51 protein-coding genes and 2 riboswitches (1 of these 53 cut by a window edge) are annotated in these 56,819 nt (G+C 66.0%); of the genes, 26 read left to right on the top strand and 25 right to left on the bottom strand.

Annotated elements, in window-relative coordinates; all coding sequences use genetic code 11:
- From EIP75_RS15280 to EIP75_RS15220, 13 genes are all read left to right on the top strand, one after another.
- Positions 1-655 carry the 3' portion of a phosphatidate cytidylyltransferase gene (locus EIP75_RS15280; RefSeq protein ID WP_125244127.1) on the top strand. The gene continues 278 nt to the left of window position 1, outside the view, so 655 of the gene's 933 nt are visible here — the last part of the coding sequence; its start codon lies off the left edge, out of view; the stop codon is at positions 653-655.
- A complete protein-coding gene (ispC, locus tag EIP75_RS15275) occupies positions 648-1,913 on the top strand; it encodes a 1-deoxy-D-xylulose-5-phosphate reductoisomerase (protein ID WP_125244126.1) in 1,266 nt (421 codons plus the stop codon). Before EIP75_RS15280 ends, ispC begins: the two co-directional genes overlap by 8 nt.
- Positions 1,914-1,941: 28 nt before the next feature.
- Entirely contained in the window at positions 1,942-3,336 is a 1,395-nt protein-coding gene (gene rseP / locus EIP75_RS15270) for an RIP metalloprotease RseP (RefSeq protein WP_125244125.1), read from the top strand.
- A 6-nt stretch (positions 3,337-3,342) separates the two neighbouring features.
- Positions 3,343-5,649, top strand: coding sequence for an outer membrane protein assembly factor BamA (bamA, locus tag EIP75_RS15265; RefSeq protein WP_125244124.1), 2,307 nt, complete (start codon positions 3,343-3,345; stop codon positions 5,647-5,649).
- 14 nt (positions 5,650-5,663) lie between these two features.
- Positions 5,664-6,194, top strand: a complete 531-nt coding sequence (locus EIP75_RS15260) for an OmpH/Skp family outer membrane protein (protein WP_125244153.1) — start codon at positions 5,664-5,666, stop codon at positions 6,192-6,194.
- Positions 6,191-7,249, top strand: a complete 1,059-nt coding sequence (gene lpxD, locus EIP75_RS15255; RefSeq protein ID WP_420797170.1) for a UDP-3-O-(3-hydroxymyristoyl)glucosamine N-acyltransferase — start codon at positions 6,191-6,193, stop codon at positions 7,247-7,249. The genes EIP75_RS15260 and lpxD overlap by 4 nt, the downstream gene beginning before the upstream one ends.
- Positions 7,246-7,695 (top strand): 3-hydroxyacyl-ACP dehydratase FabZ, encoded by a 450-nt coding sequence (gene fabZ / locus EIP75_RS15250; RefSeq protein WP_125244123.1) that lies wholly within the window; start codon positions 7,246-7,248, stop codon positions 7,693-7,695. Before lpxD ends, fabZ begins: the two co-directional genes overlap by 4 nt.
- 13 nt (positions 7,696-7,708) lie before the next feature.
- Positions 7,709-8,497, top strand: coding sequence for an acyl-ACP--UDP-N-acetylglucosamine O-acyltransferase (lpxA, locus tag EIP75_RS15245; protein ID WP_125244122.1), 789 nt, complete (start codon positions 7,709-7,711; stop codon positions 8,495-8,497).
- 181 nt (positions 8,498-8,678) lie between these two features.
- Positions 8,679-9,800, top strand: a complete 1,122-nt coding sequence (lpxB, locus tag EIP75_RS15240) for a lipid-A-disaccharide synthase (RefSeq protein ID WP_125244151.1) — start codon at positions 8,679-8,681, stop codon at positions 9,798-9,800.
- Positions 9,769-10,425, top strand: a complete 657-nt coding sequence (gene rnhB / locus EIP75_RS15235; protein ID WP_125244121.1) for a ribonuclease HII — start codon at positions 9,769-9,771, stop codon at positions 10,423-10,425. The genes lpxB and rnhB overlap by 32 nt, the downstream gene beginning before the upstream one ends.
- A gap of 30 nt (positions 10,426-10,455) precedes the next feature.
- Positions 10,456-11,280 carry a TrmH family RNA methyltransferase gene (locus tag EIP75_RS15230; RefSeq protein WP_125244120.1) on the top strand — a complete coding sequence of 275 codons (825 nt, stop codon included), beginning with the start codon at positions 10,456-10,458 and terminating at the stop codon, positions 11,278-11,280.
- A 156-nt stretch (positions 11,281-11,436) separates the two neighbouring features.
- Positions 11,437-12,132, top strand: a complete 696-nt coding sequence (locus tag EIP75_RS15225; RefSeq protein WP_125244119.1) for a Bax inhibitor-1/YccA family protein — start codon at positions 11,437-11,439, stop codon at positions 12,130-12,132.
- Positions 12,133-12,252: 120 nt separating this feature from the next.
- Complete coding sequence (locus EIP75_RS15220; RefSeq protein WP_233584892.1) at positions 12,253-14,724, top strand: AsmA family protein; 2,472 nt, start codon at positions 12,253-12,255, stop codon at positions 14,722-14,724.
- A gap of 24 nt (positions 14,725-14,748) precedes the next feature.
- Here EIP75_RS15220 and dnaB read toward each other — a convergent pair whose 3' ends face one another.
- On the bottom strand, positions 14,749-16,176 hold the full coding sequence (gene dnaB, locus EIP75_RS15215; protein ID WP_125244117.1) for a replicative DNA helicase: 1,428 nt from the start codon (positions 16,174-16,176) through the stop codon (positions 14,749-14,751).
- A 211-nt stretch (positions 16,177-16,387) separates the two neighbouring features.
- Here dnaB and EIP75_RS15210 point away from each other — a divergent pair, with 211 nt between their 5' ends.
- Positions 16,388-18,013, top strand: a complete 1,626-nt coding sequence (locus tag EIP75_RS15210) for an HDOD domain-containing protein (protein WP_125244116.1) — start codon at positions 16,388-16,390, stop codon at positions 18,011-18,013.
- A 157-nt stretch (positions 18,014-18,170) separates the two neighbouring features.
- Complete coding sequence (locus tag EIP75_RS15205; protein WP_125244115.1) at positions 18,171-19,844, top strand: ankyrin repeat domain-containing protein; 1,674 nt, start codon at positions 18,171-18,173, stop codon at positions 19,842-19,844.
- A gap of 77 nt (positions 19,845-19,921) precedes the next feature.
- Here EIP75_RS15205 and rplI read toward each other — a convergent pair whose 3' ends face one another.
- The 7 genes from rplI to ppsA form a co-directional block, all read right to left on the bottom strand.
- Positions 19,922-20,374: a 50S ribosomal protein L9 gene (gene rplI / locus EIP75_RS15200; protein WP_125244114.1), complete on the bottom strand. Its 453-nt coding sequence runs from the start codon at positions 20,372-20,374 to the stop codon at positions 19,922-19,924.
- 12 nt (positions 20,375-20,386) lie between these two features.
- Entirely contained in the window at positions 20,387-20,677 is a 291-nt protein-coding gene (gene rpsR, locus EIP75_RS15195) for a 30S ribosomal protein S18 (protein WP_125244113.1), read from the bottom strand.
- Positions 20,678-20,703: 26 nt separating this feature from the next.
- Entirely contained in the window at positions 20,704-21,027 is a 324-nt protein-coding gene (gene priB, locus EIP75_RS15190) for a primosomal replication protein N (protein WP_125244112.1), read from the bottom strand.
- Between the two features lie 37 nt (positions 21,028-21,064).
- Entirely contained in the window at positions 21,065-21,436 is a 372-nt protein-coding gene (gene rpsF, locus EIP75_RS15185) for a 30S ribosomal protein S6 (RefSeq protein ID WP_125244111.1), read from the bottom strand.
- Positions 21,437-21,621: 185 nt separating this feature from the next.
- Positions 21,622-22,779: an HPP family protein gene (locus EIP75_RS15180; RefSeq protein ID WP_125244110.1), complete on the bottom strand. Its 1,158-nt coding sequence runs from the start codon at positions 22,777-22,779 to the stop codon at positions 21,622-21,624.
- A gap of 135 nt (positions 22,780-22,914) precedes the next feature.
- The gene (locus EIP75_RS15175; protein WP_125244109.1) at positions 22,915-24,228 is read right to left on the bottom strand and encodes a lipase family protein; all 1,314 of its coding nucleotides are present in this window, start codon (positions 24,226-24,228) and stop codon (positions 22,915-22,917) included.
- Positions 24,229-24,577: 349 nt separating this feature from the next.
- A complete protein-coding gene (gene ppsA, locus EIP75_RS15170; protein WP_125244108.1) occupies positions 24,578-26,986 on the bottom strand; it encodes a phosphoenolpyruvate synthase in 2,409 nt (802 codons plus the stop codon).
- Positions 26,987-27,142: 156 nt separating this feature from the next.
- Here ppsA and EIP75_RS15165 point away from each other — a divergent pair, with 156 nt between their 5' ends.
- From EIP75_RS15165 to EIP75_RS15150, 4 genes are all read left to right on the top strand, one after another.
- Positions 27,143-27,679: a MarR family winged helix-turn-helix transcriptional regulator gene (locus EIP75_RS15165; RefSeq protein ID WP_125244107.1), complete on the top strand. Its 537-nt coding sequence runs from the start codon at positions 27,143-27,145 to the stop codon at positions 27,677-27,679.
- A gap of 158 nt (positions 27,680-27,837) precedes the next feature.
- Positions 27,838-28,263 carry an organic hydroperoxide resistance protein gene (locus EIP75_RS15160; protein WP_125244106.1) on the top strand — a complete coding sequence of 142 codons (426 nt, stop codon included), beginning with the start codon at positions 27,838-27,840 and terminating at the stop codon, positions 28,261-28,263.
- 75 nt (positions 28,264-28,338) lie between these two features.
- Positions 28,339-29,157, top strand: a complete 819-nt coding sequence (ppsR, locus tag EIP75_RS15155; protein ID WP_125244105.1) for a posphoenolpyruvate synthetase regulatory kinase/phosphorylase PpsR — start codon at positions 28,339-28,341, stop codon at positions 29,155-29,157.
- A 114-nt stretch (positions 29,158-29,271) separates the two neighbouring features.
- Positions 29,272-30,153 carry an alpha/beta hydrolase family protein gene (locus EIP75_RS15150; RefSeq protein WP_125244104.1) on the top strand — a complete coding sequence of 294 codons (882 nt, stop codon included), beginning with the start codon at positions 29,272-29,274 and terminating at the stop codon, positions 30,151-30,153.
- A 3-nt stretch (positions 30,154-30,156) separates the two neighbouring features.
- Here EIP75_RS15150 and EIP75_RS15145 read toward each other — a convergent pair whose 3' ends face one another.
- The 11 genes from EIP75_RS15145 to EIP75_RS15100 all read right to left on the bottom strand — a co-directional run bounded on the left by EIP75_RS15145 (position 30,157) and on the right by EIP75_RS15100 (position 45,634).
- A complete protein-coding gene (locus tag EIP75_RS15145) occupies positions 30,157-30,762 on the bottom strand; it encodes a hypothetical protein (protein WP_125244103.1) in 606 nt (201 codons plus the stop codon).
- Entirely contained in the window at positions 30,759-33,665 is a 2,907-nt protein-coding gene (gcvP, locus tag EIP75_RS15140; protein WP_125244102.1) for an aminomethyl-transferring glycine dehydrogenase, read from the bottom strand. Before gcvP ends, EIP75_RS15145 begins: the two co-directional genes overlap by 4 nt.
- A gap of 31 nt (positions 33,666-33,696) precedes the next feature.
- Positions 33,697-34,071 carry a glycine cleavage system protein GcvH gene (gene gcvH / locus EIP75_RS15135; RefSeq protein ID WP_125244101.1) on the bottom strand — a complete coding sequence of 125 codons (375 nt, stop codon included), beginning with the start codon at positions 34,069-34,071 and terminating at the stop codon, positions 33,697-33,699.
- 156 nt (positions 34,072-34,227) lie between these two features.
- On the bottom strand, positions 34,228-35,343 hold the full coding sequence (gene gcvT / locus EIP75_RS15130) for a glycine cleavage system aminomethyltransferase GcvT (protein ID WP_125244100.1): 1,116 nt from the start codon (positions 35,341-35,343) through the stop codon (positions 34,228-34,230).
- Positions 35,344-35,434: 91 nt separating this feature from the next.
- Positions 35,435-35,580, bottom strand: a riboswitch (glycine riboswitch).
- 10 nt (positions 35,581-35,590) lie between these two features.
- A riboswitch (glycine riboswitch) is annotated at positions 35,591-35,716 on the bottom strand.
- A gap of 66 nt (positions 35,717-35,782) precedes the next feature.
- Complete coding sequence (gene ppc, locus EIP75_RS15125; RefSeq protein ID WP_125244150.1) at positions 35,783-38,650, bottom strand: phosphoenolpyruvate carboxylase; 2,868 nt, start codon at positions 38,648-38,650, stop codon at positions 35,783-35,785.
- A 188-nt stretch (positions 38,651-38,838) separates the two neighbouring features.
- Positions 38,839-39,987 (bottom strand): TonB-dependent siderophore receptor, encoded by a 1,149-nt coding sequence (locus EIP75_RS24600; protein ID WP_233584888.1) that lies wholly within the window; start codon positions 39,985-39,987, stop codon positions 38,839-38,841.
- Between the two features lie 11 nt (positions 39,988-39,998).
- Positions 39,999-40,958, bottom strand: coding sequence for a TonB-dependent siderophore receptor (locus EIP75_RS24595; RefSeq protein WP_233584887.1), 960 nt, complete (start codon positions 40,956-40,958; stop codon positions 39,999-40,001).
- Positions 40,959-41,440: 482 nt separating this feature from the next.
- Positions 41,441-42,946 carry a tripartite tricarboxylate transporter permease gene (locus tag EIP75_RS15115; RefSeq protein WP_125244099.1) on the bottom strand — a complete coding sequence of 502 codons (1,506 nt, stop codon included), beginning with the start codon at positions 42,944-42,946 and terminating at the stop codon, positions 41,441-41,443.
- Between the two features lie 27 nt (positions 42,947-42,973).
- On the bottom strand, positions 42,974-43,447 hold the full coding sequence (locus tag EIP75_RS15110; protein ID WP_158622864.1) for a tripartite tricarboxylate transporter TctB family protein: 474 nt from the start codon (positions 43,445-43,447) through the stop codon (positions 42,974-42,976).
- Positions 43,448-43,544: 97 nt separating this feature from the next.
- Positions 43,545-44,528, bottom strand: a complete 984-nt coding sequence (locus tag EIP75_RS15105) for a tripartite tricarboxylate transporter substrate binding protein BugD (protein ID WP_125244097.1) — start codon at positions 44,526-44,528, stop codon at positions 43,545-43,547.
- Between the two features lie 74 nt (positions 44,529-44,602).
- On the bottom strand, positions 44,603-45,634 hold the full coding sequence (locus tag EIP75_RS15100; protein ID WP_125244096.1) for a TRAP transporter substrate-binding protein: 1,032 nt from the start codon (positions 45,632-45,634) through the stop codon (positions 44,603-44,605).
- Between the two features lie 147 nt (positions 45,635-45,781).
- Between EIP75_RS15100 and EIP75_RS15095 the strand changes: the two genes are divergently transcribed.
- From EIP75_RS15095 to ribA, 3 genes are all read left to right on the top strand, one after another.
- Positions 45,782-47,812 (top strand): sensor histidine kinase, encoded by a 2,031-nt coding sequence (locus EIP75_RS15095; RefSeq protein ID WP_125244095.1) that lies wholly within the window; start codon positions 45,782-45,784, stop codon positions 47,810-47,812.
- On the top strand, positions 47,809-48,441 hold the full coding sequence (locus tag EIP75_RS15090) for a response regulator transcription factor (protein WP_125244094.1): 633 nt from the start codon (positions 47,809-47,811) through the stop codon (positions 48,439-48,441). Before EIP75_RS15095 ends, EIP75_RS15090 begins: the two co-directional genes overlap by 4 nt.
- 101 nt (positions 48,442-48,542) lie before the next feature.
- Positions 48,543-49,217, top strand: a complete 675-nt coding sequence (gene ribA, locus EIP75_RS15085; RefSeq protein ID WP_125244093.1) for a GTP cyclohydrolase II — start codon at positions 48,543-48,545, stop codon at positions 49,215-49,217.
- Between the two features lie 27 nt (positions 49,218-49,244).
- Here ribA and EIP75_RS15080 read toward each other — a convergent pair whose 3' ends face one another.
- The 4 genes from EIP75_RS15080 to EIP75_RS15065 form a co-directional block, all read right to left on the bottom strand.
- Positions 49,245-49,880 (bottom strand): glutathione S-transferase family protein, encoded by a 636-nt coding sequence (locus EIP75_RS15080; protein WP_125244092.1) that lies wholly within the window; start codon positions 49,878-49,880, stop codon positions 49,245-49,247.
- 56 nt (positions 49,881-49,936) lie between these two features.
- Entirely contained in the window at positions 49,937-50,299 is a 363-nt protein-coding gene (locus EIP75_RS15075; RefSeq protein ID WP_125244091.1) for a DUF1304 domain-containing protein, read from the bottom strand.
- A 51-nt stretch (positions 50,300-50,350) separates the two neighbouring features.
- Complete coding sequence (locus EIP75_RS15070; RefSeq protein ID WP_125244090.1) at positions 50,351-50,869, bottom strand: GNAT family N-acetyltransferase; 519 nt, start codon at positions 50,867-50,869, stop codon at positions 50,351-50,353.
- 77 nt (positions 50,870-50,946) lie between these two features.
- Entirely contained in the window at positions 50,947-51,906 is a 960-nt protein-coding gene (locus tag EIP75_RS15065) for a DUF808 domain-containing protein (RefSeq protein ID WP_125244089.1), read from the bottom strand.
- A gap of 207 nt (positions 51,907-52,113) precedes the next feature.
- Between EIP75_RS15065 and rimO the strand changes: the two genes are divergently transcribed.
- Entirely contained in the window at positions 52,114-53,535 is a 1,422-nt protein-coding gene (gene rimO, locus EIP75_RS15060) for a 30S ribosomal protein S12 methylthiotransferase RimO (protein ID WP_125244088.1), read from the top strand.
- Positions 53,536-53,560: 25 nt separating this feature from the next.
- On the top strand, positions 53,561-54,790 hold the full coding sequence (locus tag EIP75_RS15055; protein WP_125244087.1) for a PLP-dependent transferase: 1,230 nt from the start codon (positions 53,561-53,563) through the stop codon (positions 54,788-54,790).
- Positions 54,791-54,808: 18 nt separating this feature from the next.
- Here the strand turns inward: EIP75_RS15055 and smpB are convergent, their stop codons facing one another.
- The gene (gene smpB, locus EIP75_RS15050) at positions 54,809-55,273 is read right to left on the bottom strand and encodes an SsrA-binding protein SmpB (protein WP_125244086.1); all 465 of its coding nucleotides are present in this window, start codon (positions 55,271-55,273) and stop codon (positions 54,809-54,811) included.
- Positions 55,274-55,308: 35 nt separating this feature from the next.
- Here smpB and EIP75_RS15045 point away from each other — a divergent pair, with 35 nt between their 5' ends.
- Together EIP75_RS15045 and EIP75_RS15040 are read left to right on the top strand one after the other, a co-directional pair.
- A complete protein-coding gene (locus EIP75_RS15045; protein ID WP_125244085.1) occupies positions 55,309-55,788 on the top strand; it encodes a type II toxin-antitoxin system RatA family toxin in 480 nt (159 codons plus the stop codon).
- A 34-nt stretch (positions 55,789-55,822) separates the two neighbouring features.
- Complete coding sequence (locus tag EIP75_RS15040; RefSeq protein ID WP_233584886.1) at positions 55,823-56,191, top strand: RnfH family protein; 369 nt, start codon at positions 55,823-55,825, stop codon at positions 56,189-56,191.
- Between the two features lie 32 nt (positions 56,192-56,223).
- Here the strand turns inward: EIP75_RS15040 and EIP75_RS15035 are convergent, their stop codons facing one another.
- The gene (locus EIP75_RS15035) at positions 56,224-56,739 is read right to left on the bottom strand and encodes a DUF4124 domain-containing protein (protein ID WP_233584885.1); all 516 of its coding nucleotides are present in this window, start codon (positions 56,737-56,739) and stop codon (positions 56,224-56,226) included.
- Positions 56,740-56,819: the final 80 nt, after the last annotated feature.

Raw genomic sequence — 56,819 nt, 5'->3', positions numbered from 1 at the left:
TGTGCACGCCCTGGGTGTGGCGCCGGTGGGCTTCGTGCTGCCGGGTGCTCTGTGGTGGGGCGCGGCCGTGCTGTGGGTGCTGGGCGGTGCTGCCGTACTGCGCTGGGGCGGCTTGTGGTGGCGGCGTGTGCCTGCAGCCTTGCGTTTGGTGCTGGGGGTGCTGCTGGCCGCGCTGGCCTGGCTGGCCCTGACCGAGGCCAAGCTGCAGGGCCTCAACTTTCTGCTGTCGGTGCTGTGCCTGGTCTGGGCGGCGGACATCGGCGCATATTTCGGCGGGCGCACCTTCGGGCGCCGCAAGCTGGCGCCCAGCATCAGCCCCGGCAAGAGCTGGGAAGGTGTGATCGCCGGGATGGTGGCCACGTTGCTGCTGTCGGCCCTGTGGATCTGGATCGACCAGCATTGGCATGTCGATTCGCCCAGCCTGTACAGCCGGCTGCTGCTGGGCCTGGGGGTTCCCGGGCTGGTGGTGGCGGTGCTGGCCCTGACAGGCATGAGTGTGGTGGGCGATCTGTTCGAATCCTTGATCAAGCGCCAGGCCGGCCAGAAGGACAGCAGTCAGTTGCTGCCCGGCCATGGTGGCGTACTTGACCGCATCGACGCCTTGCTGCCCGTGCTGCCGATCTCCCTGGCCCTGGTGTCCCTGTGCCATGGATGATTCGGTGAATGCTGCGGGCGGTCAGGCGGCAACCAGGCGTCAGGGCGTGTGTGTGCTGGGAGCCACGGGCTCCATCGGCACCAACACGCTGGATGTGATCTCGCGTCACCCGGACCGCTTCGAGGTGCTGGCCCTGGCGGGCGGGCGTCGGGTCGATGAACTGCTGGCCCAGTGCCGGCAATGGCGACCCCGCTGGGCGGTGATGCCTGGTGAAGCCCAAGCGTCGAAGCTGCGTGAAGCCGTGCGCCAGGCGGGGCTGCGCACCGAGGTGCTCAGCGGCGAGCAGGCCATGTGCGACATCGCTGCCCATCCGGATGTCGACATCGTCATGGGGGCGGTCGTGGGGGCGGCAGGGCTGCCGCCTTGCCTGGCCGCGGCACGCGCCGGCAAGCGCCTGCTGCTGGCCAACAAGGAGGCCCTGGTCGTCGGGGGGGCGCTGTTCATGCAGGCGGTGCGCGAGGGCGGTGCCACGCTGCTGCCCATCGACAGCGAGCATTCAGCCATCTTCCAGTGCCTGCCTGAAGACCCGGCCACCTGGGCGGGGCGCATCGACCACATCGTGCTGACCGCCTCTGGTGGCCCGTTCCGCGAGCGGGATCCCGCCACGTTCGGGCAGATCACGCCGGATCAGGCATGTGCCCACCCGAACTGGGTGATGGGCCGCAAGATCTCGGTCGATTCGGCCACGATGATGAACAAGGCGCTGGAGGTCATCGAGGCCCGCTGGCTGTTCGATCTGGCGCCTGAGCGCATCAAGGTGGTGATCCACCCACAGAGCATCATCCATTCGATGGTGGTGTGCCGCGACCGCTCGATATTGGCCCAACTGGGCACGCCCGACATGCGTGTGCCCATTGCTTACGGGCTGTCATGGCCCGAGCGCATCGAGTCCGGCGCGGATTTACTTGATTTCACACAACTGAAATCGCTGACCTTCGACGAGCCCTGCGCCCGCCGCTACCCGGGCCTGGGCCTGGCCTGGCACACGCTGCGCGCCCAGGATGGATCCACCTGCGTGCTCAACGCGGCCAACGAGGTGGCTGTGGAGGCCTTTCTGCAAGGGCGTATCCGCTTCGATCAGATCCATGCCGTCAACGACGCGACCCTGTCCGGCGTGGCCCTGTCGGCGGTGGATGCGGCCAGTGTCGAAGCGCTGATTGCGCTGGATGCGCGTGCCCGCGAGGTGGCCCGTGTTCACGTGGCGCGCTGCGATGCGCCGTCAGTGGCCCAGACCTCGGGTACCATCGCGCAGCAATGACGCAGCCCCGGCCTCTAGGAGCAGGACAATGTTGACCACCGTGCTGGCCTTTCTGGTCACGATCGGCGTGCTCGTGGTGATCCACGAGTACGGGCATTACCGTGCCGCGGTGGCGTGCAATGTCAAGGTATTGCGCTTCTCGGTGGGCTTCGGGCGGGTGCTGTGGCGCCGCCAGCGCGGTGAGACCGAATTCGTCATCTCGGCACTTCCCCTGGGCGGTTACGTCAAGATGCTGGACGAACGCGAAGCCCCCGTGCACGTGGCCGACCAGGCACGGGCGTTCAACCGCAAGCCGCTATGGCAGCGCGCCTTCATCGTGGCGGCGGGGCCGGCGGCCAACCTGGCCTTGGCGGTGCTGCTGTATGCCGTTGTGAACTGGGCTGGCGTGCAAGAGCTCAAGGCCCGACTGGCGGCGCCGGTGCCGGCCTCCATCGCCGCCAATGCGGGCATGCAGTCCGGTGACGAAGTGCTCGCCCTGGCTCCCTCCGGTGGCGATGTGCCGCAAGCGTCCGATTGGTTGCCCGTGCGCTCGATGAACGACCTTCAGTGGCATCTCACCAATGCCGTGCTGCAGTCCGGGGATCTGCGGCTGCAGGTCAGACGCATGGGGCAGGGCGGGGCGCCTGGCGAGACGGTTGAGCTGCTGCTCGGTACCGCCAAGTTGTCCGCTGCCGATGTCGATCCCAAGCTGATGGACCGGCTGGGGTTTTCTGGCCCCTATGCCAGCGCTGAGATCCGCCGGGTGATCGAAGGCGGCCCGGCGGAGGCGGCTGGGCTGAAGGCCGGTGACAAGGTGCTGAGCCTGGACGGCCGGGAGCCCCGTGATGCGGGTCAGCTGCGCCAATGGATTTCCCAGAGCGCCCGCGATGGCGTGGCCCGCCCGCTGGCGGTGGTGGTGTCGCGCCAGGGCCAGTCGGTCGAGCTGAGCGTCACTCCCGTGATCAAGACCGAAGGTGACCAGCGTGTGCCGCGCATCGTGGCCGAGATAGGCTCGCCGGTCGAGATGGTGATGGTCAACTACGGTGCGCTCGAAGGCTTCACCAAGGCGGCGCAACGCACCTGGGATGTGTCGACCCTGACACTGGACATGCTGGGCAAGATGGTGATCGGCCAGGCTTCGCTCAAGAACCTGAGCGGCCCCCTGACCATTGCCGACTATGCTGGCCGCTCCGCGGAACTGGGCTGGGCCTACTACCTGGGTTTCCTGGCCATGGTCAGCGTGAGCCTGGGGGTGCTGAACCTACTGCCGTTGCCGATGCTCGATGGCGGACACCTCATGTATTATCTTTTCGAAGGCGTGACCGGACGGCCCGTTTCCGATGCGTGGCTCGAGCGGCTGCAGCGCGGTGGCGTGGCCGTCATGTTCTTGATGATGTCACTGGCCCTGTACAACGATTTCGCCCGCTTGCTGGGCATGCACTGATACCCGATGCAATTTCCCGTGCTGACCCCTTCCCGGCTGCGGCCGACCATCGTCGCTGCGCTGCTGGCAGCTTCGTTGACCCACCTTCCGGCCTTCGCGGTCGAGCCCTTTGTCCTTCGCGACATCCGGGTCGAAGGCCTGCAACGCACGGACGCCGGCACGGTGTTCGGTTCTCTGCCTTTCCGTGTGGGCGACACCTACACGGATGACAAGGGCGCCGCTGGCCTGCGTTCGCTGTTCGCCACGGGCCTCTTCAAGGACGTGCGCATCCAGATCGACGGCAATGTGGCCGTGGTGGTGGTCGAAGAGCGTCCGGTGATCTCGCGGGTCGAATTCACCGGCACCAAGGAGTTCGACAAAGACGTGCTGATCAAGGCCCTGCGCGACATCGGCATCGGCGAAGGCCAGCCCTTCGACCGCGCCCTGGCCGACCGCGCGGAGCAAGAGCTCAAGCGGCAGTACCTGTCGCGCAGCCTGTACGGCGCAGAGGTGGTCACCACCATCACCCCGGTCGAGCGCAACCGCGTCAACGTGACCTTCACGGTCACCGAGGGCGAGATCGCCAAGATCAAGAACATCCGCATCACGGGCAATCAGGCCTTCAGCGAGAGCGCGCTCAAGTCGCAGCTGGAGCTCACGTCCGGCGGCTGGCTGACCTGGTACACCAAGTCCGACCAGTACTCGCGCGCAAAGCTCAATGCCGACCTGGAAACCATCAAGGCCTACTACCAGAACCGTGGCTACCTTGATTTCCGCATCGACTCCACGCAGGTGTCGATCTCACCCGACAAGCAGGACATCTCCATCACGATCAACGTGACCGAGGGTGTCAAGTACACCGTCACCGGGGTGCGCCTGGAAGGCGAGTTCCTGGGCAAGGAAAACGAGTTCCGCTCGCTGGTCACCGTCAAGCCTGGCGAGCCCTACAAGGCCGAAGACGTGGCCGCCACCACCAAGGCATTCACCGACAAGTTCGCGGCCTATGGCTATGCCTTTGCGCGGGTCGAATTCAAGCCCGAGGCCGATCGAGAGAAGGGCCAGGTGGCTGCGGTGTTCCAGGCCCAGCCGCAGCGCCGCGCCTATGTGCGCCGTGTCAACGTGGCGGGCAACTCCCGCACGCGTGATGAGGTCGTGCGCCGCGAGTTCCGCCAGTACGAATCGGCCTGGTACGACGGCCAGAAGATCAAGCTCTCGCGTGACCGCGTGGACCGCCTGGGCTACTTCAAGCAGGTGTCCGTGGACACAGCCGAAGTGCCGGGCACGCAGGATCAGGTCGACCTGACCATGACGGTCGAGGAAAAGCCCACCGGCAACCTGATGCTGGGCGCAGGCTTCTCCAGCGCCGACAAGCTGTCGCTGTCGGCCTCGATCAAGCAGGACAACGTGTTCGGCTCCGGTAACTACCTGGGCCTCGAGTTCAACACCAGCAAGTCCAACCGCACGATCGTGGTCAGCACGACCGATCCGTACTTCACAGACATCGGCATCTCGCGCTCGGTGGACTTGTTCTACCGCACCACCAAGCCTTTGAGCACGCAGGGCGGTGACTACGAGCTGATCACGCCCGGCGCATCCATTCGCTTCGGTGTGCCCTTCACCGAGTTCGACACGGTGTTCTTCGGCATCGGCATCGAGCAGACGCAGATCAAGGGCGATGTGGGCCTGCCGGTCAGCTACTACCTGTACCGCGAGAATTTCGGTGACCGCAGCCTGAGCATCCCGCTGACCCTGGGTTGGGCGCGTGACGGCCGCGACAGCGTGCTGGTGCCCAATGCCGGCAGCTACCAGCGCGTCAACCTGGAGTGGGGTGTGGCCGGCGACACCCGCTACATCAAGTCCAACCTCCAGTACCAGCAGTACTGGCCGCTGGCCCGGGGCTTCACGCTGGGCATCAACGGCGAGCTGGGTTGGGGCAAGGGCCTGAGCGGCAAGCCGTATCCCATCTTCAAGAACTTCTTCGGCGGTGGTCTGGGCACGGTGCGTGGCTTCGATCAGAACTCGCTGGGCCCGGTGGACGTGCAGGGCGCCTACATCGGTGGTACCAAGCGCATCAACCTGAACACCGAGCTGTACGTGCCGTTCCCGGGTTCAGGCAATGACCGCACCCTGCGCCTGTTCGGTTATGCCGATGCCGGCAACGTGTGGGGCGAAGACCAGACCGTGTCCGCTGATGACTTGCGCGCATCCGTTGGTATCGGCATCAGCTGGATCTCGCCCGTGGGCCCGCTCAAGCTGAGCTATGGCGAACCGGTCCGCAAGTTCGATCAAGATAAAATCCAGAAACTCCAGTTCCAGATCGGCACCGCCTTCTGATGCCCTTGCAGATGATGAAATCGCTTGTTCAACCCCTGGCCCGTACCCTGGCCCTGTGCGCATTGGCCGCAGGTGCCCTGGTGGCTCACGTTCAGGCTCAGGCCCAGGAGATCAAGATCGGGTACGTCAACCTCGACCGCGTGCTGCGTGATGCAGGCCCGGCCAAGGCGGCTCAGTCCAAGCTGGAAGGCGAGTTCAGCCGCCGCGAAAAGGACCTGACCGACGTGGCGGCACGCCTGAAGGGGGCCTCCGACAAGTTCGAGAAGGACGCGCCCACGCTGTCCGAGAGCGAACGCAGCCGCCGCCAGCGCGACCTGGTCGAGCAGGACCGCGAGTTCCAGCGCAAGCGCCGCGAGTTCCAGGAAGACCTGAACCAGCGCAAGAACGAAGAACTCGCCGGTGTGCTTGACCGCGCCAACCGCGTCGTCAAGCAGATCTTCGACAGCGAAAAATACGATCTGATCGTCCAGGAGGCCGTGTTCGCCGGCCCCCGCGTGGACATCACCGACAAGGTGATCAAGGCCCTCAACGGATCCGGCAAGTGAACCTGACCCCTGTCCAGCCGGGCGCACCCTTTCAGGTGACGCTGGGCGATCTGGTCCAGGATCTTGGTGGCGAGTTGCTGGGGCCGCCGGGGCTGTTGATCTCGCGTATCGCGCCCCTCGATGCAGCCGACCCCGGCTGCATTTCGTTTCTGGCCAACCCCAAATACCGCGCGCAACTGCAGACCACGCAAGCGGGCTGCGTGATCGTGTCGCCAGCGGTGCGCGACGAGGCCTCAGCGCGTGGCGCAGCCATCATCGCGGACGATCCTTACCTGTATTTCGCGCGCCTGAGTCAATGGTGGGCCCAGCGTGTGCGCCCGCGAGCGGCGCCTGCCATCCATCCATCGGCGGTGGTCCACCCCACGGCAGCGCTGGGCCGCGATGTCGACATCGGCCCGCTGGCCGTGATCGAAGAGGGCGCCGAGATCGGCGATGGCGTGGTTATCGGGCCGCACACGGTGGTGGGCGCGCATGCGCGCATCGGTGCTGGCACGCGCCTGTCCGCCCGGGTCACCATCGGGTTCGACTGCGTGATCGGCGAGCGCTGCATCCTGCACAGTGGCGTGGTGATCGGGGCCGATGGTTTCGGCTTTGCGCCGGTGCAGGGCCGCTGGGAAAAGATAGAACAACTCGGCACCGTGCGCATCGGCAACGACGTCGAACTGGGTGCCAACACCTGCGTGGACCGCGGCGCCCTGGGCGACACCATCCTCGAAGACGGGGTCAAGCTGGACAACCTGGTGCAGATCGCGCATAACGTGCGCGTCGGCGCGCACACCGCCATGGCGGGCTGCGTGGGCGTGGCAGGCAGCACTGTGTTCGGCAAGCACTGCACCGTGGGCGGCGGCGGCATGGTCCTCGGCCACCTGACGCTGGCCGATCATGTGCACGTTTCGGCCGGCACGCTCATTTCGCGCTCCATCCACAAGCCTGGTCAGTACACCGGCATCTTTCCCTCTGATGACAACGCGTCGTGGGAGAAGAACGCCGCGACCTTGCGCCAACTCCATTCGCTGCGCGAGCGACTTCGCGCGCTTGAAAGAAAATCCCCATGACCGTGAAGATGGACATCCACAAGATCCTCGAGCTCTTGCCGCACCGCTATCCCATCCTGCTGGTGGACCGCGTGTTGGAGCTCGAAGAGAACAAGCGCATCCGCGCCGTCAAGAACGTCACGATCAACGAGCCGTACTTCACCGGCCACTTCCCGCACCGCCCGGTCATGCCCGGCGTGATGATGCTGGAGGCGCTGGCCCAGGCGGCCGCGCTGCTGTCGTTTGCCAGCCAGGGCGTGAAGACCGATGACAAGACGGTGTACTACTTCGTCGGCATCGACAACGCGCGCTTCAAGCGGCCGGTGGAGCCGGGTGACCAGCTCATCCTGGAAGTGTCCGTGGAGCGGGCCAAGGCCGGCATCTACAAGTTCAAGGCACAAGGCCTGGTCGACGGCGAGGTGGCCGTCGATGCGCAGCTGATGTGCACGATGCGCCGCATCGACTGACAGGAGCGCCGCGATGGCCAACATCCATCCCACCGCGCTGGTCGACAGCCAGGCCCAGCTGGGCGAGAACGTCACCATCGGCGCCTACAGCATCGTCGGCCCGCATGTGCGCATCGACGAAGGCACGACCGTGGGCGCTCACTGCGTGATCGAAGGGCACACGACCATCGGCCGCGACAACCGCTTCTTCTCGAACGTGGCCGTGGGCGGCGAGCCGCAGGACAAGAAGTACGCGGGCGAGCCCACCCGACTGGAGATCGGGCACCGCAACACCATCCGCGAGTGCTGCACCTTCAACACGGGCACCGTGCAGGATGAGGGCGTCACCCGCGTGGGCGATGACAACTGGATCATGGCCTATGTGCACGTGGCGCACGATTGCCGTGTGGGCAGCCACGTCATCCTGGCCAACAGCGTGCAGCTGGCTGGCCACGTACACGTGGGCGACTGGGTGATCGTGGGCGGTATGAGCGGTGTGCACCAGTTCGTCAAGATCGGTGCGCACGCCATGACCGGCATGTGCACGGCACTGGGCCAGGATCTGCCGCCTTTCGTGATGGCGCAGGGCAACATGGCCGCGGCGCATGGCGTGAACCTCGAAGGCCTGCGCCGCCGCGGTTTCAGTGCGGAGCGCCTGTCGGCCGTCAAGCAGATGCACAAGGCGCTCTACCGCCAGGGCCTGACGCTGGAGCAGGCCAAGGGCCAGATCGATGGCCTGAAGGCTTCGCACCCCGAGGCTGAAGCCGATGTGGACCTGATGCTGTCCTTCCTGCTTGCCTCTACCCGAGGCATCGTGAGGTGAGAAGCCCACCCCCTACCGGCTTCGCCGGCCCCCTCAAGGGGGCGCATCCCTTCGATCGGCAGAGCCGGGTCGTCGGATGCCGTGCTGGGCGGCCGCCTCTGGCGGGCCTTGATGGCGCGTGCCGCCGTGGGACGCGGAGATGGTGAGCTGGTCTGCACCCGGTGATGCGCCGCGCATCGCGATGGTGGCTGGAGAAACGTCGGGCGATCTGCTCGCGGGTCTGCTGCTGAGCGGCCTGCGTGAGCGTTGGCCAGGCCTGCAGTCGGCCGGCATCGGTGGGCCGAAGATGGCCGCCCTGGGCTTTGAGGCCTGGTGGCCGTATGAGAAGCTCGCCGTGAATGGCTTCGTGGAGGTGCTGCGCCACTACCGCGAGCTGTCGGGTATCCGCACGCAATTGGGTGATCGCCTGCTGGCGGATCCGCCCAGCCTGTTCATCGGCGTGGACGCCCCGGATTTCAACCTCGGCCTGGAAGCCCGCTTGAAGGCAGGCGGCATCAAGTCCGTGCACTTCGTGAGCCCGTCGATCTGGGCCTGGCGTGGCAAGCGCATCCACAAGATCCACCAGTCGGTGGACCACATGCTGTGCCTGTTTCCCTTCGAGCCGGAGATCTACGAGCGCGCCGGCATCCCGGCCAGCTATGTGGGCCATCCGCTGGCCGACAAGATCCCGCTGGAGCCTCCGCGTGCGGCGGCGCGTCAGGCGCTGGGCCTGGCCGAGGGCGACACGGTGGTCGCGGTGCTGCCGGGCAGCCGCGGCTCCGAGATCAAGTACATCGCCCCGGCCTTCCTGCAGACCGTGGCCCGCCTGGCGCGGCTGCGGCCGGAACTGCGTTTCGTGATGCCGGTGGTGCCCAGGCTGCGCGCCATGGTCGATCCCCTGGTGGCCCAGTACGCGCCGGATGCGCCGCTGACTGTGGTCGAAGGCCGCTCGCACGAGGTGCTGGCCGCCTGCGACGTGACCCTGATCGCCAGCGGCACCGCCACCCTCGAAGCGGCGCTGTTCAAGGTGCCCATGGTCATTGCGTACCGGCTCAACACGCTGAACTGGCATTTGATGAAGAACATGGGCTACCTGCCCTGGGTCGGCCTGCCCAACATCCTGGCGCGCGAGTTCCTGGTGCCCGAGCGCCTGCAGCACGATGCCAACCCCGACAGGCTGGCCCAGGATGTGCTGGACTGGCTGGACAACCCCGCCAAGGCCGACGCCGTGCGCCAGCGTTTCACCGAGATGCACCACCTTTTGAAGCGGGACACCGCCCGCTGCGCCAGCGATGCCATCGCCCAAGTCCTCCAGGCGCGGTGACGCGCCCATCATCGTGCCGCAGCAGCTCGACCTGCTGTGGACACCCGTCGGCCTGGTGGCCGGCGTGGACGAGGCCGGCCGTGGCCCGCTGGCCGGCCCCGTGGTGGCGGCGGCCGTCATCCTGGATGACCAACAGCCCATCAAGGGCCTGAACGATTCCAAGAAGCTCACGCCGGCCACGCGCGAGCGCCTGTTCGACGAGATCCGCGCCAAGGCGCTGTGCCTGTGCATCGCCGAGGCCACGGTCGAAGAGATCGACCAGATCAACATCCTGCAGGCCACGATGCTCGCCATGCGCCGGGCCGTCGAGGGGCTGCGCCTGAAGCCCGCCCAGGTGCTGGTCGACGGCAATCGCCTGCCCGTGCTCAAGGTGCCTGCCGAGGCCATCGTGAAGGGTGATGCGAAGGTCACGGCCATCGCGGCGGCCTCCATCCTGGCCAAGGTGCACCGCGATCGCCTGTGCCGGGAACTGCACGATCGCTATCCCCACTACGGTTTCGATGGCCACAAGGGCTATGGCACGGCCGAGCACCTGGCGGCGCTGGCCGCGCATGGCGCGTGCCCTGAACACCGCCGCAGCTTCGGGCCCGTGCGCGAGGCGCTCGAGATCCGGCCCTTGTTCTGATCCGGCAGGCTCAGAGTTTCACTGCGACCCATGGCTGCTTTCCAACTGATCACGTCCCGAGACAACCCGCTGTTGCAGCGCCTGCGCAAGCTGGCCGCTGACCCCGGGGCCTACCGAAAGCTGGGCGAGGTCTGGCTGGAGGGCGATCACCTGTGCTCGGCCTGCCTGGCGCACGGCGCCGAGGTGCCGCTGGCCGTGATCGCCGACACCGCCTGGACGGGGCCGGAGGGCAGGGCGCTGCGTGACGACGCCCAGGCCGACCGGCTGTCGATGCTGGCTCGACAGGCCGCCAAGGTGGTGATCGTGGCCGAGGCCCTGTGGAAGACCTTCACCGGGCTGGAGTCGCCCGCACGACTGGGCTTCGTGCTGGGATACCAAGGGGCCGGTGAGATCCGTCCTGGCCTGCCCACTGTGGTGCTGGACCGGCTGCAGGATGCCGGCAACGTAGGCACCATCCTGCGGGCGGCATCTGCATTGGGTGCGGCTCAGGTGGTGGCCCTCAAGGGCTCGGCCGCGTTGTGGTCCGCCAAGGTGCTGCGTGCCGCGATGGGTGCCCATTGGGGATTGCATCTGGTGGAAAATGCCACGATGGACGACCTGGCCGCGCTGGAGGTCCCCTTGGTGGCCACCAGCTCTCACGCGGACCACAGCCTCCCGCAGGCGCCTCTGCCTGATCCGTGCGCCTGGGTGCTGGGCCATGAGGGTCAGGGCGTGGCGCCGGAGCTGATGCGCCGCTGCGCCATGACGGTCAGCATTCCGCAACCGGGTGGTGAAGAGTCCTTGAATGTGGCCATGGCCGCCTCCATCTGCCTGTACGAATCCCTGCGCCGTCGTCCTTTGGTTCCTGGCATGTGAAAAGTTGCATCAACCCCACGGTTGGTGGGGCTGTCTGAAAGACGGCCAAGGGAACTACAATCAAACCTGAACGTCAAATGAACGTGAGCCTCGCATGGTGCGCAGGACCTGTTCACTGACCGGCGTACACCGCCCATTTGTCATTACGGAGCACACATGGACCGATCCCTCAAACCCCTTGACGTCGCCTATGGCAGCGCCCTGAGCGGGCAGCGCCAGCGCGTGCTGCGCAACACCTACGCCTTGCTGGCCCTGTCGATGGTGCCCACGGTGCTGGGTGCCTGGGCCGGCGTCGCGTTCAACTTCAGCTTCTTTGCGGGCAGCCCCTTCATCGGCTTCATCGTGTTCATGGCCGTGGCCTTCGGCTTCTTCTATGCCATCGAGAAGAACAAGAACTCGGGCCTGGGCGTAGTGCTGCTGCTGGCCTTCACCTTCTTCATGGGCTTGATGCTGTCGCGGCTCATCGGCCGGGTGCTGGGCTTCTCCAATGGGGCCCAGCTGATCGCGCTGGCCTTCGGCGGCACCGGCCTGGTCTTCGTGACCATGGCCACACTGGCCACCACCATCAAGCGCGACCTGGGCGGCATGGGCAAGTGGCTGACAGTGGGCGCCGTGGTGCTGCTGCTGGCCATCGTGGCCAACATCTTCCTGCAACTGCCGGCCCTGATGCTGACCATCTCAGCCCTGGCCGTGGCGCTGTTCTCTGCCTTCATCCTGTACGACCTCAAGCAGGTGGTGGATGGTGGCGAGACCAACTACGTCACCGCCACGCTGCACGTGTACCTGAGCGTCTACAACGTGTTCCAGTCGCTGCTGAGCCTGCTGGGCTTCTTCGGCGGCAGCGACGACTGACGCCAAGCGGCAGCGCGCACCGGGCCTGTCCGGTGCAAGCTCTTCCAGACGGGGCCCTGCGGGGCCCCGTTTTCTTTGGTACAAGGGTTGCAAAGACAACGCTGAGAAGGGCTGGCCGTGATGTGGTTGCGCAGGTTGGCATGGGGCGTGGGCATCCTGGTGGTGGCGGCCGTGGCCGTGACCGCCTACCTGTTGGCCACCTTCGACCCCAATCGCTACAAGGAGGTGCTCATCGACAAGGTGCGCGCCGAGCAGCAGCGCACCCTGGTGCTGCAGGGCCCCATCACCCTGGGCCTGTGGCCCAGCCTGCACGTCAAGCTCAGCCAGGTGCGCCTGAGCGAGCACCAGAGCCCGGAGGCTTTCGCCTCCGCCGAGGGCCTGGAGTTGTCGGTGCAGGCCTGGCCGCTGCTGAACAAGCAATTGCGGGTGAACCGCGTCGAGGCCCATGGCGTGTCGCTGCGCTACACGCGCGATTCACAAGGCCGCAGCAACATCGACGACCTGCTCAAGAAATCGACCGAGGCCAAGCCCGATGAGCCGTCTGGCGAGCCGGTGGCCTTCGAGGTGGCCGGCATTGAGCTCAAGGATGTGTCCCTGGTGGTGGACGATCGCCAGACCGGGGTGCAGGGCAAGGTGGTGCTGCAGACCTTCAACAGCGGCCGCTTGGCCGACGGGCTGAAGTCCGACATCAGCCTGAAGGCGACGGCGTCATTGAGCAAACCTTCGCCGGCCAATCTGGGAGTGCAAGGCAGCTTGCAACTGACGCCGCAGTTGGCGCAGAACACGTTCCTCATCGACAAGCTGTCACTGGATCTCGAAGGAGATGCCGCTGGCGTGAAGCAGGCCAAGGCCACATTGAAGGCCGAGGCCTTGCGCTGGGATGGCGCGCGGCGTGCGGCCGAAGCGCGTGACCTGTCGCTGGAAGGGGCGGCCCAGGTGGCGGGCCTGGTGGTGGAGAACGCCCGCTTGAGCCTGGAACGCTTTGAGTACGATCCAGCCGCCCAGTCCCTGCAGCTCTACAAGCTGGCCAGCAAGGTGGCGGCACGCCAGGCCGGACAGCCTTTGAACGCTGAGCTGAACTGGGCCGAACTGTCCGTCAAGGGAGATCAGATCCAGGGCAGCACGCTGGAGGGCAATGTGGCGCTGGCGGGGCCCACAGCCCTGGACGCCACCTTCAAGAGCGATGCGCCCACCGGGGGCTTCAAGCAGTTCAAGGTGCCTGCGGTCGTGCTGGACTTCGCCGTGCGCATGGCGGGAGAAGGCGGCACGCGTGAGATCAAGGGCAAGACACGGGCAGATCTTGAGGTGCAGGCACCCACGCGCCAGGTGGCGCTGCAAGCCTTCTCGCTGGAGGCCAGGGTGCAGGAGCCATCACTGCAACCCCTGCAGATCGAGGCCACAGGCCAGGCATCCGCCCAGGCGGGCATTGACGATGGGCCGGGGCAGGCGAGTTGGGGCTTGAAGGGGCAGATCAACGGCAACGCCTTCGATACACAGGGCACGGTGCGCCTGGGCACGGGCGTGCCCAAGGTGCAGGCTTCGGCCCGGTTCGCCTCGCTGGACCTCAACCGTTTGCTGCCGCAGCCTGCGGCCAAGGGCGCATCGCCTTCAGCCGCCTCGTCAGGCGGGCAGCCCAAGCCCGCGGCACCGTCCACCGATGGGGCGCCGGTGGACCTGTCTGCGCTGACACTGGTCGATGGCCGCTTCGATCTCTCGGCTGGCCAGCTCGCGGTGCGCCAGTACCGCCTGAGCGATGCCAAGCTGCTGGCCGATCTTGCCCAGGGGCGCCTGACCGTGCAGAACCTGTCTGGCGGTGCCTGGGGCGGCCGTTTCCAGGCCAAGGGCAGCGCACAGGCCGGTTCGGCGCAGAAGATCGCGCTGCAGGGCACTGCCGAGAACGTGGACATCAACGGCCTGCTCAAGGATGTGGCCGGCAAGGATGTGCTCGAAGGCCGCGGCCAGCTCAAGGTCGATGTGGGCACGGCAGGGCGTACCGTGGCCCAGCTCACCTCGGGCCTTGACGGCACGGCCTCGCTGCTGCTGCGCGATGGTGCCGTCAAGGGCATCAATCTGGCCAAGACCCTGCGCGACGCCAAGGCCCGCCTGGCGGGGCGTGGCGACGATGTGCAACGCAGCAGTGCGGCCGAGAAGACCGACTTCACCGAGATGAGCGCCAGCTTCCAGATCAACGATGGCGTCGCGCGCAACAAGGACCTGTCGGCCAAGAGCCCCTTCCTGCGCCTGGGCGGAGAAGGCGCGGTGGACCTGGTGCGTCGCCGTGTGGACTACACCGTCAGCACCACGGTCACCGGCACGGTGAAGGGGCAGGGCGGTGCGGAGATCGAGGCGCTCAAGGGCCTGACGGTGCCGGTCAAGCTGGCCGGGCCTTTCGAGGCCATGGACTGGAAGGTCCAGTGGTCCGGGGTGGCCGTGGGCGCCTTGCAGAACACCGTGAAGAGTCGTCTGGAAGACGAGCTCAAGAAGAAGCTGCTGGGCAAGTCTGCCGCAGAACCAGCAGCGTCTGGCGCCAGCCAGGCCAAGCCTTCCCGCGAGGACCAGATCAAGAACACGCTGCGTGGCCTGTTCAAGTGAGCGGCGGCCCGGCAGCCGCAGGCCTCAGTACTCGTCGCCGCCGACGTAGGTGCCTGGCGCCAGGTTCTCGAAGCGCGTGTTCGATTTCAGGAAGGCCAGGTGCAGGCTGCCCACCGGGCCGTTACGCTGCTTGCCGATGATGATCTCGGCCATGCCGGGGATCTTCGATTCCTTGTTGTAGTACTCGTCGCGGTAGATGAACATGATCACGTCGGCATCCTGTTCGATGGCGCCGGATTCGCGCAGGTCGGACATCATCGGGCGCTTGTCGGGGCGTGTTTCCACCGAACGGTTCAACTGCGACAACGCGATCACCGGGCACTGCAGCTCCTTGGCCAGGGCCTTCAGGCCCCGCGAGATCTCGCCGATCACGGTGGCGCGGTTTTCCTCGTTGCCGCCCGAGCCGCTCATCAGCTGCAGGTAGTCGATGATGATCAGGCCCAGCGTGCCGCCGAACTGGCGCGCCAGGCGGCGTGCGCGTGCGCGCAGTTCGTTGGGCGACAGGCCGGGCGTTTCGTCGATGAACACATTGGCCGTGCGCAGCTTCTCCACGGTTTCGCTCAGGCGTCCCCATTCATCGTCGGTCAGGCGGCCCGTGCGCAGGTTCTGCTGGTTGATGCGGCCGATGGAGCCCACCATCCGCAGGGCCAGCTGCGAGGCGCCCATTTCCATGGAGAACACGGCCACGGGCAGGCCCTCGTTCACGGCCACGTTCTCGCCGATGTTCAGGGCGAAGGCGGTCTTGCCCATGGAGGGGCGCGCCGCCAGGATGATCAGATCGCCCTTTTGCAGGCCGGCCGTCATCTTGTCCATCTCGATGAAGCCCGTGCGCACGCCGGTCACGTCTTCGGAACCGTTGTCGGCCAGCTCCTGCACGCGGTCGAGCAGGTCCACCACCAAGCCATCCATGGCGTGGAAGCCCTGCTTGTTCTTGTTGCCCTCCTCGCCGATCTTCATGATCTTGGCCTCGGCCTCGTCGAGCAGGTCCGAGACGTTGCGGCCGTTGGGGTTGAAGGCGTTGGTGGCGATCTCGTCGCTGACCGAGACCAGCTTGCGCAGCACCGCGCGCTCGCGCACGATCTCGGCATAGCGGCGCATGTTGGCCGCGCTCGGCACGCTCTGCGCCAGCGCGTTCAGGTAGGCCACGCCGCCCACCTCCGTGCCCTTGCCATGCATCTGCAACTGCTCGAACACCGTGATCACGTCGGCCGGCTTGGAGGCGTTCACCAGTTGCTGGATGGCCATGAAGATCAGCTGGTGCTCATGCCGGTAGAAATCACTGTCGGTCAGCAGGTCGGAGGCGCGGTCCCAGGCGGAGTTGTCCAGCAGCAGGCCTCCCAGCACGCTTTGCTCGGCCTCGATGGAGTGCGGCGGCACGCGCAGGCGCGCGATCTCGTCGCTGGAGGAGGCGCCATCGGCGCTGGAGTACGGTTTGGGAAAGACTGCGGCCATGTTCGAATCATAGGAGGTGCCATGCCCGAGCCTGTGGACAAGTCTGTGGACGGCCTCTGGAAATCCGGGGGAAATGCGGTGGGCAGTGCGGGATAAGTCCAAAGGGCGTGAAAAAAGGTGTTGTGTGGCGCACATTCAGGTTTTTCGGTCACGCAACTTGCGGTTCAATGAAGGTGCGCGTTATTTCCACTTCTGCTGATTCAACCCACCCATGACCGCCGACCAGGCTCCTTCCGCCGTTCGGGGCGACGATGCCGTCACCCTGGAGTTCCTGATGCGGCGCATGCGCCAGAAGAGCGATTTCCCCACGCTCGGTGCGTCGGTGTCCCGCATCCAGGCCATGAGCGAGGCCGAGAACGAAAGCCTGAGCCGCCTGTGCGACGAGATCCTGAAGGACGTGGCGCTCACGCAGAAGCTGCTGCGCGTGGTCAACACGGCCTACTACCGCCGCGCGGGCAGCGATTCGATCAGCACCGTGTCGCGTGCGGTGACGCTGATCGGCGTGGCCGGCATCCGCAACCTGGCGCTGTCGCTGATGCTGGTCGAGCACATGCAGGACAAGCAGCATGCCCAGCAGCTCAAGGAAGAGTTCCTGCGCACGGTGATGGCCGGCACGCTGGCCAGCGAACTGGCGGGCAGCCCGGCGCAGGCCGAGCAGGCCTTCATCGAATCGCTGTTCCGCAACCTGGGGCGCCTGCTGGTGGAGTTCTACCTGCCTGAAGACGCGCACGAGATCCGCCGGCTGATCAACCGGCAGGACAACGGCGACGCGGCCATGGGCGAAGCCGAGGCCAGCCGCAAGGTGCTGGGCATGGGCCTGCAACAGTTGGGCGTGGCCGTGGGCAAGACCTGGAACCTGCCCGACACCATGCTGTACGCGATGGTGGCGCCCACGGGTGGCGTGCCGACGCGCTCGCTGGCGGCCCGCCCTGAGCGCGCCCTGTGGTGGGCCAGCCTGGCCAATGAAGCCGCCGACACCATGCTGTGGAGCGAGCCTTCTGAACTGGGCGCCCGGCTGCAATCCCTGGGCAAGCAATACGCGGTGGCCCTGAACCTGCCGCCCGAGGCGCTGCAGGAGGCCGCCGCCCGCGCCCGCAAGCGCCTGACCGAACTCACGCAGGTGATCAAGCTGGACGTGCCGCGCGATTCGCCCGCCGAGCGACTGCTGGAGGCCTACTACGTCGATGCGCCCAATGCAGGCGGAGAGGACGGCCCCACCGCCGAGGCGCTGGGCCTGGCCATGCCGGATGCCGATGGTGCCTTGATCGTGCTGGAGGCCGAGCCGCCACCGGTGGATGCCGTGGGCATCCTGACCAGCGGCATCCAGGACATCGCCAACAGCATGGTCGACAGCTTCAAGCTCAACGATGTGCTGCAGATGATCCTGGAGACGGTGTACCGCGCGCTCGATTGCCGCCGCGTGATCTTCTGCCTGCGCGATGCCCGCAGCGCCCAGTTGGTGGGCCGCATCGGCCTGGGGGAGGGCGGCGAGGCCCTCAAGGGCATGTTCAAGGTGCCGCTGAAGGTGGCCGAAGGCGCGCCCGTGGACCTGTTCTCGGCCGTGTGCGTGAAGGGCGTGGACACCTTGATCGCCGACGCCAGCGTGCCGGCCGTGGCATCACGCCTGCCGCCCTGGTTCGGTGAGCGCGTGCAGGCGCCCACCTTCCTGCTGCTGCCGATGTCCATGAAGCGCCAGGGCCAGGACATGGTGCTGGGCCTGATCTACGCGGACAAGGGGCAGGCCGAGAGCCTGCTGATCACCGAGAAAGAGCTGTCGCTGCTGCGCACCCTGCGCAACCAGGCGGTGATGGCCTTCAAGCAGACGGCGGGCGGCTGAAGGCGTGCTCTTCTTAGGCATGCTTTAAGATCCGCATGCGGTGCAAGCCGCGCCCGGGCCCGCGGGAAGGGTTGAACCCACTTGCCTTCATTGCTGATCAACAGCCTTTGTGCAGCCGGATTTGCGGGTCGTCGGCGCTTTGTGCACGGAGGTTCGCATGACACGTTTGCCCGCCCGTCCCGACCTGGGCCATCTCAAGAAACAAGCCAAGGACCTGCTGTCCCTGTACCGGGACGGTGACCCGGCCGCCATCGAGCGCTTCCGGGCGTTCCTGCCGGCGGCTGCCGGCCGATCCGATCCGGCGATTGCGCAGATGGCGCTGCGCCTTCACGACGCCCAGTCCTGCGTGGCCCGAGCGTACGGTTTTGCGTCGTGGGCCGATCTGCAGGGCTTCGTCCTGGCGCGGCGCGCCCAGGCAGATGACCCGGCCAGGACCGTGTTCAACTGGTTGCGCCTGGTGTATGCCGGGGATGTCGCCGGGGGCACGGATGGCGCCAGGCCTGCTGTGGCCGAGCGCCTGCTGCAGGAGCGCCCTGGTCTGCTGGGTGACGATCCCTACCTGGCCTGCGCCGTGGGCGACGAAGCCCGCCTGCGCCAGGTCATCGGGCTCGACCCCGCCTGGGTTAACCGCGTGGGCGGCGCCTTGCAACTGCCGCCGCTTCTGGCGGTCACGCAATCGGGGCTGCTCAAGCTGCCGGCCTACCGAGACGGGCTGCGCGCATGCGCCCAACTGCTGCTCGATGCGGGGGCGGATCCGAAACAGACCGTGGGCAGCCGCTGGCCTCCGGCATCCCTGGCGCATCCTTCCGCCACCGAGCGGCTGTCGGCGCTGTACGGAGCGGCGGGCCGCAACCATGATGCCGTCATCACGAAGCTGCTGCTGGACGCAGGGGCCGAGCCTGACGATGGCGAATCGCTCTACCACTCGCTGGACGGGAGCAATACGGCGTGCCTGGAGCTGCTGCTGGCCGCGGGCGCGAGCATCACCGGCACGAATGCGCTCTTTCGCGTGCTCGATCATGACGACATCGAGGCCCTGCGGCTGTTGCTGTCCCACGGCGCCGATCCGAACGAATACAACGGTGATGACTTCATGGCCGCGTGGCCTACGCCGCTGTTGTGGGCCATTCGCCGGCGGCGCTCCGTGGCGCATGTTGAGGCCTTGCTGGCCGCCGGTGCGGATCCCCATGCCAAGGCACGTGATGGCACGACCGCCCACATGCTGGCCCTTCGCTTTGGGCTCACCGACGTCGCCAGGCTGTTGCAGCCAGGCGGGGATGAACCCCTGCAGGCGTCTGAGGCCTTCATCGCGGCCTGCGCACGCTGTGATGAGCCGGCCGCGCGCGCCTTGCTGGCCGCACATCCCGGTTTGATCGGCCAGCTGTCCGCACCGCAGTTGAGCCTGTTGTCAGAGCTGGCCTCGCAGGGGCACAACCAGGCCGTGCGCCTGATGGTCGAGCTGGGCTGGCCCATCGCTGCCAAGGGCGGTGACTGGGATGCATCTGCCTTGAACCAGGCGGTTTTCCGGGGCGATGCGCCGCTGGCGCGGTTCCTGTTGGAGCGCGGCGCCCAATGGACCGAGCAGCACGGCTATGGCAGCAATCTGCTGGGAAGCCTGTCCTGGGGTTCCTGCAACGAGCCCCATCCGGGCGGTGATTGGCTGGGCTGCGCGCAGGCGCTGGTAGCGCATGGCATGCCGGCAGCGCAACCCGATCCCGCCGATGCCGACACCGTCCTGATCCAGGGCGTTCGCATGCGCTTCTCCGGCGAGGTCACGGATTTTCTGCTGAGCGCCGGAGCGCATGGCGTGGAGCAGGCCACTCAAGCCTGAAACCTCCAGGCATGAAAAAAGCCGCCCGAGGGCGGCTTTTGCATGCCGGGCACCCGAAGGCGCCCAGGACAGCGAGATCAGACGGTCTCGCCGACCACGGACACGGTCACATCGACGACCACGTCGGTGTGCACGGCCACGGACACGGCGTGCTCGCCGGTCGTCTTCAGGGGGCCATTGGACAGGCGGACCTGCTGCTTGGACACGTCGTAGCCGGCGGCCTTCAGGGCTTCGGCGATGTCGGCGTTGGTGACCGAACCGAACAGACGGCCGTCAACGCCGGCCTTCTGCGTCAGGGACACGGTCTTGCCGGACAGCTTTTCGCCCAGGGCTTGAGCGGCGGCCAGCTTCTCGGCTTGCACCTTTTCGAGCTCGGCGCGGCGGGCTTCGAATTCCTTGATGGCGTTGGCGGTGGCACGGCGTGCTTGGCCAGTGGGGATCAGGAAGTTACGGGCGAAGCCGTCCTTGACCTTGACCACGTCACCCAGGTTGCCCAGGTTGCCGACTTTTTCCAGGAGGATGATTTGCATGTCAGTGACTCCTTAAGCCTTGTGCTGGTCGCTGTACGGCAGCATGGCCAGGAAACGCGAGCGCTTGATGGCGGTGGTCAGCTGACGTTGGTAGATCGCGCGGGTGCCGGTCAGGCGTGCGGGGATGATCTTGCCGTTTTCGGAGATGAAGTCGCGCAGGGTGTCGACATCCTTGTAGTCGATCTGTTCAACGTTGGCCACGGTGAAGCGGCAGAAACGCTTGCGGCGGAACAGCAGCGACTGCGTGTTGCGCTTGCCCTTGCGGTCTTTGGAGAACTTGCCTTTGCCACGAGTGAAAGCCATGGTAGGGACCTCTGTGTACTGAAACGTTAATTGGGTAGGAGCTCGATGATGTGCAGCAGCAGCGCGCGCTTGTTGCGCGTCATCCCCAGGAACCCCTTGATCTTGAGCTCGGCACCGATGTCGGTGCGGTTGAGCTTCTCGGCCAGGGGCCCGATCGCCACAGCCCGGATATCGCAGACCACCTTGCGGGGCTGCTGGGCCTCGACCACGTCTGATTCGTGGTGCAGGCCGATGTCCAGGGCGGGCAAACCGGCGGGGGTGTAGCGCAAGGCTTTGCGTTCGACGATGCTGGCGGTCAGGACCACTTCATTGAAGCGGGGGCTGACAGGTGCGCTGACTGCATCGACCAAGGCGAAAGCCCGACGTCACGCCCTGATGCTCAAGGCATCAGGCTGCGGCTGGCTGCTGGTCTTGAGCGGCCTTGCGGGCCTCTTCGCGCTCGACCTGCTTCATCATCACGGACGGGCCGGTGTGGGCCTTGTCCTGAACCACGGTGAGGTGGCGCAGCACGGCGTCGTTGAAGCGGAAGGCGGTCTCGAGCTCAGCCAGGGTTTCCTTGCTGGTTTCGATGTTCAGGCACAGGTAATGCGCCTTGGCCAGCTTGTTGATCTGGTAAGCCAGCTGACGACGGCCCCAGTCTTCGACGCGGTGGATCTGGCCGCCGGCGGCGGTGATCGAACCCTTGTAACGCTCCAGCATGGCCGGAACTTGTTCGCTTTGATCCGGGTGGATCAGCAGCACGATTTCATAGTGACGCATAAATGCTCCTTGTGGATTCCCCGCCCCGAAAGATCTCAGGACCGGGCAGAAGCCGTCGTGAAGCGTCAAACCCACCGACGGCAAGGGCCGCCTTCGGGGCCAAGCTGAAAGTCTCTGTAAGACTAATTCCAGGCTTGGTCCAAAAGGCAACAGACGAAAAGCCGATCAGTATAGCCCGAAATGGCCTATTTGCCAACGGCCCGGTACAGCGCCCGCACGAAGTCCGTCTGGGTGAGGATGCCGACCAGTTGCTTGCGCTCGTCGATGATGGGGATGTGGTGGTGGCCGCCTTCGGAGAACACCGCCGCCAGGTCCAGCACGGGCCGGTCGGCGCTGGCCACGCGCACGTGGCGCGTCATGATCTGGCCGACCACGTCGGGCTTGTCGGCGTGCACGGTGGTCACGCGCCGCACGAAACCGCGCAGCCGGTCTGCAAACCCCTCGTGCAGGTCCAGGTCGGCATGGCGCATGAAGTCGGCCAGCGTCACGATGCCCACCAGCTTGTTCCAGCGGTCGACCACGGGCAGGGCCTTGACCTTGCGCTCGCGCATCAGGCTCCAGGCGGTCTGCAGCGAATCGCCGAACTGCACGGTGGCCGGCTCGCGGGTCATGACGGCGTCGCAGCGCAGGTCGCCCAGCAGGCGCTGGTAGGACTGGGCCTCGGTTTCGCGCAGCAGGGATTCGAGGTCGTCGCGGCTGACGTCCAGCACCTCGTTGTGGCGGCGCAGCACAGCGTCCAGATCTTCGGTGGAAAAGCGCGGCTGGGGCTCGCCGGGCGCGGGGGCTGCGGCGGCCCGCTGCGCATGCGGGTAGCGCTTGCCCGTGAGCTGGTTGTAGGCCATGCCGGCCAGCACCAGCGTGGTGGAGTCGATGAAGGCCGGGAACGCCGCGAACGAGAAATGCGTGACATGGCCCAGGCTGGTCAGCAGTGCCATGGCCCCGCCAGGCGGGTGCAGGCAGCGGGCGGCGAACATCACCGCGATCGCCAGGCCAACGGCGGCGGCGCCAGCCCAGGCCGGATCGGGGATCAGGTTGGCGCAGGCGATGCCGACCAGCGCCGACAGGGTGTTGCCGCCCACCACCGACCAGGGCTGGGCCAACGGGCTGCCGGGCACGGCGAACACCAGCACAGCGCTGGCGCCCAGCGGCGCCACGAGCCAGGGCAGGGCATGGCCGCTCAGCCAGGCGCCATCGGCCCAGCGGCACAGCAGGCCGGTGATGAGGATGCCGATGAAACCGCCGAAGGCCGCGCGCCAGCGTTCACGGTGATCGACGGTGAGGGGCGCGGGGCGAAGGGCGACCAGCCATGAAGTCAGGCGGTCGGCGGGCGAAATGCGGGGCATCAATCAGCTGGCTCTCTTAAGCTGCATCGATTATGCCGATTTGAAGAAGGCCTGATGTGGCCAGCGCAATTTCCGCACTGGCCATGCCGTCAGGAGCAGTTGCAGCGCCCCTGTTTGCGCATCATGGCCTTGGCGTCAAGGCGCGTAGACCAGCGGCTCCAGCGAGTTGCCCGGGGCGATGCTGGCGCAGTTCTCAGGTGCGGGCTTGCCTGCGAATCGGTCATCGATCCAGGCGGTCGCCCATGGCAGCCAGCTGATCATGGTCACGAAGTGGCTCGTGCCATATTCCTTGTGCTGAACCTTCACGCCCTGAGCGCAGTACTGGCGGGCGAGCGTGCGCACATCCCCGGCCAGCATCACACCGTCGCCCTTGCCCCAGATGGGCGATGTCTTGGTGAGCTCCAGGGTGCCTCCGGTGCCTTGCCCGATCTGAAGCGGGATGGCGGGCGTACCGCCCGTGCCCATGATGACCTTGTTCACGGCCGCGACGTACTCGGCGATCTTGGTGCGGTCCTGGTACTCGGGCTTGACGAGATCCTTCCAGGTCACCCTGCTGTATTGGCCCAGCACGTAAGCGATCGAGGCCTTCTGCATCCTGTCGTAGACCTCCAGGCCGCGGGGGGTGAGGTACTTCTGGATGTCGATGCCATAGGAGCGAGAGACACCGATGACGGCCATGGGCATCACACCACCCCAGATGGGCGCGCCTTCAACGTAGGTCAGGTTGTGCTCGGGGCTCACCAGGGTGCCGCCAAAAGCTGCGCCGATCAGGTTGGGCGTCAGATCCGGCGCATAGGTCGGGGCCAGCTCGGCCGCCCATTCGGTGGCGATCGCGCCGCCCGAGTAGCCCAGCATGGCCACCTTGGCGTTCCTGTCCAGGCCGATCTGCGGCTCATTGAAGGCGGCCCGGATCGAGTCGAGCGTGTTGTAGCCATACTCCGGCCCGGCGGCAAAGGCGGCTTTCTGCCCTTGGGTGTCGGAAATGATGACGGTGTAGCCCTTCTTGCGGTAGGACCCGAACAGCAGGGTCTCGACAGCCGGGAGCACGTCCGGGATCCGTTTGCCGCCGGCGAATGCGCGCGAGGGCGAGTCTTCCGGATTCAGCGAGTCATAGAACGACTGGTAGGACAGCACCTTGTTCTTGTTCGGGCAGCTGGAACCGCAATCGGGCGAGAAGATGGTGGTGACGTTCGCAGCCGGCTCGAGCAGGGCGTTCGTCGATCGGTACACCAGCTGCGTGGCCTGAATCCTGGTCTTGATGCCCACGACGTAGTACGAAATGGTGCGCTTCTTGAGCACGGTGCCAGGCGCGATGTCGGCCAGCGGCGTGCTGCCCGTGTATTGGTAGAAGGGATCCGGCGTGGCGGTCTGTGCCTGGGCCGAGGCCCCGGCTGCCAGGGATGCGACAGCCAGCAGCGTGGCGGTGGCGCGAGATGAGATGCGGTACATGAGAAGGCGCTCCTGGAAAGGTTGCGGCCAGCGCAGTCACGCCAGGGTGATCGTCGCTTGCCAACTTCTTGTGCTGTGAACAGGGCCAGAGCCCCGGCCCGGCGCTGTCATGTACGCAGGACATGGGCATGCTATGAGCCGGCAAAGCTGCAGCGTTTGCCGAACGCGCTCATTCATTTGCCGCGATGACCGAATTCATGGTCAATACCTAGATCCTGGATGATGGGAGATTGAGGGTAAACACCATTCGGGGTTCCGCGGGCGCACCGGCCAATGGCGGGGCATCAAACAAAAAAAGGGAACGTGAAACACGTTCCCTTCTCGCTGGTGGCGCTGCCGCGTTAGAAGCTCAGCGCTGTGCAGCCAGTCGCTGCCAGGTCTCGACCACGGTGTCCGGGTTCAGCGACATGGACACGATGCCTTCGGCGGCCAGCCAGTCGGCGAAATCCGGGTGGTCGCTGGGGCCCTGGCCGCAGATGCCGATGTACTTGCCGTGGGCACGGCAGGCGGCGATGGCGCGCGAGATCATGGCCTTGACGGCCGGATCGCGCTCGTCGAAGTCCTGTGCCAGCAGTTCCAGGCCGGAATCGCGGTCCAGGCCCAGGGTGAGCTGGGTCAGGTCGTTCGAGCCGATGGACATGCCGTCGAAGAACTCGAGGAACTGCTCGGCCAGGATGGCGTTGGAGGGAACCTCGCACATCATGATGACGCGCAGGCCGTCCTTGCCGCCCTGGGATTCGCGCACCAGGCCCTGGTCGGCCAGCATGGTGGTGACGCGCTCGGCCTGCTTCAGGGTGCGCACGAAGGGCACCATGATCTCGACGTTGTTCAGGCCCATGTCGTTGCGCACGCGCCTGAGGGCTTCGCATTCCATCGCGAAGGCCTCGCCGAACTCCTTGCTGATGTAGCGCGACGCACCGCGGAAGCCCAGCATCGGGTTTTCTTCTTCCGGCTCGTAGCGGCTGCCGCCGATCAGCTTCTTGTACTCGTTGGACTTGAAGTCCGACAGGCGCACGATGACCGGCTTGGGGAAGAAGGCGGCAGCGATGGTGGCGATGCCTTCGGCCAGCTTGTCGACGTAGAAAGCACGGGGGCTGGCGTGGCCGCGGGCCACCGATTCAACGGCCTTCTTCAGGTCGCTGTCGACATTGGGATAGTCGAGGATGGCCTTCGGGTGCACGCCGATGTTGTTGTTGATGATGAACTCGAGCCGAGCCAGGCCCACGCCGCTGTTGGGCATCTGGGCGAAGTCGAAGGCCAGCTGGGGGTTGCCCACGTTCATCATGATCTTGATGCCGATGTGGGGCATCTCGCCGCGCGTCACTTCGGAGATCTCGGTCTCGAGCAGGCCGTCGTAGATGTGGCCGGTGTCGCCTTCGGAGCAGGCCACGGTCACCAGGGCGCCATCCTTCAGGCGGTCGGTGGCGTTGCCGCAGCCCACCACGGCCGGGATGCCCAGTTCACGCGCGATGATGGCCGCGTGGCAGGTGCGCCCGCCGCGGTTGGTGACGATGGCGCTGGCGCGCTTCATCACCGGCTCCCAGTTCGGGTCGGTCATGTCGGTGACCAGCACATCGCCGGGCTTGACCTTGTCCATCTCGGACAGGTTGTGCACGATGCGCACAGGGCCGGTGCCGATCTTCTGGCCAATGGCGCGGCCTTCGGCCAGCACGGTGCCGGTGCTCTTGAGCTTGTAGCGCTGCTCGGTCTTGCCCTGCTGCTGGCTCTTCACCGTCTCGGGGCGCGCCTGCAGGATGTACAGGTGCCCGTCGCCGCCGTCCTTGCCCCACTCGATGTCCATCGGGCGGCCATAGTGCTGCTCGATGATCAGGGCGTAGCGGGCCAGCTCCAGCACATCGTCGTCGCTCAGGCTGTAGCGGTTGCGCTGCTCGGGCGCGCAATCCACCGTCTTGACGAGCTTGCCGCTGGCGGCCTTATCTTCAGGGGTGGCGAACTCCATCTTGATCAGCTTGGAGCCCAGGTTGCGGCGGATCAGGGCGCGCTTGCCGGCCTTGAGGGTGGGCTTGTGCACGTAGAACTCGTCTGGGTTCACGGCGCCTTGCACCACGGTCTCGCCCAGGCCGTAGCTGGAGGTGATGAAGACCACATCGGGGAAGCCCGATTCGGTGTCCATCGTGAACATCACGCCCGCGGCGCCCAGGTCGGAGCGCACCATGCGCTGCACGCCGGCCGACAGGGCCACCACGTCGTGGGCGAAGCCCTTGTGCACGCGGTAGGAGATGGCGCGGTCGTTGTACAGCGAGGCGAACACTTCCTTCATCTTGTGCAGGATGTCTTCGATGCCGACGACGTTCAGGAAGGTTTCCTGCTGGCCCGCGAAGGAGGCGTCGGGCAGGTCTTCGGCCGTGGCCGAGGAGCGCACGGCGAACGACGCCTGCAGGTTGCTGCCGGCCAGGGTGACGAAAGCCTCGCGGATGGCCTTCTCCAGGTCGGCCGGGAAGGGCTGGGATTCGACCCAGCCACGGATCTCGGCGCCGGCTTCGGCCAAGGCCTTGACGTCGTCGGTGTCCAGGGCGGCCAGGCGCTGGCTGATGCGGTCGGTCAGGCCATCGTGCTTGAGGAACTCGCGGAAGGCGTGGGCGGTGGTGGCGAAGCCGGTGGGCACGCGCACGCCGTCGGGCAGCTGGGAAATCATCTCGCCCAGCGAGGCGTTCTTGCCGCCGACCGATTCGACATCGGTCATGCGCAGTTGTTCAAACGGGACGACCAGCGCGGTCGGCTCGAAGAGGTTAGACATAAAAACTCCAGATGGTAAAAAAACCGGTGGTCTGGCCTGGGGTGCGCTTTGTGGTTGTTGCTGGTGGCGCACCAAAGGCCGGACGAGATGCCGCGCATTTTAGGGTTGGACCCAGGGGCTCTGCAGGAAATATTCGAGTGGGCTTACCATGCGGACATGAACAGCCATCCGCAATCCTTGCCCGGACGCGCTTCTTCGGATCCAGTGCCGGGGGCCCACGCTGCCCGCGCCGAGTTGGATGCGGACCGTGCCCTGCTGCTCGACCAGCAGTTGTGTTTTGCGCTGTACTCCAGTTCACTGCTGCTGACCAAGCTGTACAAGCCGCATCTGGATCGGCTGGGCCTGACCTACCCGCAGTACCTGGTGATGCTGGTGCTCTGGGAGCACGACGACCAGGTGGTGCATGAGGTGGGTGATCGGCTGGGCCTGGATTCCGGCACCCTGACGCCGCTGCTCAAGCGCATGGAGGCCCATGGCCTGATCCAGCGCCAGCGCGATGTGGACGACGAGCGCCGCGTGCGCGTGCGCCTGACCGATGAAGGACGGCAGCTCAAGGCAGAGGCGCGTGCCGTGCCGCAAGCCATGCGCTGCGTGTTCGGTGGAGACGATGATGAGTTCGTGGCGCTGAGGGCGTCGATGCAGGCGCTGCGCCAGCGTCTGGGGGATGCGCCCCAAGCCCATGAGGATGCCTGAGTAGTCCCTGTTGGAGTTGCGGGCTTGGGCAAGCCCTACTTGTGTTCGCCACGGCTGCCGTATAAATTACAAGCAATTCAATTGTGTGCAATTGAATTTCCAGTGTTGTCCCACCCCTGATTCACCAAGCGCCCTCGTCCGGCGCAGGAGCACCCGTCATGCAAAACCTCGACAAGGTCCTGTACACCGCCCACGCCACCGCCACCGGAGGCCGTGATGGCCGCGCGGTCTCGTCCGACGGCATCCTCGACATCTCCCTGGCCCGTCCGGTCGAGATGGGTGGCAAGGGTGACGGCACCAATCCCGAGCAGCTGTTCGCTGCTGGCTACTCCGCCTGCTTCCTGGGCGCCATGGGTTTCGTGGCCGGCCAACAGAAGAAGGGCCTGCCCAACGGCACCCAGATCGCTGGTGACGTGGCCATCGGTCCCATCCCCAACGGCTTCGGCATCGCCGTGGTGCTGAACATCACGCTGCCCGGCCTGCCCCGCGAAGAGGCCGAAGCCCTGGTGCACGCAGCCCACCAGGTGTGCCCGTACTCCAACGCCACGCGCGGCAATATTTCCGTCACGCTCAACGTGGTCTGAAAAGGCTGAGGCCTGCCGGTCTCGGGTGACAATGCGTCCTTTCGCGGTTGCGCGGCTGTGGCCGCCTTGTCACCCATGACCGATTGCAGCGTTTTCTTCATCTCCGACGGCACCGGCATCACCGCCGAGACCTTCGGCAATTCCATCATGGCGCAGTTCGCCGTGAAGCCGCGCCATGTGCGCCGGCCCTTCATCGACACCGCCGACAAGGCCTTCCAGGTGGTGCGCGAGATCAACGCCGTGGCCGACCGCGAGGGCAAGCGCCCGATCGTGTTCATGACGCTGGTGGACGAGGACATCCTCAACATCATCCGCCCATGCCGCGGCAAGGTCTTCGACATGATCAAGACTTTCGTCGAGCCGCTCGAAGAAGAGTTCGCGATGAAGTCCAACCACCGCGTGGGGCGCTTCTCCGACGTGGCGGTGGACCGTGAATACAACGACCGCATCGAGGCGATCAACTTCACGCTGGAGCACGACGACGGCCAGTCCGCCCGCAACCTGGAAGTGGCCGATGTGGTGCTGGTGGGCGTGAGCCGCAGCGGCAAGACGCCGACCTCGCTCTACCTGGCGATGCAGCATGGCGTGAAGGCGGCCAATGTGCCCTTGATCCCGGAAGACTTCGACCGAGGCTTTCTGCCGCCCATGCTCAAGCCCTTCAAGAAGAAGTGCTTCGGCCTGACGATCGACCCGGCGCGCCTGTCGCAGATCCGCAATGAGCGCCGCCCGAACAGCAAGTACGCCAGCATCGAGAACTGCCGCTTCGAGGTGCAGCAGGCCGAGTCGATGATGCGCCGCGAGGGCATCTCGTGGCTGTCGTCCACGCACAAGTCGATCGAAGAGATCGCCACCACGATCCTGCGGGACATACGGCCGGACCGGTTGATCTACTGAACATCCGGGCTTGCACGCACCATGTTCAGGGGGTGAAGAGGGTATGTGCGGGGCTCTGGATATGGGGTGGTCTTCGTAGAGTGCGGGGTCAAGCCACGCACAACAGGAGACCTGATGTCCATCCACGCTTCATCCCCCGCACACCGAGCTTTCACGGTACGCCTGCTGAGCGCCGCCGCGCTGTCATTGATGGCCGGCATCACGCAAGCCCAGGTGCACGGCCCCGATCCCACCGTGAAGTCACTGGAGGCCGAAGCCGGCCCCTACACGGTGGCCAGCGCCAAGGTGGGCAGCCCCAGCGGTTACGGGGCGGGCACCGTCTACTACCCCACGGTGCGCACGGAAGGCCAGTTCGGCGTGGTGGTGCTGGCCCCTGGCTTCCTGGCCATCCAGAACTACTACAAGTGGCTGGCGGAGCGCGTGGCATCGCACGGCTTCGTCGTGGTCACCGTGAATTTCAACAGCGTCTTTGACCAGCCCGAATCGCGCGGCACCCAGATGGGCAAGGCCTTGCAGCAGGTGGTGTCGCTCAGCAAGACCATGACCACGCCCTACTACGGTGTGCTCGATGCCAACCGGCAGGCGGCCATGGGCCACTCGATGGGCGGCGGCGGCACGCTGGCGGCCGCACGCAACACGCCATCGCTCAAGGCGGCCGTGGCACTGGCGCCCTGGCACACCACCAAGGACTGGTCGGCGCTGCAGGTGCCCACCCTGGTGCTGGCTGACGAGAAAGACAGCATCGCGACCAACGACCAGCATTCGATCCCGTTCTACCAGAGCTTCAACGCGGCACTGCCCAGCGCCTACATCGAATTGGCGGGGGCGGATCACCTGTGCGGCATCCAGATCAGCGCCACCAAGTGCAAGACGGCGCTGGCCAAGTACTCCATCGCCTGGCTCAAGCGTTTCGTGGATGGCGATGCGCGCTACACCCCGTTCGTGAAGACCCGGGCCGCCGAGATGTCCGCGTTCGAGACGCGAGGCGCCTACTGAGCGTCAAGGCGCAGGGGTGGCGGCCTGAACGTATGGCCAGCCCAGGCGACCTTCGACGATGCGCAACTGCAAAAGCTGGCCGGGTTGCAGGGCCGCCTGTTGCAGCGCCTCGTACTGCAGGCGGGAGATGTGGCGTTGCGTGGCCCCGGCCAGCTCGGCAGGCTTCGTGCGCGGCACCGTGTGCAGCACAAAGTAGTCGAGTCGTTTGGCCGGGCTGTGCTCGGTCAGCAACACGAAGCGCTCCTGCACATCCACGTGAGGTGACGCCTGCGGATCCGAGGTGTTGAGGCGGTAGAGCAGGTCGGGCACCGTCATACCCATCGTCAGGCCGATCACGAGGAAAGCAGTGAAGCAGGCCGTGATGCGGTCTTCCGTCTCTTTCAGCAGCCAGCAGATCAGCGCTGCGCACACCAACAGCACACCGCCGCTCACGCCGAGCACCGTCGCCCACGATTCGCCGTGGATCGGCACCGGCGGGCGTGATCCCAGGCTCATCCAGAAGCCTGCGGCGCCGAGCAGCACCAGTGCCGCGCAAACCCCATGCACCCGGCGCAGGCCCTTGCGCGGTACCGGCGGCGGGTGCCTGGCACGGCGGCGCTGGCGGCTCACTGGTACTCGCTGAGCGGCACGCAAGAGCAGAACAGATTGCGATCCCCGTAGACGTTGTCCACGCGGCCCACCGGCGACCAGTACTTCTGGCGGCGCAAGGCCGGCACCGGGTAGGCGGCGGTTTCGCGGCTGTAGGCGTGCGGCCACTCAGTCTTGAGCAGGCTGGCCGCGGTGTGCGGCGCATTCTTCAGCGGGTTGTCGTCCTGCGGCAGCTGGCCTTGCTCGATCTGGCGGATCTCGTCGCGGATGGCGATCATCGCGTCGCAGAAGCGGTCCAGCTCGGCCTGCGATTCGCTCTCGGTGGGCTCTACCATCAAGGTGCCGGCCACGGGGAAGCTCAGCGTGGGCGCGTGAAAGCCGTAGTCGATCAGGCGTTTGGCCACGTCCTCGGCGCTGACGCCGCTGGTGTCCTTCAAGGGACGGATGTCGAGGATGCACTCGTGGGCCACGCCGCCACCCTTCACCGAGGCATTGCCGTGGCTGAAGTGCAGGTCGTAATGGCCTGACAGGCGCGCGGCGATGTAGTTGGCGTTGAGGATGGCCACTTCGGTGGCGGCCTTCAAGCCCTCGGCGCCCATCATGCGCACGTACATCCAGCTGATGGGCAGCACGGCGGCGTTGCCCAGCGGTGCGGCGCTCACGGCACCAACCGATTGCTCGGTGCCGATGCCGGCCGAGCGGTGCGCAGGCAAGAAGGGCACCAGGTCGTCGACCACGCAGACGGGGCCGACACCAGGGCCGCCACCGCCGTGCGGGATGCAGAAGGTCTTGTGCAGGTTCAGGTGGCTGACGTCGCCGCCGAACTGGCCCGGCGCGGCGATGCCGACCAGCGCGTTCATGTTGGCGCCGTCCACGTAGACACGCCCGCCGTGCTGGTGCACCAGGGCGCACAGCTCGGTCACGCGCGTTTCGAACAGGCCGTAGGTGGACGGGTAGGTGATCATGATCGCGGCCAGCTTGTCACTGTGCTGCTCGCACTTGGCGCGCAGATCGTCCAGGTCCACATTGCCTTCGTCATCGCACTTGGTGACCACCACCTTCATGCCCACCATCTGCGCGCTGGCCGGGTTGGTGCCGTGGGCCGATTCGGGAATCAGGCAGATGTCGCGGTGGCCCTGGCCCTGCGCCTCGTGCCAGGCCTTGATCACCAGGAGGCCGGCGTATTCGCCCTGCGAGCCGGCATTGGGCTGCAGGCTGATGCCGGCGTAGCCCGTGGCCTCGCCCAGCCAGTTGCACAGCTCATCGTTGAGCACCTGGTAGCCCTGCAGCTGGTCGGCCGGGGCAAAGGGGTGGATCTGCGCGAACTCGGGCCAGGTGATGGGGATCATCTCGCTGGTGGCGTTGAGCTTCATCGTGCACGAGCCCAGCGGGATCATGGTGCGGTCCAGCGCCAGGTCCTTGTCGGCCAGGCCGCGCAGGTAGCGCAGCATCTCGGTTTCGCTGTGGTGGGTGTTGAACACCGGGTGCGTCAGGAAGGCGCTGCGGCGGCGCAGTTCCGGCGGCAGGCCGGTGGTATCGAGGCCTTGCTCGAACTCGGCGAAGGAGGGCAGGGCCTTGCCGCCAGCGAACACCGCCCACAGGTCGATGATGTCGTCGCGGGTGGTGGTTTCGTCCAGCGAGATGCCCACGGTGTCGCCGCTGGCGATGCGCAGGTTGATGCCGCGCTGCACGGCGGCGGCCAGCACCGCATCGCGGTCGGCTGTCAGCACCTGCAGGGTGTCGAAGTACGTGGTGTGGATCAGCGAGCGGCCCAGGGCCTTCAGGCCCGCGGCCAGGATGGCGGTGTAGGTGGCCACGCGGCGTGCGATGCGCGTGAGACCGGCGGGGCCGTGGTAGACGGCGTACATGCTGGCCACGACGGCCGGCAGCACCTGCGCCGTGCAGATGTTGGAGGTGGCCTTCTCGCGGCGGATGTGCTGCTCACGGGTCTGCAGGGCCAGTCGATAGGCCTTGTCACCGTGGCTGTCCACGCTGACGCCGACCAGGCGGCCAGGCAGCGAGCGCTTGAACTCGTCCTTGGTGGCCAGGTAGGCGGCGTGCGGGCCGCCATTGCCCATGGGCATGCCGAAGCGCTGCGTGGTGCCACAGGCAATGTCGGCGCCCAGCTCGCCCGGGGGCGTGAGCAGGGTCATGGCCAGCAGGTCGGCGGCCACGATGGCCAGCGCACCCTGGGCGTGCAGCGCACCGATCAACGGGCGCAGATCACGGATCTGGCCGTTGAGGCCGGGGTACTGCAGCAGTGCGCCGAAGCAGTCGTTGCTGGCCAGGTGCTCGACCAGCTTGGCGGCGTGCACGATGTCGACCGTGATGCCCAGCGGCTGGGCGCGTGTCTGAACCACCTCCAGCGTCTGAGGGAACACGTCGTGGCAGACCACGAAGCGGGTGGATTTGCTCTTGCCGGCTCGGGCGGCCAGGGTCATGGCCTCGGCGGCAGCCGTGGCCTCGTCCAGCATCGACGAGTTGGCGATGGCCAGGCCTGTCAGGTCACAGACCATGGTCTGGAAGTTGATCAGCGCTTCCATGCGGCCCTGCGAGATCTCGGCCTGGTAAGGCGTGTAGGCCGTGTACCAGGCAGGGTTCTCGAGGATGTTGCGCAGGATGACGCCCGGTGTGAGCGTGTTGTAGTAGCCCTGGCCGATGCAGGTGCGCATCACCTTGTTGCGGCTGGCGATGCGCTTGAGTTCTGCCAGTGCCTGGGCCTCGCCCAGTGGCGCCGGCAGGTCCATGGGGGCGCCGCGTTTGATGGAGGCGGGCACGACAGCGTCGATCAGGGCCTGGCGCGAAGCCACGCCCACGCTGCTCAGCATGTGCGCCTGCTCCTCCTCCCACGGGCCCAGGTGGCGGGCGTGGAACTCCGTGGCGTTTTCAAGTTCGGCGAGGGTGGGCAGGGCGGTGTTCGGCATGGCGGGGCGGTGTTCGGCAGGGCAGGTCGTGTCAGGCGTTCTTGACGAAGTCGTCGTAGGCGGTCTTGTCCAGCAGGGCGTCGGCATCGGCCGGGTTGGCCAGCTTGACCTTGAAGAACCAGCCGGCGCCCAGCGGGTCGGTGTTGGCCAGGGCCGGGTCGTCGCGCAGGGTTTCGTTGACCTCGGTGATCTCGCCGGTCAGGGGCATGTAGACGTCGGCGGCGGCCTTGACGGACTCGACCACGCCAGCGATGTCCTTGGCGTTGAAGGTGGTGCCCACGGCAGGCAGGTCGACGAACACCACATCGCCCAGGGCATCCTGGGCGTGCTCGGTGATGCCCACGGTGGCGGTGCCGTCGGCTTCGATCTGGAGCCATTCGTGGTCGGAGGTGTACTTGATGGTCATGGATGGATCCTTGGGTAAAACGGGTCAATCAGGGTGAACAGTGCCGAACGGCCGGAGTATCGCAGGGCTTGGGGGGCTGCCGGGCGTGTCGTCCGCTGTGGCGGAGGCGCTTCATTGACGCCGCAGCAGGGGCCGTGCCTGGCGATCCGTGCCGTGTCAGCCCCGGTGGTAGCGGTTGGGCACGAACGGCAGGGCCGCCACCGTCATGGGCACGCGCTTGTCACGCACCAAGGCGAACACCTTGGTGCCGATGGCGGCGTGGTTGGGCCCCACGTAGGCCAGGGCCACGGGCTGGTTGATGCTGGGGCCGAGCGAGCCGCTGGTGACGGTGCCCAGCGGTGTGCCGTCCTCGGCCACCACCTGGGCACCCTCGCGCACAGGCATGCGCTCGGTGCTGATCAGGCCCACGCGCTTGCGGCCGGCGCCCTGGGCAAACTGGGCGTCGATGACGCTGGCGCCCGGGTAGCCACCGGCACGCTCGCCACCGGCGCGGCGCACCTTCTGGATCGCCCAGGTCAGGGCGCCTTCCACCGGGGTGGTGGTGGTGTCGATGTCGTGGCCGTACAGGCACAGGCCGGCTTCCAGGCGCAGCGTGTCGCGCGCGCCCAGGCCGATGGGCTTGACCTCGGGCTGGGCCAGCAGGGCTCTGGCCAGGGACTCGGCGCGGTGGGCTGGCACGGAGATCTCGAAGCCGTCTTCGCCCGTGTAGCCTGAGCGGGTGACGAAGCACTCGGTGCCGTCGAGCGTGAAGTGACCGCCGGTCATGAAGACCAGGTCTTTCACGCCGGGGTTCAGGCGCGCCAGGGCGTCCACCGCCTGCGGGCCTTGCAAAGCCAGCAAGGCCTGGTCGGGCAGGGGCTGCACGGTGCAGCGCTGGCCGATGTGCTGCTGCAGGTGGGCGATGTCCTGCTCCTTGCAGGCGGCGTTGACCACCACGAACAGGTCATCCGCCCGGCGCGTGACCATCAGGTCATCCAGGATGCCGCCTTGTTCATTGGTGAACAGGGCGTAGCGCTGCTTGAAGGGCGCCAGGCCGATGATGTCCACCGGCACCAGGGTTTCGAGCGCGGCATCCGCGCCATCGCCCTTGAGCAGCACCTGGCCCATGTGCGAGACATCGAACAGGCCAGCGGCGGTGCGGGTGTGGCGGTGTTCGGCCAGGATGCCGGTGGCGTACTGCACGGGCATGTCGTAGCCGCCGAAGGGCACCATCTTGGCGCCCAGTTCGATGTGCAGGGCGTGCAGGGGCGTGGTGAGCAGGTCTGTGGACATGGCAGGCGCCGGCCGCCAGGCCGGACAGGGGCAATCGAGTTCGGTCGATCCAGGGCCCGCGCCGGCTGGTGTGCCTGCGCAATGCCCTGGTGCTGCCCCCGCTGTCCGCTTTACCTGAGAGATTGACCCGTCGCCACGACTTGTCGCAGCGGTACGGGCTTGCCCCTTCGGTGGGCCGGCTCACGGTGCGCGCATGTGATGCGACACCGTCTCCGGCCTCTCTCCAGTGAGGATCACCTTGTTGCCAAGGTGCTTGCCAGTCCTTTTGCCTGAGCGTTCGGGCGAGGCGTTTCACCGCCTGTCCTGCGCCTTCGGCGACCCGTGTCCGCCGCCTGAAACAAGCGCCGGCCGGGTTCTCTCCTGGCAGGGCGCGATTGTATGCCAGGCCTTGGCGGGGCGGCCACCCAAACTTGCGATGCCGGGGTGGTCAACCCCCCGTTCAGCCGGTGTTGCGCAGCCCCGCCGCGACACCGTTGATCGACAGCAGGATGCCGCGCTGCACCCGGTCGGCCACGGTTTCACCCTCGACACCCGAGGCACGCAGATCGGGCGCCTTGCGGTGCCGGCGCATCAGCTCCACCTGCAGGTGGTTCAGCGGGTCCACATACGGGAAGCGGTAGTTCAGAAAACCGGCCAGGTCGGGTTGGGTGGCCAAACGACCTTTGGTGGCGGTGACCTGGTTGAGCGCCTGGTTGGTCAGATCCCACTCTGCCCGAATGGCGACCATGATCTTCTTGCCCAGGCGCTTGTCTTCCACCAGCTCCACATAGCGCGCAGCGATGCCCAGGTCGCTCTTGGCCAGCACCATGTCCATGTTGGACAGCAGGGTGCGGAAGAAGGGCCACTGCTTGTGCATGCGCTGCAGCACGGCCAGTTGGGCCTTGCGGTCGGTGCCTGGCTCCGACAGGAAGGCCTCGATGGCCGAGCCCAGTCCGAACCAGCCGGGCAGGGCGACCCGGCACTGCCCCCATGAGAAACCCCAAGGGATGGCGCGCAGATCCTCGATGCGCCGGCTGGGTTTGCGCGAAGCCGGGCGTGAGCCGATGTTCAGGTCAGCGATCTCCCGGATGGGCGTGGCCGAGAAGAAGTAGTCGGTGAATCCGGGCGTCTCATAGACCAGCTTGCGGTAGGCGGCCATGCTGGCCTGCGAGATGGCATCCGCCGCCTGCAAGAAGGCTGCGGGCACGGGCTTGGCGGGCTGGATCAGGCTGGCCTCGAGCATGGCCGCGACCAGGGTTTCCAGGTTGCGCCGGCCGATCTCGGGGTGGGCGTACTTGGAGGCGATGACCTCGCCTTGCTCCGTCAGGCGAATCTGGCCGTTCACGGTGCCGGGGGGCTGCGCCAGGATGGCCTGGTGCGTAGGGCCGCCCCCACGCCCGACGGTACCGCCGCGGCCATGGAACAGGCGCAGGCGGATGCCATGCTGCTGCTTGAGCCTGTCGAAGAAGGCCACCAGCGCGATCTCGGCGCGGTAGAGCTCCCAGTTGCTGGTGAAGAAGCCGCCATCCTTGTTGCTGTCGCTGTAGCCCAGCATGATGTCCTGCTCGCTGCCCGAGCGCTTGACCAGTTCGGCCACGCCGGGCACGGCGTAGAAGCCCTCCATGATGCCGGGGGCGTGGCGCAGGTCGGCGATGGTCTCGAACAGCGGCACCACGATCAGGTCGGCCACCGACTTGGGATCGTCCAGTGTGCCGCGCATCAGGCCGCACTCCTTCTGCAGCAGCAGCACTTCCAGCAGGTCGCTCACCGTCTCCGTGTGCGAGATGATGTAGTGGCGCAGGGCCTGCGCACCATAGGCGCGGCGGGCCTGGGCGGCGGCTTCGAAAATGGCCAGTTCGTGCAGCGCCAGCTCGCTGTAGTGGGCGCCAGGCACGCGGAGGGGGCGGGCCTCGCACAGCAGTTGCTGCAGCAGTGCGCGCTTGTGGTCTTCATCCAGGCCGGCGTAATCGGCCTCGACGCGGGCGGTGGCCAGCAGTTCGGCAATCACCAGCTCGTGCTGGTCGGAGCTCTGGCGCAGATCGAGCGTGGCCAGGTGGAAGCCGAACACCTGCACGGCGCGGATCAGTGGCTTGACGCGCAACTCGGCCAGGGCGCCAGCATGGTGCGCCCGCAGCGATGCATCCACGGTGTGCAGGTCGGCCAGGAACTCATCGGCGCTGGTGTAGGCATCCTGTGGCGCGACGGCATGGCGCAGGGCTTCGGTGCCGGTCAGGTCATGCAGGGTGGCGGCCAGGCGGGCGTAGACACCCGTCAGCGCCCGGCGATAGGGCTCGTCGGCGCGGTGCTGGTTCTGGTCGGGCGAGCGGTCGGCCAAGGCCTGCATCCCCGGCGTGATGCCCACCAGCCGCCCGGACATCGACAACTCGGCGCCCAGGTGGTGCACCTCCACCAGGTAGTGCCGCAGCGCCACTTCGGCCTGGCGCGACAGGGCCAGCTTGAGCGTCTGAGCGCTCACATTGGGATTGCCGTCGCGGTCGCCGCCGATCCAGTTGCCCATGCGCAGGAAGGGCGCGATCTCGCGGCCGGGCAGGGCGCGCTCGATCTGGCCATAGAGCTTGGGGATCTCGCGCAGGAAAGTGCTCTGGTAGTAGCTCAGCGCGTTCTCGATCTCGTCGGCCACGGTGAGCTTGGTGAAGCGCAGCATGCGTGTCTGCCACAGTTGGGTGACGCGTGCGCGCAGCGCGGCCTCGATCTCTGCACGCACGGCCCCATCGGCTCCGTCGAGTCGCGTGATCAGGTCGGAAATGCTGCGCTCGGTGTCCAGGATGGATTTGCGCTGCACCTCCGTCGGGTGGGCGGTGAGCACGGGCGAGAGATAGGCGTGCTTGAGCAGCAGGGCGATTTCATCGTTGCGCACCCCCTCTTCGGACAGGCGCTTGAAGGCCGCTTCCAGCGATCCTTCGACGGCGGTCTTGGCCGGCAACTGTGCGGCCTGGCGCACCTGGTGTCGATCCTCGGCCAGGTTGGCCAGGTGCGAGAAGTAGCTGAAGGCGCGGATGACCGACACGCTCTGGTCGGCCGACAGGTTCTTGAGCAACCGATCCATGTCCTTGCCGGCCTGGTCGTCCTTGCGGGCGCGGTAGGCCACGGCCATCTGGCGGATGCGTTCGATCAGCTCGTAAGCCTCACGGCCTTCCTGTTCGCGGATCACGTCGCCCAGCACGCGGCCGAGCAGGCGGATGTCCTTGAGCAGGGGTTCGTTGCGGCGGCCGGTGGGGGCCTTGGTGCCGGTGGTGATGGCGGCTTTGGCCGACCTGTTGCGGGAAGTCGCGGGAGCGGACGGGGTGAGGGCTGCCTTGGTGACCATGCGGAAAACGGTGGGTTGATGTTCCTGGAGTGCGCCGCGCAGCTTGTGGCTGTGCGGCTCATAGCTGCAAGCATGCATCAAACATCGTGCCAGCCCGTTGCGCCAGCGTCGGATCAGACGAAAAAAGGGCCTGCTCCTTGGATGGAGCAGGCCCGTGGATCATCGCTGGGGGCGGAACCCCCGTCTCGTCAGAAGCGGGTGCGCAGCGTCAGGCTGATGAAACGCGGTTCACCGTAGTTGGCGTAGTCCAGCGTCGCCAGGTAGTGCTTGTCGAGAGCGTTGGTCACGGCCAAATTGACGCTGGTGGCCTCGGTGAAGCGCCAACTCGCATTGAGGTTGAGCAGGCCGAACGGCGACTGCTTGACCTTGGTCCGGCCAGAAGGGCTGGGCACGTTGACGGCGTCCATCTGACCTTGCCAAAGCAGTTGCGCGCCCAGCTCGACCGGCTGCAGCACACCCGAGAAGCGGTATTGCGTTCCCAGCTTGACCAACCATTCAGGCAGGTTGGCATAGGTCAGGTCAAAGGCGTTGCGTGTGGTCTTGACCCGTGTGACTCCGGCCGTGGCTTGCCAGTTGGAGTTCAGGCGTGCGGCAATGTCGGCTTCCCAGCCGAAGGACTTTGTGCCGTTCACAGCGACATAGGCGTCAGCGGTTTCACCGGGGACTTTGAAGTTGCCGTCTTTCACCCCGTAGTTGTCCTGTTTGACTTCAAAGAACGCGAAGGACCCCGAGATGCCGTGCTCAGGCCATTCGCCCTTGAGTCCCAACTCGTTGCTCTTGCCCTTGACCGGCGACAGCGGATCGGCGAAGCGATCCTTGTAGTTCTGCGGATTGAAGATGCCAGTGTGGCTCGCGTAAGCCGAGACGTACTCGTTGAGATCGTAGACCACCCCCAGGAACGGCGAGACCTCCTGTCCCACCGATTGCCGCGCCGTGGTGCGCACGTACGCTCCCGTGGTGCCGTAGTTGTCGGTGTGGCGACGCCAGTTGGTCACGCGCGCCCCTGTCAGCAGAGACAGCGGTTCAGCCAGTCGCCAGCGTGCCGAGGCATACACCGCATCCTGGCTGGTCTGCTGTACGGTGTATGCACCGGTGCGGCGGTAGTTGGGAACAGGTGCTGTTCCATCCCAGGTGTTCACATTGGGAATACTGTAAACATAGCGCGTCGGATCAACTGCCAGATCGGTGTAGCCGTCAGTCCTGGTATCGGTGCGAAGGCTGCTGAAGCCTACAAAGACATCATGCTTGCGGCCACCAAGGCTGAATTGTCCAGACAAGCGGGCGTCCATTGTGTCCATGGTCTCCTTGCCGCCGCCGACGGCCCCATAAAGGAACATCCCCGTTCCAGTCACGCTGTCAGGGAAAGGCGCGTTGATCGTGACGACGTTGGAAGGACTCCTGACGAGAGGCCGGAGCCGTAGGTGCGCAGGCTGAAGGTCTTGCCTTCTGTGTGATTGAGGGTGGCTTTCAGTGACCAATCGCTGTTGATCTGATGATCGATCGTGGCGAACAGGGTGCCCGACTCGCGCGACCAGCGTGTCCAGTCTGGAGAGAAGTTGATCGACCTGGGCAGGTCGGCAACGCCGCCAGCGGCATTGAAGAGCGGGACCGTGCCCCAGATGCCAGCCTTCGGGGCGTTCCTCTGGCGCTGATAGCCCACGGAAGCAATGGTATCTCGGCCGAGATCAGCCTCGACCACGCCGAGCAGCGCGTACTTCTCTTCTTCATAGCGGTCACGGAAGCTGTGGCGCTTCTGCGGGGCGACAACCCACCGGCTGCGCACACTACCGTCCTGGTTCAGCGGCACGTTCAGATCGACTTCGCCGCGGTAGTAGTCCCAGCTTCCTACGGTCACGGAGGCCGTTCCGCCAAAGGTGCGCGTCGGACGCTTGCGGATCAGGTTGATGGTGGCCGATGGCGTGCCCACCCCGGTCAGGATGCCGTTGGCGCCGCGCACGATCTCGACGCGCTCGTAGATCGCGGTGTCGAATTCCTGGTTGGTGCTGTTGCTGAAGGTCGGCAGGCCATCGACCTGGAAGTCAGTGATCAGGAAGCCGCGCGAGTAGTAGAGCGGGCGTTGCGTGTCGTAGAAGCTCACGTGGACACCCGTGGTGCCCCGCAGCACCGTATCGACGCTGGTGAGCGAGCGCTGTTCGATCTGATCACGCTCTACCGTGCTCACCGATTGGGGCGTCTCGCGAGGTGTGAGTGCCAGGCCTGTGGATGTCTTCGATGGCTTGTTCCGGCCCAAGGCCTCGAACACGTCCGGTTCGGTTTTGCGCGAAGCCTTGACCGAGATGGTGGGCAAGGCTTCTTCGGATTGAGCTTCCTGAGCCCAGCTAGCGCAGCACACGCAGGCTGCAGAGGCGACAGGGATCAGCTTTGCAAACAGTCGAACGGACACGGCTGGGGTGGACAAGAGATTTGGCATGGGTGTTCAGCGTGAAGCCGGAGGCGCCGTGTACGCGAATATCCAAGGCCAGCGGGGGGGCTGGCAGGTGCGTACGAGGGCGACGACGGAGGTGGCAGCTAGGAAAAAGCCTGCAATGGAATGGAGAAGCAATCCGTCAGGGAATGTCGTGCTCGCAGGCCGGATGAGAGTTAAGCATTGTAAATTGAGATGACAATGATTATCATTACGATGTGGTTTTGGCGCCACCATGCTTTCCGCCTGTCACCTGATCGGAGGACTGATCTGCAATTCCTGAAACCCACAAAAAAGCCGCGATGGCCGGCCAGAGCGCATCGCGGCTTTGCGGCAGGGCCGCATGGAGGTTGTGCCGTGCTCGGTCAGCCCTCTTCAGCGAAGGCTTCCTCCCGCTTGTTGCGGATCGCCGGCAGCAGCACCACCGCGAGCGCGGCGGCCGCAAGCACCAGCATCGCCAGGCTGATGGGCCGCTCAACAAAGACCATCGGATCGCCCCGCGACAGCAGCAGGGCGCGGCGCAGGTACTCTTCCATCATCGAGCCCAGCACGTAGGCCATCAGCATGGGCGCCGGCTCGCATTCGAGCTTGGAGAACACATAGCCCGCCACGCCGAACAGCGCCATCAGGTAGACATCGAAGGTCGCGTTGTTGACGCTGAACACGCCAATGGCGCAGAAGGCCAGGATGATGGGATAGAGGATGCGGTAGGGGATCGAGATCATCTTCACCCACAGGCCGATCATGGGCAGGTTCAGGATCACCAGGAACACGTTGCCCACCCACATCGACACGATCATTCCCCAGAACAGCGCGGGCTGCTCGGTCATCACGGCCGGGCCGGGCTGGATGCCCTGGATGATCATGGCGCCGATCATCAGCGCCATCACAGGGTTCGACGGGATGCCCAGCGTCAGCATCGGGATGAACGAGGTCTGCGCACCGGCATTGTTGGCCGCCTCGGGCGCGGCCACGCCTTCGATGGCGCCCTTGCCGAACTCGTGGCCGTTCTTGGACACCTTCTTCTCGATCGAGTAGGCCGCGAACGAGGCCAGCATGGCCCCGCCACCCGGCAGGATGCCCAGCAGCGAGCCCAGGGCCGTGCCGCGCAGGATGGGCGCGACGATGCGCTTGAGGTCATCGCGCGTGGGCATCAGGCCCGTCACCTTGCTCATCAGCACGCTGCGGGTGCTTTCGTGCTCCAGCTCGCGGATGATCTCGCCCAGGCCGAACATGCCCATCGCGATCACGACGAAGCTGATGCCGTCGGCCATCTCGGGCGTGTCGAAGGTGAAGCGCTGGGTGCCCGAGTTCACGTCGGTGCCGATGGTGCTCACCAACAGCCCCAGGATGATCATGCCGAAGGCCTTGAGCAGCGAGCCATGCGCCAGCACCACCGAGGCCACCAGCCCCAGCACCATCAGCGAGAAGTACTCGGCCGGGCCGAACTTCAGGGCCAGGTCGGCCAGTGGTGGCGCGAACAGGGCAATGATCAACGTGGCCACCGTGCCCGCGAAAAACGAGCCGATGGCCGCCGTGGCCAGGGCTGCCCCGGCTCGGCCCTTGCGCGCCATCTGGTAGCCATCCAGCGCGGTCACGACCGACGATGACTCGCCCGGCAGGTTCACCAGGATGGCCGTGGTCGAGCCGCCGTATTGCGCGCCGTAATAAATGCCGGCCAGCATGATCAGCGAGGCCGTGGCGTCCAGCCCGAAGGTGACGGGCAGCAGCATCGCGATGGTGGCGATGGGCCCCAGCCCCGGCAGCACGCCCACGGCCGTGCCGAGGAACACGCCCAGCAGGCAGTACATGAGGTTGTGCAGGCTCAGGGCCGTCTGCAGGCCCAGGCCGATGTCTCCCAGGAATTCCATGGTTTCAGCTCCGATGTGTGATGCGGATCAGCTCAGGCCGAGGGCGCTGAACCAGGGGCCGACGAGGGGGATGGGCAGGCTCAGCGCCTTGATGAACACGCCCCAGCAGAACAGGGTCAGCAGCACGAAGGTGATCGTGGCTGCCTTGAACGTGAAGCGGCTGCTGGCCAGGCTGCTCAGGTAGATGGACACGGCCAGCGCAGCGACCATGCCCGCGTGCCGCAGCAGCAGGCCGAACAGCACCACGGACACCGTCACCAGCAGCAGCGGCTTGAGGTGGACCGGTTCGAGCGAGGGGCCACGGGTGGCCAGCGCCTTGAGCATGCACGCCAGCCCGACGATGGCCAGCAGGCCGCTGAGCACCATGGGGTAGTAGCCCGGCCCCATGCGGATGGCCTTGCCCATGGGGTAGTCGCTGCCCAAGGCCATGGCGGCCAGGCCGATGATCAGGAACAGCAGGCCCGAGATGAAATCCTTCGGGCTGCGGATGAACGATGGCATGGTGATCCTCTTGAGGGTCATCGATGAACGTGGGGAGGCGCCGGCCAGGCGTCAACGTGCCCGGCCGGCATTCAGGGCGTGTAAGTGATCAGGAGATTCAGTCGGCGTAAACACCAGCCTGCTTGATGATGCGCGTCCACTTGACGATCTCGGAGCGCAATTCCTTGTCCAGCGCCTCGGGCGTGGCGCGGGACAGTGCCACGGGTTCGGTGCCCAGGTCGGCCAGCTTCTGCTTCACGTTCGGATCCTTGATGGCGTGCTGCAGTGCCGCGACCAGCTTGTCGATCACGGGCTTGGGCGTGTTCTTGGGCGCGTACATGGCATGCCACACCGCCACTTCGAAGCCGGGCAGGCCTGAGGCATCCATGGTCGGCAGGTTGGGCAGCGAGGCCACCTTGGTCTTGGTGGTCACCGCGTAGGCCTTGATCTTGCCGGCCTTGATCTGGCCCGAGGTGTTGGTGGTCTGGTCGCACATGAAATCGACCTGGCCGCCGAGCAGGTCGTTCATGGCCGGGCCGGTGCCCTTGTAGGGCACGGTCGTCAGGTTGGCCTGCACGGCCGACATGAACAGCATGCCGCACAGGTGCGAGGCCGAACCCACGCCCGCGTTGGCGTAGGTCACCCTGTCCTGGTTCTTCTTGACGTAGGCGATCAGCTCCTTCAGGTCCTTGGCGGGGAAATCCTTGCGCGCCACGATGGTCATGGGCACGTCGGCCACCATGCCGATGGGCGAGAAGTCATCGACCGCGTTGTAGGGCAGCTTGCGGTACAGGCCTGGCGCGGTCGACTGGCCGATGTGGTGCAGGAAGATGGTGTAGCCGTTGGGCTCTGCGCGGGCCACGCGGGCAGCGCCCAGCGTGCCGCCGGCGCCTCCCACGTTTTCCACGATCACCTGCTGCTTGAGGAAGCCCGTCATCGACTGCGCGTAGATGCGGCCCACGGTGTCGGTGGGGCCGCCGGCAGCGAACGGGATGATCATCGTGATCGGCTTGTCGGGGAACTGCTGCGCCTGCACGCCAACGGCGGGCAAGGTCAGGCAGGCGGCCAGGGCCAGCATGGACAGGCGGCGGGTGGGGTTCATGGTATGTCTCCGTGTCTCAAATCAAACAACAAACACAAGAAGGAGCCGCCGGCCCATGCCGGTCGGCCGTGGGGTCAAAGGTTGTCCGGTCTGAAACCGGTGGCGTTGTAGATGTCCTGGATGGTTTCGTCGCCCACGCGCGAAGCCAGTTGCTTGTGCACGGGCACGAGGGCCTTCTTGAGCTGGAAGCGCTCGCCGATCGTGGGTGAGTAGACCGTGGTCTTCCCGCTGGCCTTGACCTTGGCCAGGGAGTCCTGGTTGTCGTTGAAGGCGGTGTCGTTGGCCACCTTGGTGGCCTCGGTCATGGCCTTGCTCAGGGCGGTGCGGATGTCGCCGGGCAGGCCATCCCAGAATTTTTTGTTGACCACGACCGCATACCCCAGGTAGCCATGGTTGGTCACGCTGACGTGCTTCTGCACCTCATGCATCTTCTGGGTGTACAGGTTGGACGGCGGGTTCTCGGTGCCATCGACCACGCCGGTCTGCAGCGCCTGGTAGGTCTCGGAGAAGGCCAGCACCTGGGGCAGGGCGCCCAGGGCGCGCATCTGGGCGTCCAGCACCTTGGACGACTGGATGCGCATCTTCATGCCCTTGTAGTCCGCCACGGCCCTGAGCGGCTTGTTGGCCGACATCACCTTGAAGCCGTTGTCCCAGTAGGCCAGCCCCGTGATGCCGCGCGATTCCAGTTTCTTGAGCAGCTTGGCACCCACCGGGCCGCCGGTCACCTTGTGCAGGTCGTTGTAGTCGTCGAAGATGAAGGGCAGATCGAACACCTCGAACTCCTTCACCCCCAGTGGCGCGAACTTGGAGAGCGAGGGGGCCAGCATCTGCACGGAGCCCAGTTGCAGGGCCTCCATCTCTTCCTTGTCCTTGTAGAGCTGGCTGTTGGGGTACACCTCGACCTTCACGCGCCCCTTGGTCAGCTCGCCTGCGCGCTTGGCAAAGAATTCTGCGGCCTTGCCCTTGGGTGTGTCGTTGGCCACCACGTGGCTGAACTTGATGACGATCGGGGCCTGAGCGAACGCATGGGGTGCCAGCGCCAGTGCCGTGCCGACGACCACCAGTCCTCGACGGATGACGGAAGGCGGGCTCAGCGGACGGGTCATGGTTGGTCTCCAGGAAGGGGGTGTGGGCATTCTTGGTTCCCCCTGTTTCAGGGGGAATTGTGGAGTTCCACATTTGTGCGTCCAGGTGCTTGATTTCAGCGGGTTATCCCTTATAAGGCCCGTGCCCGAAGCACTAGACTTCCGCGCATGAGTTCCCCCTTGTCCGAGCCGCCAAGGCCCGAGCTGGCCGTGCCCCCTCGTCCGCGCTTCAAGCTGCTGGGGCGGCGCGTGGGTGGGCCCCGCAGCCTGTGGGCCTGGCCCCTGCTGCTGTCGCTGGTCTTCGTGGCGGGGGTGGTGGCGTGGATGGTGCGCACCGACGCGGATGAGCGGGAGGCACGCCGTGCCGAGCTGATCTCCGATGCCTTGTCGCTCGAAGCGCAGCTCAGCGGCGCGCTCGACGACGAAACCGCCCGCCTGAAGGCGCTGGCCGATGACCTGGCTGCCCACCACACGCGGCCGGAGGCCTTCGTCCGCCAGGCCCTGCTGCTCGACGGCTTGCGGCGTTTCTGGGTCAGCGTGACCTGGGTCGATGCCCAGGGCCGCATCGTGGCCCAGGTGCCCGACGACAAGCTGCCTGCCAATGCCCCCCTGCGTGCCGGTAGCACCGACCGTGGGCTGGCCGGCCATCTCAGTGTGGCCTTGCCCAACCGTGGCGGCTTGCTGGTGGCGCGCTATTCGTCCACCAACCTCCTGCGCCAGCGCGTGCCCTGGTGGCTGGCCCGCAAGTACGACATCCGACTGGTGGACAGCTCCGACGATGTGATCGCGGCCACCGTGGATGGTGAGCGCCTGCCGGACCAGCTCTGGTACCGCAAGACCATGGGCCCTTCGATGGCGCAAGGTTGGCTGGAGCTGGCCTCGCGTGAGCGGCAGACGCCCTGGTGGCGCACCTTGCCCATGGCGCTGATGGGCGGCTTCCTGCTGCTGGTGGGCGCTGCTTCCTGGATGCTGCGCCGCCAGATGCTGGCCGTCGAACGCGCCGAAGAGGCCTGGCGCACCGAGGCCGCCTGGCGCACCGCGATGGAGGATTCGCTCGCCGTCGGCCTGCGAGCCCGCGATCTGGACGGACGCCTGGTCTACGTCAACAAGACCATGGCCGACATGCTGGGCTACCAGCCCGAAGAGCTGATCGGCGTGATGCCGCCCATGCCCTACTGGCTGCCTGATGAGCTGGACGAATCCATGCGCCGCCACCTGCGCAACATGGCCGGCCAGGCACCGCGGGAAGGCTATGAATCACGCTGGCAGCACCGCGATGGCCGCGTGCTGGAGGTGATGATCTTCGAAGCCCGCCTGGTGGATGCACAGGGCAGGCACATCGGCTGGATGGCCTCGGTGCTCAACATCACCGAGCGCAAGCGCCTGGAAGAGCGCGAGCGCCGCCAGGCCGACACCATGGCCCACCACTCGCGCCTGACCATGCTGGGCGAAGTGGCCTCCACCCTCGCGCATGAACTCAACCAGCCCTTGTCCGCCATCACCAGCTACAACGCCGGCGTGCTCAACGCCCTCAAGCGCCACCCCGAACCCGATTCGCTGCTGCTGGGCGCGCTGCAGCGGCTGGGCGAGCAGGCGGCGCATGCCGGGCGCATCGTCAAGCGCATTCGCGAGTTCCTGACCCGGCGCGAGCCCCAGCGAGAGCGGGGCGACATCAACCAGATCGTGCGGGCGGCGGTCGACCTGCAGCGCCGTGACATGAACCGCCATGGCGTGTCTCTGTCCCTGCAACTGGACCGCGCCTTGCCACCCGTGCTGGTCGATCCCATCCTGGTGGAGCAGGTGGCCGCCAACCTGGTGCGCAATGCCTGCGACGCCCTGTCCACCCGCCCAGGTGTGCGTTCACTGCACGTGATGACCACGCTGGCGCCCGACGGTCGCTTCGTCAAGGTGCAGGTCAGCGACAACGGGCCCGGCCTGGGCGGGCAGGGCATCGAAACCCTGTGCGCACCGTTCTTCTCCACCAAGGCCGAGGGCATGGGCATGGGCCTGGCCATCTGCCGCTCCATCGTCGAACTGCACTATGGCGCGCTGGATGCCGAAGAGGCGCCGGGCGGCGGTGCGGTCTTCTCGTTCACCGTGCCTTGCTGGCAAGACCATGATCAGGAGGGCGAGCACGACCCATCCGATGACCCCATGCCCGCCGATGCCTCCATTTCCCAGGACGATTCCAGACCATGAGCACAGCCCCGGCCCCTCTCGATAAAGGTATCGTCTATCTGGTGGATGACGAGGCCGTGGTGCGCGATGCCCTGACCTTCCTGCTCGGCTCGCGCGGCCTGCTGGTCTATGGGTTTGACAGCGGGCCCGAGTTGCTCACCCACCTGGCCGAATCGCCCTTGCGTCCGGTGCGCGGGATCTTCCTGGTGGATGTGCGCATGGAGCCCATGTCGGGCCTGCAACTGCACGAGGTGCTGATCGAACACGGCTTTCGCAACCCCTTGCTGTTTCTCAGCGGCCATGGCGACATCCCCATGGTGGTGGAGGCCCTGAAGAAAGGCGCTTTCGATTTTCTGGAAAAGCCCTACAGCGACAACACCCTGGTCGACCGCATCGAGCAGGCCCTGGCCGTGGAAGCCGCCATGCTGGCCGACGACACCCGCCATGCGGAACGCGATGCGCGGCTGGCCAGCCTGAGCGAGCGCGAGCGCGAGGTGATGCAGCGCGTGGCCGCCGGCAAGCTCAACAAGGTCATCGCCGATGAGCTGCACATCGCTGTGCGGACGGTCGAGGTGCACCGCGCGCGGGTGTTTTCCAAGCTGGGCGTGCGCTCGGCGGCCGAGCTGGCCACGCTGCTGGCCCAGGGGTGAGCCACCCCTTGCCAGTGGGCCGCCGGCCTGTCGAACCCCAGGGTATTGACCGACCTGCGAGAATACAAGGACAAGACCGCCTGACGCCTCGCTGAAGTTTCATGATTTCGCCGCAGATACCCTCCAGCCAACCCGCCACCCAGCTCACCATGGTGGCCCAGGCCCGTGTGCCCACGGACTACGGCACCTTCACCATGAAGCTGTTCAAGGAAGAGCCCTCCGGCCTGGAGCACGTGGCCATGGTCATGGGCGACGTGGTGGGCAGCGCCCTGGTGCGGGTGCACAGCGAATGCATGACCGGCGACGTGTTCGGCTCGCTGCGCTGCGATTGCGGCCCTCAGCTGCACTTCGCGCTGCGTCAGATCGGCGAGGCTGGTCGGGGCGCCGTGCTCTACCTGCGCCAGGAGGGGCGGGGCATCGGCCTGATCAACAAGCTCAAGGCTTACGCCCTGCAGGATGAAGGGCTGGACACGGTCGAGGCCAACCTGCGCCTGGGCTTTGCGGCCGACCTGCGCAACTTCGACGTGGCCGCCTGCATGCTGGATCAGCTCGGCATCAAGGAAGTGCGGCTGATGACCAACAACCCCCGCAAGGTCAGCACGCTGGAAAAGCACGGCGTGAAGGTGGTCGAGCGCGTGCCCGTGCGCAGCCAGCCGCAGGCCGAGAACGAGCATTACCTGGCCACCAAGGCCCTCAAGCTGGGGCACCACATCGACTGGTTGCCCGAGATGCCCGAGCACGCCTTCGGCTCGGACGAGGAATCCAAGACCCCTTGAGGCCTTGATGACATGGGCGCCCCTGGCTCAGTGGCCCTGGGCCGCCAGCAGCTCGGCGTCCTTGCTGGCCACCTGCGCGAAGCTCGGCCGCGAACACACCCGCTCGATGTAGGCCTGCAGCTCGGGCGACGTCGGCACCAGGGCGAAGGTGGTCGTCCACCGCAGGGCGCTGCCCCACAGCACATCCGCCGCCGTGAACTTCTCGCCCAGGATGTACGGGCCTTTCGCCAGTTGGTCCGTCAGCGTGCGCAGCATGGTGTCGAAATCGCCGTACGGGCAGGTGGAGGGCGGTGCCGGTGCCCGTTTTTGGGCGCGGTCCACCAGGGCGGGCTCGAAGCTGCTGCCATAGAAGGCCAGCCAGCGCAGGAAAGGGCCGCGCAGCGGGTCGCCCGGCGGGGGCGCCAAACCCGCCTCTGGGTAGAGCTCGGCCACATACTGGTACACGGCCCCTTGCTCCGTGACCAGCGCCTCGCCATGCTTGACAGCGGGCACCTTGCCCATCGGGTTGATGGCCAGGTAGGGCGCCTGGCGCTGTTCGCCGGCGCGCACGTCCAGCACATGCAGTTCATGGTCTGCCTGCAGTTCGTAGACCAGCGTCAGCACGCCGGAAGAGCGTGTCTGCGGGGCGTGGAACAGTGTGATGCGTCGGCTGTTGTTGCCCATGGCGGTCTCCTTTGGGTTAGACGAGGATCACTGATCGGTGATGACGAGGTTGCAGATCAAGCCAGCCAGAGCAGCGCGCCAGCGATCAGCGCGGGCAAGGCCTGCACGAAGAAGATCCGCTTGCTGACCGTGGCGGCGCCAAAGACGCCAGCGACCACCACGCAGCCCAGGAAGAAGAACATGATCGGCCGGCCAGCCACCGGCCCCAGCAGCAGCCCCCACACCAGCCCGGCCACCAGAAAGCCGTTGTACAGCCCCTGGTTGGCGGCCAGGGCCTTGCTGGCCGTGGCGAACTCCTTGGTCAGGCCGAACACCTTGCGGCCCATCGGCTTGTCCCACAGGAACATTTCCAGCACCAGGAAGTAAAGGTGCAGGGCGGCAACGAGCGCCGTCAGGACCAGGGCCAGTGTGGTGAGCATCGAATCGTCCCCTCAGGGTGGTTGTCGGTATGGGATCAGGAAAAATCGGGATCAGGCGGGTGCTTCTGGAAGCGACCACTGCCAGAAGCTCACGTCAATGTAGCGCCCGAACTTGTAGCCTACCCTGGGCAGGTGGCCCACCCGCACAAAGCCCATCCGCTCGTGCAGTTGTTCGCTGGCGTCGTTGGGCAGAGCGATCACGCCGATGATCTCGCGAAAGCCCTTGTCGCGGGCCGATTGGATCAGCTCTGCATAGAGTCGCCGGCCCAGGCCCAGTCCCAGGGCGTCTCCTGCGATGTACACCGTGCTTTCAACCACGTGGTCGTACGCGGCGCGGGTGCGGAACTGGCCGTAGTAGGCATAGCCGATCAGGCGGCCCTGGCGTTCTGCCACCAGCCAGTCGTAGCGGTTCAGCCGGTCCGCGACGCGCTGGGCCATCTCGGCCACCGGCACGGGTTCCGTCTCGAATGAAATGACGGTTTTTTCGACATAGCCGTTGTAGATCTCGGCGATGGCGGCCGCATCCGCGGGCACCGCCCGGCGAATGGTGAAGTCCTGATGCGTGTCCATGGCCCCAGTGTGCGTCATCCAGCCCGCGTTTCAGGGCTGCGGAAGCACGCCGATTCGGCGCGCGACGGCGCTTGTGCTCAGGCGGCTGCAGCGTTCTTCTTGCCGCGCAGCTTCGACGCCAGCATCACCAGCGCCAGCACGGCCGCGCCAGCCACCACGCCGAACAGCGCATCGAGCACCGTGGGTGTGACAGCCTGCAGCAGCCCGCCGATGCCCGCCACGCCGGCCGTGGCCTGCGCCGCATGCTCGATGGCATGGTGCACCACCGGGATACCGTGCGTGAGGATGCTGCCACCGACCATGAACATGGCGGCGGTACCCACCACGGACAAGGTCTTCATCAGGTAGGGCGCGACATTCAGCATGCCCCGGCCCAGGGCGCGCACGGCGCCCTTGAGGGCCCCTGTGCCCTTGCGCTGGCTCAGGTACAGGCCGCCGTCGTCCAGCTTCACGATGCCGGCCACCAGGCCGTACACGCCCACGGTCATGATGAGGGCGATGCCTGTGAGCACCGTCACCTGCTGCATGAACGGGGCGTTGGCCACCGTGCCGAGCGTGATGGCGATGATCTCGGCCGACAGGATGAAGTCGGTTCGCACGGCCCCCTTGATCTTGTCCTTCTCGAAGGCCAGGATGTCCACCTCGGGGTTGCTCACGGCCTGGACGAGTTCGGCCTTGTGGGCCTCGTCCTCGGCGTGGCTGTGCAGGAACTTGTGCGCCAGCTTCTCGAAGCCTTCAAAGCACAGGTACGCGCCACCCACCATCAACAGGGGGATCACGGCCCAGGGCGCGAAAGCGCTGATGGCCAGCGCGGCCGGCACCAGGATCACCTTGTTGCGCAGAGAGCCCATGGCCACGGCCCAGACCACGGGCAGTTCGCGGTCGGCTTTCACGCCGGTGACCTGCTGCGCGTTGAGCGCCAGGTCGTCGCCCAGCACGCCGGCGGTCTTCTTGGCGGCGACCTTGGTCATCACGGACACATCGTCCAGCACGGTGGCGATGTCATCGATCAGGGCAAGCAAGCTGCTGGCGGCCACAAAGGCTCCTTCAAATTCGTTCGTGTGGTGAGGGGAGGGGCCGTGTCCGGAAACCGCGCACGGGTGCCAGGGCAAGACTGTAACTGCTGTTCATGTCACAGACAGCCTTCTGTTCAGCGTGCCGCCCCCTGAATATGGCCGCTTTCAAGGGGTCTGCCCCGGTCTTTCGGTTCTCAGGACGGCCGATTTCCCCGACAATCCACCCCCATGACGTTCGAACAGACCCTTTCCTCCGCCGTCCCCCCGGTAGTTCCTGGCGCCCCTGCGCCCAAAATCGGCTTCGTTTCACTGGGCTGCCCCAAGGCGCTCACCGATTCGGAGTTGATCCTCACCCAGCTGCGCGCAGAGGGGTACGAGACCAGCAAGACCTTCAACGGTGCCGATTTGGTCATCGTGAACACCTGCGGCTTCATTGACGATGCCGTCAAGGAAAGCCTGGACACCATCGGCGAGGCCCTGGCCGAGAACGGCAAGGTCATCGTGACCGGCTGCCTGGGCGCCCGCACAGGCGAGGGCGGCGACAACCTGATCCGCCAGGTGCACCCCAAGGTGCTGGCCGTCACGGGCCCGCACGCCACGCAGGAGGTGATGGACGCCGTGCACGTGCATGTGCCCAAGCCTCATGATCCGTTCATCGACCTGGTGCCTGAAGCGCGTGGCGTGGCCGGCATCAAGCTCACGCCCAGGCACTACGCCTACCTGAAGATCAGCGAAGGCTGCAACCACCGCTGCAGCTTCTGCATCATCCCCAGCATGCGTGGCGACCTGGTCTCGCGCCCCATCGGCGAGGTGTTGAGCGAAGCCAAGGCCTTGTTCGAATCCGGTGTGAAGGAGCTGCTGGTCATCAGCCAGGACACCAGCGCCTACGGTGTTGACGTGAAATACCGCACCGGCTTCTGGGATGGCAAGCCCGTCAAGACCAAGATGTACGACCTGGTCGAGCAGCTCGGTGCGCTGGCCCAGCAGCACGGTGCCTGGGTGCGCCTGCATTACGTCTACCCGTACCCGCACGTCGACGAGATCGTCCCTCTGATGGCCCAGGGCCTGGTGCTGCCCTACCTGGACGTGCCCTTCCAGCACGCCCACCCCGACATGCTCAAGCGCATGAAGCGCCCGGCCAACGGCGAGAAGAACCTCGACCGCCTGCGCCGCTGGCGTGAGATCTGCCCCGAGATCGTGGTGCGCAGCACCTTCATCGCCGGCTTCCCCGGCGAGACGGAAGAAGAGTTCGACTATCTGCTCGATTTCCTGCGCGAAGCGCGCATCGACCGTGCAGGTTGCTTCGCCTATTCGCCCATCGAGGGCGCGCCGGCCAACGAGCTGCCGGGCGCCTTGCCGGATGAGGTGCGTGAAGAACGCCGTGCGCGTTTCATGGCCGTGGCCGAAGAGGTGTCCATCGCCAAGCTGCAAAGCCGCATGGGTGCCACGATGCAGGTGCTGGTCGACAGCGCCCCTGCGCTGGGCCGCAAGGGCGGTGTGGGCCGCAGCTATGCCGACGCGCCCGAGATCGACGGTACCGTGCGCCTGCTGCCGCCGCAGAAGGCCAGCAAGACGCTCAAGGTGGGCGAGTTCACCCGCGCCAAGATCGTCGCCGCTGAGGGGCATGACCTGATCGGCATGCCGATCTGATCCCTGGTCTGTATCCTCTGGCCGCATGACAAGCGACGAGACCGGCAAGTCCATCACCAGCACCGACCTGATCCACCACGGCTACGAGCCCCCCGGTGGCTTCAAGTCGGTGGTGCCTGGCATCTTCAAGGCCTCCACCGTGGTCTTCGAGAACACGGCGGCCCTGCGCTCGCGCCAGTGGAAGGACAAGAGCGGCTACACCTACGGCCTGCACGGCACGCCCAGCACCTTCACGCTGGAAGAGCGCCTGTCCACGCTGGAGGGCGGCACGCGCACCTTGCTCGTGCCTTCGGGGCTGGCGGCCATCGGCCTGGTGGGCCTGGCTCTGCTGCGCCCGGGCGACGAGGTGCTGATTCCCGACAACGCCTACGGCCCCAACAAGGATTTCGCCCGAGGCGAGCTGAAGCAGTGGGGCATCGAGCACCGTTTCTACGATTCGCAGGATGCGGCCGCGCTGGAAGGCCTGATCAACGAGCGCACGCGCCTGCTGTGGGTTGAAGCTGCCGGCTCCGTCACGCTGGAGTTTCCAGATCTGGCCGGCCTGCTGGCCGTGGCGCGCAGGCACCCGCGCATCACCGTGGCCCTGGACAACACCTGGGGTGCCGGCCTGGCCTTCGATGCCTTTGCCATCCCGACGCCGCAAGGCCCTCAGCCCGTGGACATCTCGATCCACGCGCTGACCAAGTACCCTTCAGGTGGCGGCGATGTGCTGATGGGATCGATCACCACGCGCGATCCGGCCATGCACCACCAGCTCAACATGACGCACATGCGCCTGGGGCTGGGGGTGGGGGCCAACGATGTCGAGGGCATCCTGCGCGGCCTGCCCAGCATGCCGCTGCGCTATGCCGCGCAAGACGCGGCGGCGCGGCGCATCGCCGAATGGTGCCAGGGCCGTGGTGAATTCCTGCAGGTGCTTCACCCGGCCTTGCCGGCATCACCGGGTCACGCGCACTGGGTCGCCACCTGCCGTGCCGCTGCGGGTCTGGTGTCTCTCGTGTTCGATGGATCGCGCTACAGCGCTCAGCAGGTGGATGCCTTTGTCGACGCGCTGCGGCTGTTCAAGATCGGCTATTCGTGGGGTGGGCCAGTCAGCCTGGTCGTGCCATATGAGCTGCAGGGCATGCGGCGCTTCGGGCCTTTCGCGGCGCAGCAGGGCACGTTGGTGCGCTTGGCCATCGGACTGGAGCAGGTCGATGACCTGATCGCGGACCTGGACCAGGCCTTGTCTGCACTGGGGCCCGCCAACGCCTGAGCGTTCAGGCCTGCGGCCTCATTCCTTGCCGCTGGACGAGACCTTGTGCCGCATCAGCCGGCCCTTCTCTCGCTCCCAATCGCGGTCCTTGATGGTGTTGCGCTTGTCGTGCTCGGCCTTGCCCTTGGCCAGCGCGATGTCAGCCTTCACGCGGCCACCCTTGAAGTGCAGGTTCAACGGCACCAGGGTGTACCCTTTCTGCTCGGTCTTGCCGATCAGGCGACGGATCTCCTTGCGGTGCATCAGCAGCTTCTTGGTGCGGTCGGCCTGCGGGTTGACGTGCGTGGAAGCCGATCGCAGCGCGTTGATGCGCAACCCGATCAGGAACAACTCGCCATCCTTGACCACGACATAGCCGTCGGTCAGCTGCACCTGGCCTTCACGGATGGCCTTCACTTCCCAGCCCTCCAGCACCAGGCCCGCTTCGAAGCGTTCCTCGATGTGGTAGTTGAAAAGGGCTTTTCTGTTCTCGGCAATCGACATGTGGCGGCGTGGCGTCTCTAAAATGGCGACATTCTATGAAGCATGTTCAAAAGTCTGTCCTGCTCTGGTATTCGCCCCACGAGATGTACTCGCTGGTGACGAACGTGCAAGACTACCCCAAGTTCCTGCCCTGGTGCGACCGAGCCGAGGTGCTGCAGGCCCATGACGATGGTGTCACCGCGCGCCTGCACATCGCTTTCGCGGGCGTGCGCCAGGCTTTCACCACCCGCAACACCCATGTTGAAGATGAGCAGGTGGTGATGAAACTGGTCGATGGGCCGTTCTCCAAGCTTGAAGGGGTATGGCGGTTCATCCCTCTTCAGGCCCCAGGCCAGCCTGCCCCTGCAGATGGCGCCAGCGCACAGCCCACGGCCTGCAAGGTGGAGTTCTCCTTGCAGTACGCCTTTGCCAACCGACCGCTGGAGCTGGTGGTCAGTCCCGTTTTCGACCGTATCGCCAATACCTTTGTCGATGCCTTCGTCAAGCGCGCGGAGCAGGTGCATGGCCCTCGCTGAGACCCCGCCGGGGTCTGCGGCTGCTCCGGATCAAGTGAGTGGCCCATTGGCCGTGGAAGTGGCCCTAAGCCCTGGGCCGCGCCAGGTGCGGCTGGTGGCGCTGAGCCTGCCGCCCGGTGCCACGGTGGCGGACGCCTTGCGCGCCAGTGGGCTGTTCGCGCAGGATGACGCCGCCTTGTCCACGCTGCACGTGGGCATCTGGGGCCGCAAGGCCCCGCTCGATGCTGTGCTGCGCGAGGGTGACCGCATCGAGTGCTACCGGGCCCTCAAGGTCGATCCGAAGGAGGCGCGACGGGTGCGTTACCGTGCGCATGGTGAAAAATTGCCCAAAGGCATTCACCGGCCACGTGGTCGGGCGGTGGACCTGGCTCAAGGCCAGGTGTCAGACGAGCCGGCCGACTGATCAGCCGGTCAGCGTCATCCCCACCACCAGGCTCACTTGCAGTTGCTTTTGATCACGTCGCGGTTGCGGGCGTCTTCTTCGGCACGGCCCTTGTCGTCCAAGACCTCGCGCTCGCCACTGGCGCTGGTGCGGGCAACGCGCATCCCACTGTCCAGCGTGCGCTGGTAGCTCCGGGCGCGCTCGCAGTTCTCTGACCGTGTCTTGGCCTGCTTGGCTTCTTCCGCCTTCTGGGTGGCTTCCTTCTCGGCATCGGCCTTGCGTTTGCGGGCTTCCAGTGCGGGGTCAGAGGCTTTCAGGCCTGGCAGCGGCGCGGCGGATGGCGCAGCCTCAGGCGCGCTGGGCAGCGCCTGTGTAGCGCGGGCCGACCCGCTCGGGCGTTTCAGGATGTCCTTGTCCAGCACGCCGGGAGGCGGTGGCCGGTCGCTGTACTGCACCTGCCCCTGGGCATCACGCCATTTCCATTGCATGGCGGCCTGGGTGGGCAGGGCGACCAGCGCAGCCAGCAACAGCGGCGCGGCGGTCATGGCAAGGGAGGCAATTCGGTTCATGCGCATGCTTCTAAGTGTAGCGCCGGCCCATCCACGCAGCAGGCGGCAGATGTGACGAGTTGCAGGCAAATGGCGCCCGG

Source organism: Aquabacterium soli (assembly GCF_003933735.1).
In the GTDB taxonomy this organism is placed as follows: Bacteria; Pseudomonadota; Gammaproteobacteria; order Burkholderiales; family Burkholderiaceae_C; genus Aquabacterium; species Aquabacterium soli.
This window is presented reverse-complemented; position numbering and strand designations above follow the sequence as displayed.

Coding starts and splice junctions, on each gene's coding strand:
- ispC (WP_125244126.1), top strand. CDS start 648: ATGGATGATTCGGTGAATGCTGCGGGCGGTCAGGCGGCAACCAGGCGT.
- rseP (WP_125244125.1), top strand. CDS start 1,942: ATGTTGACCACCGTGCTGGCCTTTCTGGTCACGATCGGCGTGCTCGTG.
- bamA (WP_125244124.1), top strand. CDS start 3,343: ATGCAATTTCCCGTGCTGACCCCTTCCCGGCTGCGGCCGACCATCGTC.
- EIP75_RS15260 (WP_125244153.1), top strand. CDS start 5,664: ATGAAATCGCTTGTTCAACCCCTGGCCCGTACCCTGGCCCTGTGCGCA.
- fabZ (WP_125244123.1), top strand. CDS start 7,246: ATGACCGTGAAGATGGACATCCACAAGATCCTCGAGCTCTTGCCGCAC.
- lpxA (WP_125244122.1), top strand. CDS start 7,709: ATGGCCAACATCCATCCCACCGCGCTGGTCGACAGCCAGGCCCAGCTG.
- lpxB (WP_125244151.1), top strand. CDS start 8,679: ATGGTGGCTGGAGAAACGTCGGGCGATCTGCTCGCGGGTCTGCTGCTG.
- rnhB (WP_125244121.1), top strand. CDS start 9,769: ATGCCATCGCCCAAGTCCTCCAGGCGCGGTGACGCGCCCATCATCGTG.
- EIP75_RS15230 (WP_125244120.1), top strand. CDS start 10,456: ATGGCTGCTTTCCAACTGATCACGTCCCGAGACAACCCGCTGTTGCAG.
- EIP75_RS15225 (WP_125244119.1), top strand. CDS start 11,437: ATGGACCGATCCCTCAAACCCCTTGACGTCGCCTATGGCAGCGCCCTG.
- EIP75_RS15220 (WP_233584892.1), top strand. CDS start 12,253: ATGTGGTTGCGCAGGTTGGCATGGGGCGTGGGCATCCTGGTGGTGGCG.
- dnaB (WP_125244117.1), bottom strand. CDS start 16,176: ATGGCCGCAGTCTTTCCCAAACCGTACTCCAGCGCCGATGGCGCCTCC.
- EIP75_RS15210 (WP_125244116.1), top strand. CDS start 16,388: ATGACCGCCGACCAGGCTCCTTCCGCCGTTCGGGGCGACGATGCCGTC.
- EIP75_RS15205 (WP_125244115.1), top strand. CDS start 18,171: ATGACACGTTTGCCCGCCCGTCCCGACCTGGGCCATCTCAAGAAACAA.
- rplI (WP_125244114.1), bottom strand. CDS start 20,374: ATGCAAATCATCCTCCTGGAAAAAGTCGGCAACCTGGGCAACCTGGGT.
- rpsR (WP_125244113.1), bottom strand. CDS start 20,677: ATGGCTTTCACTCGTGGCAAAGGCAAGTTCTCCAAAGACCGCAAGGGC.
- rpsF (WP_125244111.1), bottom strand. CDS start 21,436: ATGCGTCACTATGAAATCGTGCTGCTGATCCACCCGGATCAAAGCGAA.
- EIP75_RS15180 (WP_125244110.1), bottom strand. CDS start 22,779: ATGCCCCGCATTTCGCCCGCCGACCGCCTGACTTCATGGCTGGTCGCC.
- EIP75_RS15175 (WP_125244109.1), bottom strand. CDS start 24,228: ATGTACCGCATCTCATCTCGCGCCACCGCCACGCTGCTGGCTGTCGCA.
- ppsA (WP_125244108.1), bottom strand. CDS start 26,986: ATGTCTAACCTCTTCGAGCCGACCGCGCTGGTCGTCCCGTTTGAACAA.
- EIP75_RS15165 (WP_125244107.1), top strand. CDS start 27,143: ATGAACAGCCATCCGCAATCCTTGCCCGGACGCGCTTCTTCGGATCCA.
- EIP75_RS15160 (WP_125244106.1), top strand. CDS start 27,838: ATGCAAAACCTCGACAAGGTCCTGTACACCGCCCACGCCACCGCCACC.
- ppsR (WP_125244105.1), top strand. CDS start 28,339: ATGACCGATTGCAGCGTTTTCTTCATCTCCGACGGCACCGGCATCACC.
- EIP75_RS15150 (WP_125244104.1), top strand. CDS start 29,272: ATGTCCATCCACGCTTCATCCCCCGCACACCGAGCTTTCACGGTACGC.
- gcvP (WP_125244102.1), bottom strand. CDS start 33,665: ATGCCGAACACCGCCCTGCCCACCCTCGCCGAACTTGAAAACGCCACG.
- gcvH (WP_125244101.1), bottom strand. CDS start 34,071: ATGACCATCAAGTACACCTCCGACCACGAATGGCTCCAGATCGAAGCC.
- gcvT (WP_125244100.1), bottom strand. CDS start 35,343: ATGTCCACAGACCTGCTCACCACGCCCCTGCACGCCCTGCACATCGAA.
- ppc (WP_125244150.1), bottom strand. CDS start 38,650: ATGGTCACCAAGGCAGCCCTCACCCCGTCCGCTCCCGCGACTTCCCGC.
- EIP75_RS24600 (WP_233584888.1), bottom strand. CDS start 39,987: ATGTTCCTTTATGGGGCCGTCGGCGGCGGCAAGGAGACCATGGACACA.
- EIP75_RS15115 (WP_125244099.1), bottom strand. CDS start 42,946: ATGGAATTCCTGGGAGACATCGGCCTGGGCCTGCAGACGGCCCTGAGC.
- EIP75_RS15110 (WP_158622864.1), bottom strand. CDS start 43,447: ATGCCATCGTTCATCCGCAGCCCGAAGGATTTCATCTCGGGCCTGCTG.
- EIP75_RS15105 (WP_125244097.1), bottom strand. CDS start 44,528: ATGAACCCCACCCGCCGCCTGTCCATGCTGGCCCTGGCCGCCTGCCTG.
- EIP75_RS15100 (WP_125244096.1), bottom strand. CDS start 45,634: ATGACCCGTCCGCTGAGCCCGCCTTCCGTCATCCGTCGAGGACTGGTG.
- EIP75_RS15095 (WP_125244095.1), top strand. CDS start 45,782: ATGAGTTCCCCCTTGTCCGAGCCGCCAAGGCCCGAGCTGGCCGTGCCC.
- EIP75_RS15090 (WP_125244094.1), top strand. CDS start 47,809: ATGAGCACAGCCCCGGCCCCTCTCGATAAAGGTATCGTCTATCTGGTG.
- ribA (WP_125244093.1), top strand. CDS start 48,543: ATGATTTCGCCGCAGATACCCTCCAGCCAACCCGCCACCCAGCTCACC.
- EIP75_RS15080 (WP_125244092.1), bottom strand. CDS start 49,880: ATGGGCAACAACAGCCGACGCATCACACTGTTCCACGCCCCGCAGACA.
- EIP75_RS15075 (WP_125244091.1), bottom strand. CDS start 50,299: ATGCTCACCACACTGGCCCTGGTCCTGACGGCGCTCGTTGCCGCCCTG.
- EIP75_RS15070 (WP_125244090.1), bottom strand. CDS start 50,869: ATGGACACGCATCAGGACTTCACCATTCGCCGGGCGGTGCCCGCGGAT.
- rimO (WP_125244088.1), top strand. CDS start 52,114: ATGACGTTCGAACAGACCCTTTCCTCCGCCGTCCCCCCGGTAGTTCCT.
- EIP75_RS15055 (WP_125244087.1), top strand. CDS start 53,561: ATGACAAGCGACGAGACCGGCAAGTCCATCACCAGCACCGACCTGATC.
- smpB (WP_125244086.1), bottom strand. CDS start 55,273: ATGTCGATTGCCGAGAACAGAAAAGCCCTTTTCAACTACCACATCGAG.
- EIP75_RS15045 (WP_125244085.1), top strand. CDS start 55,309: ATGAAGCATGTTCAAAAGTCTGTCCTGCTCTGGTATTCGCCCCACGAG.
- EIP75_RS15035 (WP_233584885.1), bottom strand. CDS start 56,739: ATGAACCGAATTGCCTCCCTTGCCATGACCGCCGCGCCGCTGTTGCTG.